The 50779-nt window shown below is 39.6% G+C and carries 46 protein-coding genes and 2 pseudogenes; 11 read left to right on the top strand and 37 right to left on the bottom strand.

Annotated elements, in window-relative coordinates:
* A pseudogene (locus BMX21_RS15795) lies at positions 1–210 on the bottom strand (hypothetical protein); the annotation flags it as partial.
* A gap of 329 nt (positions 211–539) precedes the next feature.
* Here BMX21_RS15795 and BMX21_RS15790 point away from each other — a divergent pair.
* Complete coding sequence (locus tag BMX21_RS15790; RefSeq protein ID WP_022754585.1) at positions 540–1235, top strand: flagellin; 696 nt, start codon at positions 540–542, stop codon at positions 1233–1235.
* 222 nt (positions 1236–1457) lie between these two features.
* A complete protein-coding gene (locus BMX21_RS15785; protein ID WP_092045790.1) occupies positions 1458–3041 on the top strand; it encodes a sodium:solute symporter family protein in 1584 nt (527 codons plus the stop codon).
* Here BMX21_RS15785 and BMX21_RS15780 read toward each other — a convergent pair.
* Positions 3020–5257 (bottom strand): glycosyl hydrolase 115 family protein, encoded by a 2238-nt coding sequence (locus BMX21_RS15780; RefSeq protein ID WP_092045788.1) that lies wholly within the window; start codon positions 5255–5257, stop codon positions 3020–3022. The genes BMX21_RS15785 and BMX21_RS15780 overlap by 22 nt on opposite strands.
* 356 nt (positions 5258–5613) lie before the next feature.
* Here BMX21_RS15780 and BMX21_RS15775 point away from each other — a divergent pair, with 356 nt between their 5' ends.
* From BMX21_RS15775 to BMX21_RS15765, 3 genes are all read left to right on the top strand, one after another.
* Positions 5614–6993, top strand: coding sequence for a condensation domain-containing protein (locus BMX21_RS15775; protein WP_092045786.1), 1380 nt, complete (start codon positions 5614–5616; stop codon positions 6991–6993).
* Positions 6994–7104: 111 nt separating this feature from the next.
* Positions 7105–7344: an acyl carrier protein gene (locus BMX21_RS15770; protein ID WP_074758241.1), complete on the top strand. Its 240-nt coding sequence runs from the start codon at positions 7105–7107 to the stop codon at positions 7342–7344.
* Positions 7341–8933: an AMP-dependent synthetase/ligase gene (locus BMX21_RS15765; RefSeq protein ID WP_092045784.1), complete on the top strand. Its 1593-nt coding sequence runs from the start codon at positions 7341–7343 to the stop codon at positions 8931–8933. The genes BMX21_RS15770 and BMX21_RS15765 overlap by 4 nt, the downstream gene beginning before the upstream one ends.
* A 19-nt stretch (positions 8934–8952) precedes the next feature.
* On the opposite strand, the gene BMX21_RS15760 is transcribed toward BMX21_RS15765, so the two are convergent.
* From BMX21_RS15760 to glyA, 6 genes are all read right to left on the bottom strand, one after another.
* The gene (locus tag BMX21_RS15760; RefSeq protein ID WP_027205317.1) at positions 8953–9528 is read right to left on the bottom strand and encodes a TetR/AcrR family transcriptional regulator; all 576 of its coding nucleotides are present in this window, start codon (positions 9526–9528) and stop codon (positions 8953–8955) included.
* Positions 9529–9694: 166 nt separating this feature from the next.
* Positions 9695–9913, bottom strand: a complete 219-nt coding sequence (locus BMX21_RS15755; protein WP_092045782.1) for a hypothetical protein — start codon at positions 9911–9913, stop codon at positions 9695–9697.
* Positions 9914–10191: 278 nt separating this feature from the next.
* The gene (gene rlmD, locus BMX21_RS15750) at positions 10192–11529 is read right to left on the bottom strand and encodes a 23S rRNA (uracil(1939)-C(5))-methyltransferase RlmD (protein WP_092045780.1); all 1338 of its coding nucleotides are present in this window, start codon (positions 11527–11529) and stop codon (positions 10192–10194) included.
* A complete protein-coding gene (locus BMX21_RS15745) occupies positions 11519–11866 on the bottom strand; it encodes a hypothetical protein (protein ID WP_022754576.1) in 348 nt (115 codons plus the stop codon). Before BMX21_RS15745 ends, rlmD begins: the two co-directional genes overlap by 11 nt.
* A gap of 128 nt (positions 11867–11994) precedes the next feature.
* Positions 11995–13329: a glycoside hydrolase family 3 N-terminal domain-containing protein gene (locus BMX21_RS15740; RefSeq protein ID WP_092045778.1), complete on the bottom strand. Its 1335-nt coding sequence runs from the start codon at positions 13327–13329 to the stop codon at positions 11995–11997.
* Positions 13330–14286: 957 nt separating this feature from the next.
* Positions 14287–15525: a serine hydroxymethyltransferase gene (glyA, locus tag BMX21_RS15735; protein WP_022756676.1), complete on the bottom strand. Its 1239-nt coding sequence runs from the start codon at positions 15523–15525 to the stop codon at positions 14287–14289.
* Positions 15526–15880: 355 nt separating this feature from the next.
* Between glyA and BMX21_RS15730 the strand changes: the two genes are divergently transcribed.
* Entirely contained in the window at positions 15881–16846 is a 966-nt protein-coding gene (locus BMX21_RS15730; protein WP_092045776.1) for a diacylglycerol/lipid kinase family protein, read from the top strand.
* 182 nt (positions 16847–17028) lie between these two features.
* The gene (locus BMX21_RS15725) at positions 17029–17772 is read left to right on the top strand and encodes a phosphatase PAP2 family protein (RefSeq protein WP_022756678.1); all 744 of its coding nucleotides are present in this window, start codon (positions 17029–17031) and stop codon (positions 17770–17772) included.
* Positions 17773–17876: 104 nt separating this feature from the next.
* Here BMX21_RS15725 and BMX21_RS19980 read toward each other — a convergent pair whose 3' ends face one another.
* The 13 genes from BMX21_RS19980 to argC form a co-directional block, all read right to left on the bottom strand.
* Positions 17877–18641: a DUF1653 domain-containing protein gene (locus BMX21_RS19980; protein ID WP_092045774.1), complete on the bottom strand. Its 765-nt coding sequence runs from the start codon at positions 18639–18641 to the stop codon at positions 17877–17879.
* A 198-nt stretch (positions 18642–18839) separates the two neighbouring features.
* Positions 18840–19853, bottom strand: coding sequence for a DNA polymerase III subunit delta (holA, locus tag BMX21_RS15715; RefSeq protein ID WP_092045772.1), 1014 nt, complete (start codon positions 19851–19853; stop codon positions 18840–18842).
* Between the two features lie 68 nt (positions 19854–19921).
* Positions 19922–22321, bottom strand: coding sequence for a ComEC/Rec2 family competence protein (locus BMX21_RS15710; RefSeq protein WP_092045770.1), 2400 nt, complete (start codon positions 22319–22321; stop codon positions 19922–19924).
* 61 nt (positions 22322–22382) lie between these two features.
* Positions 22383–23366 (bottom strand): GerMN domain-containing protein, encoded by a 984-nt coding sequence (locus BMX21_RS15705; protein WP_092045767.1) that lies wholly within the window; start codon positions 23364–23366, stop codon positions 22383–22385.
* Between the two features lie 156 nt (positions 23367–23522).
* The gene (locus BMX21_RS15700) at positions 23523–25022 is read right to left on the bottom strand and encodes a sensor histidine kinase (protein WP_022754567.1); all 1500 of its coding nucleotides are present in this window, start codon (positions 25020–25022) and stop codon (positions 23523–23525) included.
* A 6-nt stretch (positions 25023–25028) separates the two neighbouring features.
* Entirely contained in the window at positions 25029–25706 is a 678-nt protein-coding gene (locus BMX21_RS15695) for a response regulator transcription factor (protein ID WP_022754566.1), read from the bottom strand.
* A gap of 14 nt (positions 25707–25720) precedes the next feature.
* Positions 25721–26560, bottom strand: a complete 840-nt coding sequence (locus BMX21_RS15690) for a helix-hairpin-helix domain-containing protein (protein WP_051199686.1) — start codon at positions 26558–26560, stop codon at positions 25721–25723.
* 122 nt (positions 26561–26682) lie between these two features.
* Entirely contained in the window at positions 26683–28179 is a 1497-nt protein-coding gene (locus tag BMX21_RS15685) for a sugar ABC transporter substrate-binding protein (protein WP_177174069.1), read from the bottom strand.
* An 86-nt stretch (positions 28180–28265) separates the two neighbouring features.
* Positions 28266–29465: an aspartate aminotransferase family protein gene (locus BMX21_RS15680; protein ID WP_242952941.1), complete on the bottom strand. Its 1200-nt coding sequence runs from the start codon at positions 29463–29465 to the stop codon at positions 28266–28268.
* A gap of 92 nt (positions 29466–29557) precedes the next feature.
* Positions 29558–30445 (bottom strand): acetylglutamate kinase, encoded by an 888-nt coding sequence (gene argB / locus BMX21_RS15675; RefSeq protein WP_034453649.1) that lies wholly within the window; start codon positions 30443–30445, stop codon positions 29558–29560.
* Between the two features lie 113 nt (positions 30446–30558).
* Positions 30559–31782, bottom strand: a complete 1224-nt coding sequence (argJ, locus tag BMX21_RS15670; RefSeq protein WP_092045763.1) for a bifunctional ornithine acetyltransferase/N-acetylglutamate synthase — start codon at positions 31780–31782, stop codon at positions 30559–30561.
* A 145-nt stretch (positions 31783–31927) separates the two neighbouring features.
* The gene (locus BMX21_RS15665) at positions 31928–32371 is read right to left on the bottom strand and encodes a GNAT family N-acetyltransferase (protein WP_022754560.1); all 444 of its coding nucleotides are present in this window, start codon (positions 32369–32371) and stop codon (positions 31928–31930) included.
* A 149-nt stretch (positions 32372–32520) separates the two neighbouring features.
* Positions 32521–33573 (bottom strand): N-acetyl-gamma-glutamyl-phosphate reductase, encoded by a 1053-nt coding sequence (gene argC / locus BMX21_RS15660; protein WP_092045761.1) that lies wholly within the window; start codon positions 33571–33573, stop codon positions 32521–32523.
* 564 nt (positions 33574–34137) lie between these two features.
* Between argC and BMX21_RS15655 the strand changes: the two genes are divergently transcribed.
* The 3 genes from BMX21_RS15655 (at position 34138) to BMX21_RS15645 (ending at position 36803) form a co-directional block, all read left to right on the top strand.
* Positions 34138–35403: an argininosuccinate synthase gene (locus BMX21_RS15655; protein ID WP_022754558.1), complete on the top strand. Its 1266-nt coding sequence runs from the start codon at positions 34138–34140 to the stop codon at positions 35401–35403.
* A gap of 345 nt (positions 35404–35748) precedes the next feature.
* Entirely contained in the window at positions 35749–36039 is a 291-nt protein-coding gene (locus BMX21_RS15650) for a DUF1294 domain-containing protein (RefSeq protein WP_022754557.1), read from the top strand.
* A gap of 29 nt (positions 36040–36068) precedes the next feature.
* Complete coding sequence (locus BMX21_RS15645; RefSeq protein ID WP_022754556.1) at positions 36069–36803, top strand: LytR/AlgR family response regulator transcription factor; 735 nt, start codon at positions 36069–36071, stop codon at positions 36801–36803.
* A gap of 2 nt (positions 36804–36805) precedes the next feature.
* Here BMX21_RS15645 and BMX21_RS15640 read toward each other — a convergent pair whose 3' ends face one another.
* The gene (locus BMX21_RS15640; protein WP_022754555.1) at positions 36806–37642 is read right to left on the bottom strand and encodes a DegV family protein; all 837 of its coding nucleotides are present in this window, start codon (positions 37640–37642) and stop codon (positions 36806–36808) included.
* Positions 37643–37831: 189 nt separating this feature from the next.
* Here BMX21_RS15640 and BMX21_RS15635 point away from each other — a divergent pair, with 189 nt between their 5' ends.
* A complete protein-coding gene (locus BMX21_RS15635) occupies positions 37832–38323 on the top strand; it encodes a DUF5721 family protein (RefSeq protein WP_092045757.1) in 492 nt (163 codons plus the stop codon).
* 350 nt (positions 38324–38673) lie between these two features.
* On the opposite strand, the gene BMX21_RS15630 is transcribed toward BMX21_RS15635, so the two are convergent.
* The 15 genes and pseudogenes from BMX21_RS15630 to BMX21_RS15560 form a co-directional block, all read right to left on the bottom strand.
* Positions 38674–39036: an Hpt domain-containing protein gene (locus tag BMX21_RS15630; RefSeq protein WP_051199689.1), complete on the bottom strand. Its 363-nt coding sequence runs from the start codon at positions 39034–39036 to the stop codon at positions 38674–38676.
* A 114-nt stretch (positions 39037–39150) separates the two neighbouring features.
* Positions 39151–40224, bottom strand: coding sequence for a peptide chain release factor 1 (prfA, locus tag BMX21_RS15625; RefSeq protein ID WP_022754552.1), 1074 nt, complete (start codon positions 40222–40224; stop codon positions 39151–39153).
* 39 nt (positions 40225–40263) lie between these two features.
* Positions 40264–41103, bottom strand: coding sequence for a peptide chain release factor N(5)-glutamine methyltransferase (gene prmC, locus BMX21_RS15620; protein ID WP_092045755.1), 840 nt, complete (start codon positions 41101–41103; stop codon positions 40264–40266).
* Positions 41100–42080: a DUF1385 domain-containing protein gene (locus BMX21_RS15615; RefSeq protein ID WP_092045753.1), complete on the bottom strand. Its 981-nt coding sequence runs from the start codon at positions 42078–42080 to the stop codon at positions 41100–41102. The genes prmC and BMX21_RS15615 overlap by 4 nt, the downstream gene beginning before the upstream one ends.
* A gap of 131 nt (positions 42081–42211) precedes the next feature.
* On the bottom strand, positions 42212–42421 hold the full coding sequence (gene rpmE, locus BMX21_RS15610) for a 50S ribosomal protein L31 (RefSeq protein WP_022754550.1): 210 nt from the start codon (positions 42419–42421) through the stop codon (positions 42212–42214).
* A 260-nt stretch (positions 42422–42681) separates the two neighbouring features.
* Positions 42682–43461: a 23S rRNA (guanosine(2251)-2'-O)-methyltransferase RlmB gene (gene rlmB, locus BMX21_RS15605; protein ID WP_034463782.1), complete on the bottom strand. Its 780-nt coding sequence runs from the start codon at positions 43459–43461 to the stop codon at positions 42682–42684.
* A gap of 186 nt (positions 43462–43647) precedes the next feature.
* The gene (locus BMX21_RS15600; RefSeq protein ID WP_242952940.1) at positions 43648–44175 is read right to left on the bottom strand and encodes a Mini-ribonuclease 3; all 528 of its coding nucleotides are present in this window, start codon (positions 44173–44175) and stop codon (positions 43648–43650) included.
* On the bottom strand, positions 44160–45587 hold the full coding sequence (gene cysS / locus BMX21_RS15595) for a cysteine--tRNA ligase (RefSeq protein ID WP_092045751.1): 1428 nt from the start codon (positions 45585–45587) through the stop codon (positions 44160–44162). Before cysS ends, BMX21_RS15600 begins: the two co-directional genes overlap by 16 nt.
* A 153-nt stretch (positions 45588–45740) precedes the next feature.
* On the bottom strand, positions 45741–46307 hold the full coding sequence (ispF, locus tag BMX21_RS15590) for a 2-C-methyl-D-erythritol 2,4-cyclodiphosphate synthase (protein WP_092045749.1): 567 nt from the start codon (positions 46305–46307) through the stop codon (positions 45741–45743).
* 51 nt (positions 46308–46358) lie between these two features.
* Complete coding sequence (locus tag BMX21_RS15585; protein ID WP_022754545.1) at positions 46359–46673, bottom strand: AzlD domain-containing protein; 315 nt, start codon at positions 46671–46673, stop codon at positions 46359–46361.
* Between the two features lie 23 nt (positions 46674–46696).
* Positions 46697–47404 carry an AzlC family ABC transporter permease gene (locus tag BMX21_RS15580; RefSeq protein WP_092045747.1) on the bottom strand — a complete coding sequence of 236 codons (708 nt, stop codon included), beginning with the start codon at positions 47402–47404 and terminating at the stop codon, positions 46697–46699.
* Position 47405: 1 nt separating this feature from the next.
* The gene (locus BMX21_RS15575) at positions 47406–48599 is read right to left on the bottom strand and encodes an alanyl-tRNA editing protein (RefSeq protein ID WP_092045745.1); all 1194 of its coding nucleotides are present in this window, start codon (positions 48597–48599) and stop codon (positions 47406–47408) included.
* A 210-nt stretch (positions 48600–48809) separates the two neighbouring features.
* Positions 48810–49331, bottom strand: coding sequence for a CarD family transcriptional regulator (locus tag BMX21_RS15570; protein WP_022756702.1), 522 nt, complete (start codon positions 49329–49331; stop codon positions 48810–48812).
* A 216-nt stretch (positions 49332–49547) separates the two neighbouring features.
* Entirely contained in the window at positions 49548–50180 is a 633-nt protein-coding gene (locus BMX21_RS15565; RefSeq protein WP_051199691.1) for a GNAT family N-acetyltransferase, read from the bottom strand.
* Positions 50181–50230: 50 nt separating this feature from the next.
* Positions 50231–50779, bottom strand: a pseudogene (locus tag BMX21_RS15560) (hypothetical protein); the annotation flags it as partial.

Below are 50779 nucleotides of genomic sequence, written 5' to 3'. Positions count from 1 at the left end.
AACCCAGTTGTCTAAGCGTTTGAGACTGCCTCTTATCTGGTTGTCTTTTTCTTCAAGCGTTTGCTTTATGAAATCTCTTTCGAGTCTGTTGAACTGAGCATGTACTCCTCTTTCAAACTCAGCCATCTCGAAAGGATTCTTTGCAAAAGATTCCTTAATTTTTACAAGTTTTTCTTCCACTTCTTCCCAAATTTGTTTTATACTGTCCATAAGGACACCTCCTGCATTTTTTGTTTTTGCCAACAAATATGTTAACACAGAAGGTTGTCCTTTTTATTGCGTACAATTATTTTACCATTATCTATTAATCCTACAAAAACTTTACCCTAGCAAAGTCAAGTAATTGGTATGGCAAGCATATTTTTACAATCGGCATGACATTTTTATCATATTTTTAATCATATTTTAATATTATTTTGTATTGCACATTGTTATTAAGAGCTTTATAATCAAAATAGAGTAAATAGAATGATTGTTTTTAGTAAGATAAGTTCTATGAATATGTCTTAAAGCCTACGGACAGGCTTAAGGAGTAAGTTATGAGCATGAATGTAGCAGGTGTTTCAAGCTACCATTCCAACACAGGGAAGTGGATGAAACAACTAATAAGTGGAAAAAAGATAAACTCCGCAGCTGACGATGCTGCTGGCAGCGCCATAGCCCAGAAGCTTAAAAGCGCTGCAACAAGTGCCAATGTCAGCGCTTCCAATTATAATTCGCAGATTCTAAAGAGTAATGTAGCTGATGGAGCCATGAGCGGTATGAATTCATACCTGTCTGATATGACTTCAAAAAGCGTACAGGCTTCCAATGACACTTTGACAGGAAGTGATAAGTCTACCATCTATGATCACATGAATGTTCTAAGTAAGGGCGTATCTTCACTTTCAAATACTACCTACAATGAACAGAATGTTATCTCACAGGGCGTGGCATCATCTGCTACTCCATCAGGCTTTGATCTTAGCTCTATAGAAAGTGCAACAGACTCGTTATATTCTGCAATGGCCGCAAACGGAGCTGCAAGTAATGCAGCATCACATGCAGCCAATATAGCATCTATTTCTGAGATCAATCAAGCAGCAGCTCTTAGTCGTATAGAAGATGCGGATATGGCAGCTGCGTCTGTAGGACTTAATACTTCAAAGACTCTTGATCAGGTCAATAATGCAATGCTTAAAAAGCAAATGGAAGATCAGGAAGAAGATAATAAGAGATTACTTGGCGTAAGCTAAGTTAACGACTTTAGAAAATGCTCCCCAAAAGAATATATCGCAACCCACCAAAAGGATCGGAATTTAATGTTCCGGTCCTTTTTGGTGTTCACCTATTTCAGTTTACTAATACACTTCTTTGTGTTAACATTTATGATAACAGTCATTTTAACGATTTAAAGCGTTGCGTTTTAAAGCAGTAAACAGTAGAAGAAAAACTATTCTATCATGGGGAGGCCTAAAATGGCAGTAAAAATCTTATTTCTAATCATCTTTTTTAGCGTAATGATCTTTATCGGAATTGCAACAAGAAAACATGCAAAAAGCGTAGAAGGATTCGTTCTTGGAGGACGATCTGCCGGTCCCTGGCTTACAGCATTTGGCTACGGTACATCCTATTTTTCTGCAGTAGTATTTGTAGGTTATGCAGGACAGTTCGGCTACAAGTACGGAATATCTGCCACGTGGGCAGGCATCGGCAACGCTGTCATAGGCTCTCTTCTTGCATGGCGTATCCTTGGAAGACGCACAAGAGTCATGACCAAGCATCTTGATTCTAAGACCATGCCTGACTTTTTTGGCAAAAGATTTGAGAGCAGGAGCCTTCGACTTGCTGCTGCCCTTATCTCTTTTGCCTTTCTGATACCATATACATCATCTGTATATAACGGTCTTTCAAGGCTGTTTAGAATGGCTTTCAATATTCCCTATGGCGTATGTGTTATCGTAATGGCCGGCCTTACCTGTGTATACGTAATACTGGGCGGCTACATGGCAACTGTTGTCAACGATTTCGTGCAGGGTGTTATCATGCTCTTTGGTATATCTGCAGTTATCCTCGCAGTCCTTCATAATAACGGAGGATTTATACATGCGCTTACAACACTCTCTACGTATGAATCAGATCTGTCTGTTACACAAGGGATGCAGGGTGCCTTTACTTCTTTCTTCGGGCCCGATCCTCTTAACCTTATGGGCGTTGTCATCCTAACATCCCTTGGTACATGGGGACTTCCTCAGATGGTTGGCAAGTTCTATGCTATCCGCGATGAGAAGGCTATCAAGGCAGGAACTATCATATCCACACTTTTTGCAATGGTAGTAGCAGGAGGTTCATACTTTTTGGGCGGTTTTGCAAGGCTTTATAGCGACAATGCTGCAATCCTTAATGCTGACGGCTCTGTTGCCTATGATGCCATAGTTCCGGCTATGCTCTCAGGGCTTCCTGATATCCTTATCGGAATAGTAATAGTGCTGGTACTCTCAGCTTCCATGTCAACTCTGTCATCGCTTGTACTTACTTCAAGTTCATCTGTTACACTTGATCTTGTAGCTCAGATCAACAAGAAGATGTCGGACAAGGCGCAGCTTCTAACTATGAGAATCCTTCTGGTTATGTTCATAGCATTATCTGTTATCGTAGCACTTAATCCTCCGACATTCATAGCTCAGCTTATGGGCTATTCATGGGGAGCGCTTGCAGGTTCATTCCTTGCACCCTTCCTCTATAGTCTGTACTGGAAAAAGACAACCAAGGCTTCTGTATGGGCCTGCTTCATATCAGGAGTTGGCATCACTATCACCAACATGATATTCCACTACATTGCATCTCCTATTAACGCCGGTGCATTCACCATGGCTATAGGTCTTGTGATCGTCCCTGTAGTGAGTCTTCTAAGTCCTAAGATGAATGAAGATCATATCGATAAAGTATTCGACTGCTACAATCAGAAAGTCACAGTTGAAAAGCGCTACAGCCTTGAAGAAGATGAAAATGAAACTGAAGATGAAGAGGAAGAAGATATTCAAAACAGACTTGATGCCTGATCATCTATAAGTTCCCACATCTTGTCATCTGTAATATGAGATTTAAGTCTTAATATCAGCAGGACCTTGTCACCACCAGCGTCCTGCTGATATTTTCTTTGCCATTTATAAAAGTGAGGGCCATCTCCAAGAACCCTTAAATAAGACATGAGGCTTTGAGCTACGTAGTAGGACTGCCTTATATCTGATTCGCAGTCATTGGCATAAAAGCCCTTCCATATGCCATGTTCATGACTTCTCATAGTATCGTAACCTTTCTTAAAGACTTTGGAAGAAAGACCTGCTTCATAGAAAGCTTTTATGAACCTCTCATCTCCAGTTCCTTCAAGTACCGCTTCTATAGAACTGCATATATGCAAGGCTCCAAGATAGCTATAATACAGGTACTGAACCTGGCAGATCAGATTGTCATCAAAAACTTTAGCTGCCTTCTTATCTCCTGCAGCTTTTAGTTTATCTTCTACTGACATACAAAATCCAAGATACTCTTTGTATCCTTCTACAGCATCTTCATATTTTTCCTTGAAATAATAAACCTGGTCTTTTAGACTATGCCTGTCACAAGCCCACTTTAGCTCCAGTGAAGGATTTATCTTATGATGATCCTTCGTGTCACATTTTTTTGCATCACATTCATTGTCATCACAGTCCTTGACATCACGGTCCCTATCATCACATTCTTTAACATCACATTCCTTAACATCTTGCAGATTGGCATCATCTTCTGATACGTAATACTGTCTTATAAAGCTGTCTGCAAGAATCCTGGCGCAGTGATTGGCATACTGCTCTCCTGCATGGTCATCTTCATTTGGTCCGTACTTGACGCTGTAATAGGGCCACAAGCTGTACGCCTTTTCAACCATTTTGTTTAGAGCAGAGTCATAATACCTATCTACATAGGCAGATAGATGATTACTTATAGTATATTTTTTATTATTTTGATCTTGACCTATCCCATCTCTCCAAAAACCTGCTATAAGATCAAGGTAATACGTATGCGGCTTAATATTAGAACAGTTGATGATCCAGAAATCGTCTCCTCCACGTTTAAGCACTTCGCAAAGCTCATCTTCTACAAACTCCGGCGAATTAGGAAGCATAGTCATCATAGCTGCTGCCTGCAGATCATAAAAAGATGCATGATAATAGATCCCATGAGCGCCTGTGTCACCACTACCGGGAAGTGCCATAACTCTTGGATTATGATTGTTTTGTCTCCTTGATACCATCTTGCCATAGCCGTTATCAGCCCAGATCCTTATAACATCATCCGGAAGGTCGATGTATCCTCCTTGGTATAATTCCATGATCTCTCCGTAGAGATTAGTACAGCATACAGCGCCGGCATCGTGAGATCTGACCATCTCATACTGTTTTCTTATAAGTTTTGATATAAGCTGTCCTCTTTTAGCTTTGGTATCATAAGAAGGATCATCTGCCCAGAAAGGTCTGTCTCCTTGCCCTCTGAATCCAAGATTCCATATTACGTGGTATTTTTTCTGCTTAGCGATAGCCTTCTCCCAAAGCCCTATAAACAAGTCAGGATACTTGTCAAAAGAAGCTTCAAGCTTAGGATATACTCTCGAAAACATCTCTGCACCCAAAGGTTCAGCATGATGATGAGTTATATATAGGCCATATTCATCTGCAAGATCTCTGAACCTAGCTGCATTAAAATCAGTCCCCGGGATCGTCATGTTCCCCCCGCAGCGAAGAAGTGCTTCAAAAGCCATCTCCCAGGGATAATCCTCTTTTACACTGCCATCTACTACAGGCTTCCACTCACTAAGTAAAACCTCATCATTAATAAACCATCCCCTGAATCTAACCTTGTAAGGCTTTGATTCATATGTATAGTCATCCGGAACCTGGTATCCTCTTTTTTTCTTAAATACCTGTTCATTCCAAAACCAGAACTCCCCAACTGATAAAAATGTTTTACTTATGTGATATATCCCATATATAAGTCCAAGATCATCTGATGCATAAATTCCAAGCTTATTATGCTCCAGCGCCTTTATAACAAAACATTCTTTTTGTATATATTCTTCTTTTGGTATACATTCCTCTTTTTTTAATACAATATCCAAAAATCCCCCGCCACTTCTAAGGCAAGTATTTCTGATATCTCTTTCAAGCGCACTGACAGCGCGTCTTACCGCCCTTGATAATATACTATCTGCCACAATCTTAGTACTATATCCAATCTTCATATAAGAGACCACCTCCTGATTGTAATGATATAGTAGCGCCAACGCCAAAACCACTTAATTTAATTAAAATAAAATGCATTTTCAATCAATGTTAAAATCAATGTTTACATCAATTTTTTATAAATCACAAAACGCCCCTCACTTTATATCCAAGTAGCCCCCTCTAGTCTTTTTATCGAACACAATATATCGTTTTGTTCGATAAGTCTCGGTCAATTTTTAATCGTTTGTTCATTAACTCTCCTTGCCTATGGATTCGTTATTTCGTCTATGATATTTTGTTTTTTAAGTTCTAAAGGTTGAAATTGTTCTATTGCCAACCACAAATCACATGATCAAAAGGGAGGAGTTAGTAAATGTCTGATAAGTACCCGTTAACCGCAGCGCAGATGCTCCACTACAGATGGATACGCCAATATCATACCCAGCAGGTATCCGGCCTTAGCGTAGTAGCATCTTTGAAAGCGGATCTTGATTTCGATATACTAAAAAAATGTATCGAAAAAGAACTCGAAAGATATAAATGCCTTAGAGTTCAGTTCACAAAGCCTGATAAAGATGGCCTTATCTACCAGTATATCCCTGAAGAAAACAATATAAGCATATCATTTAAAGATCTGTCTGATATGTCCCTTGCGCAGGCAGATGACATCCTTCAAAAACTTGCTTATACGACCTTTGACGGCGATGATATCCCCATGTGCGAATTCATGCTTGTAAAGCTCCCTAACGGATACAACGGTTTTTGGATCCATATAGATCACCGCCTTATGGATTCCTGCGCAGTAGTTGTTATGGTCAATGACATCATGTCGCTGTACACCCATTACCGCTTTGGAAGCGACTATCCGGAACCTCTGGCTGATTATGAAAGCGTTCTTACAAGTGACCTAAAGAAAGCTTCAAATGAGAAAAGGCATGCCAAGGATCAAAAATTCTGGAATGATCTTTTGGATGAATGGGGAGAGCCTCTTTATTCTGACATTCAAGGACCATCCGTACTAGAAGCTTCAAGAAAAAGACATAAGAACAAAAACTTAAGAGCTGTAGATATAGAACTTAAGGATCTGTTCGTCGCAGTTAAGGATTATCAGCTTGATCCTGGATCAAGTGGCACTCTTATGGACTTTTGTATGAACCATCAGCTGTCCATGACCAATCTCCTGCTGCTGGGACTGCGAACATATCTATCTAAAGTAAACAATGGTCAGGAAGATATATCTATTGAAAACTTTATATCCAGAAGATCAACCAAAGATGAATGGACTTCTGGAGGAAGCCGCACCATCATGTTCCCTTGCAGGACTGTGATATCTTCTGATACAGAATTCCTCACTGCCGCATATGAGATCCAAAATATGCAAAACCGCATCTATATGCACAATAGCTATGACCCGGCCCTTATATGGGATGAGATCAAAAAGCGATACAACACCCCGGATAACACTTCATATGTAAGCTGCTATCTGACTTACCAGCCACTTACTGTAAAGCCTGACAATCCATACCTTAAAGATATACCCCTTCACACTAAATGGTTTGCCAACGGAGCAGCTACCAAGAAGATGTATCTCACCGTATCCCATACTGCAGACGGCGGTATGAACTTCTCCTATCACTATCAGACTGCTGCGCTTAGTGAAAAGGATATAGAGCTTTTAAATTATTATCTTATGAGAATCATATTTAGAGGCGTAGAACAGCCAAACTTATCAATTGAAGAGATCACAAGTTAGAAAGTGTTCCACTTTCAAACCCAAATTGGTAACGCGAGCTTCACCAATTTGAGCCATTAGCTGCTCGCTTTGCTCGCGACATGAGGTTAAAAATGGTCTAAGGAGGTTATTATGAAGAAAGAACTGTTATTCAAATCTATTGTTGCTCAGTACTGCAGGATAAAGCCTGAAGATATCAAGGATGATCTTAGATTTCGTGAGGATCTTGGGCTTAGCTCTCTTGATTTTATGTCAATGCTTGGAGAGCTTGAAGATGAATTCGATCTAAGTCTTGATGAAGACAAGGTCATCAATATCCGCACTATCCATGAAGCTCTTAATCTTATTGATACTACGGAGGTGGCAGGATGACACATACAATCAAAGATCTCTGGCAAAAAAGCGCCCTGTCTTATCAAGACCTTACTGCCATCAAATATCTGGATCATAAGAACATCTGTAGGGTATCATATAGAGAACTTGACGAAATGATAAGCATGATAGGAAGAGGGCTTTTAGTCAAAGATTATAGCTCTTCCCACATAGCTATAATAGGCGAATCATCATATATGTGGGTTGCTTCATATTTTGGAATCGTAACAGGAGGCAATATCGCAGTTCCTCTTGATGCATCCCTTCCTGAAGATGAGATCACAGATCTTATTAACAGAGCAGACTGCGAAGCCCTGTTTGTAAGTCCCAAGCTTGTTAATATCATAAAAGCATCTTCCGCTAACTGTCCAAAGCTACGGGATATATGGTATATGTCAGAATATACTCCGGAAGGAATTGCCGATGAATCCTTTAAGGTGGATAGTATTTATAATCTTATGTCCCTTGGAACTCTCACATCATCTCTACCATCTCCCAGTGAAGACGACCTTGCAACTATAATCTTCACCTCAGGAACTACCGGTAAGAGTAAGGGAGTAATGTTAACACATAAGAACCTGTATGATAATGTTGTAAACGTAGACTATACTGCTGATCCCGGAGCAGTAGTTTTAAGTGTACTTCCCATCCATCATGCATATTGCCTTGTAATGGACTGGATGAAAGGCTTTTCTTTAGGTGCATGCATATGCATCAATGATTCACTAATGCATATGGTCAGGAATATGAGTATCTTTAATCCTGATATCATGCTGATGGTGCCCCTTATGATAGAATCTGTGTACAAGAAGATCGCAGCTGCGATAAACTTATCTGCTTCTACCAGCACGCATTCTTCTATAAATGCAGCTCTAACTACTACGATATTTGGATCAAATCTTAAGATAATCTTCACCGGAGGTGCTCATCTTGATCCATACTATATTGATAGGTTCAATGAATTTGGTATTGATATCTTCGAAGGCTATGGTATGTCAGAATGCTCTCCTGTTATCACAACCAATACATTGACAGATCATAAAAAAGGTTCTATCGGAAAGCCGCTTGCAAATGTGGAGCTGTCCTTTGAAGATGGTGAGATCCTTGTTAGAGGTACCAGTGTTATGAAAGGGTACTACAAGATGGAAGAAGAGACAGATAAGGCTCTTAAAGATGGCTGGATGCATACAAGCGACAAGGGATACCTTGACGATGACGGATACCTTTATATAAACGGAAGAGTCAAGAACCTTATCATATTATCAAACGGTGAAAATGTATCCCCGGAAGAGATTGAGAATAAGCTCTCACTAAATCCTTTAGTTCGTGAAGTGGTAGTAAGCGGAGAAAATAACGGCCTTACAGCATCCATATATCCTGACGAAGATGTAACCAAACAAAAAGGCCTGTCCAAAGATTCAGTTCAGGAATCCATACAGGCCATAATAGATAATTTTAACGCTGCGCAGCCATCCTACAGGCATATCACAAAGCTTATAATACGAGATGATCCTTTTGAAAAAAATGCTACAGGCAAGATCAAGCGCTTTGGTAATAGCCAGACAGGGTCATCCCAAAAGGCTGTATAGTTATGATATTAAGAAAGCATCAATCCCACAGATACGGAAGGACTCCCTTAAGGAATGTCTGAGCCAGAATATCTGCAACATCTTCAGCGGGGGACTCAAAGTTCTCCGCTGTCCATTTATGAAGTATACCTATTGTAAAACCAATAGTTCCTGCAATAAGGAAGGTAAAATGCTCTCTGGACTTAGGGACAGCACTCCCTTCTTTGCCAGTACCTGATACATATCTATGGAACATAGTCATAGCTTTTTCCAAAAAAGAATTGCCCCTAGGGCTCTTAAAAAGTCCAGCAAGAAACAGATTGTCCCTTGTATAATTGCAGATAGCAAGGAAATATGACCTGCAAAGCTCATGATCATTTTGCGGATGAAAGGATTCCATAAGTCTGAAGATATCATCAATAGTCTTATCTTCTGCCGCGCTTATAAGCTTGGTGACATTCTCATAATGATTATAAAAAGTACTACGCACGATTCCTGACTTTTTGACAACATCAGAGACCGAGATCTTATCGTAGTCTTTTTCCTTTAATAGAAGAAAAAAAGAATCTATTATAGCTTCTTCTGCAGTGCTGTATCTAACGTCTTGTTCGTTCAAGTCTTTTCTCCCTTGAGGCCTTTTATTATAGAACTATCTACTACTTTAATATCCTTCCTATAGTTATACCATTATTTTCACGTCTTGTTTATCTTCTTGATCCATTTTCCGCTATGTAGTCTTACAATACAAACTATACATTTGATAAACTGATCTATCCTTAGCATTATATATACATAGAATCCCGGCCACTTAAGTATAAGTCCGGTGATAGCTCCAAGTGGTATGCTGCAAACCCTAAAAAGATAATATCTGCGACCATGAGGAATTTGGTATCTCCGCCTCCTCGCAGGGTACCCTTGGTAAGGATACTATTAGCAGCCTGAACATGATATTGACAGACTTCTTCATGTTCTGCTTCTCTTTCATTCCAAAAAATCTGCATTCTTAACCTCATGTCACGAGCTATGCGAGTGGCTAATGGTTCAAATTGATGGAGCTCGCGCCATCAATTTGGGTTTGAAAGTGGAACACTTTCAAACTTATTCTCTCCCCCATTAGCATTCGTTTATCTATTGTACAGGAAAATAATGCAAAAAATAAGAGCATCTTTTTGACATTTCCATAGAAATCAAAAATTGATGCTCTTTTATATATCAAAATAATAAATTCAATAAAAACAATAAATACTACAGATAATTAAAGTAGGCTGTTCTGACTCATTCATAGCTTCTTTTTTAGAAGCACGATCGTCTCTATCGATCTTGTATGGCAGAACATATCAACAGGTACACAATCCGTAACTATGTATCCGTTCTTTACAAAGATACCAAGATCTCTTGCAAGAGAATCAGGTCCGCAGGATATATATACTACCTTGGAAGGCCCAAGTACGAACAGAGAATTAAGGAACTCTTCTGTAGCACCGCTTCTTGGAGGATCCATAAATACTACATCTGCCTTGTCACCTGAATCAGCCATCTGCTGCATGAATCTTGTAGCATCGTTCTTATAAAAGGTGACATTATCTATGTCATTGTTCTTGGCATTCCAAATAGCATCTCTTACAGCATCTCCATTGATCTCAACACTTGTAACATGCTTAACATGAGGACTTGCTATGATTCCGATAGTTCCAACGCCGCTATAGCAGTCGAGAGCTTCTTCACTGCCATCAAGATCAGCCAGTTCTATAGCTTTTGAATACATCTTCTCAGTCTGAACAGGATTGACCTGATAGAAAGACTTGGGAGATATCTTGAATTCCATACCGCAAACTGTATCTGTGATATAGCCCTTGCCGTAGAGAACTTTCTCCTTATCACCAAGTATCATACTTGTATGCTTGTCATTAACATTGAGTACGATAGTTGTGATCTCAGGATGAGCCTTTAAAAGTGCCTTAACAAAATTATTCTTGGATGGAAGGATAGGACTAGTAAGAACCAGGATCACCATGATCTGGCCACTATTTTTTCCAACTCTTATAAGAACGTGTCTTAAAAGTCCCTGCCCATAATCTTCATCATATGTCTTGATCTTAAAGGAACGGAGCATCCCTCTTATAGTAGCTATGATCTCATCAGCTTTCTTATCTTCTAAGAGGCAGGACTCTACAGGTACTACTTTATGAGATCCTTCCTGATAGATTCCTGAAAGAGGATTGCCCTTTCTGTCATGAGTAAAGACAGCATGAACCTTGCATCTGTAATGGTCAGGATCATCCATACCGATAAATTCACCTACAGTGCAGTACTTGGAAAGAAGCTCTTCGAGCCTTTCACGCTTAACCTTAAGCTGATTACGGTATGGCATATCAATAAACTGACATCCGCCGCACTTCTTCGATACAGGGCATCTGCTCTTAGAACTTGTTACAGATGTATTATCTGACTTTGTTTTCTTTTCGCCTTTTTCAGTCTTTGTTATGGATTTCTTTGATCCCTGTACACCTTTGCCAGCCTTTGAGGCGGGCATTTTGGATCCTCTGCCATTTTTTGGGGCTTTGGCACTATTTTGGGCCAAATTCGCACTACCCTTAACAGAATCTTTACTCTTCATCTAAATCCTCTGCTTCATCCATGAGAGCACGTTTTGTAACTGCTCGTCTTTCTGTATCACCTGTTATATCCTTGAACTTAAGTCCCTGAATATTCTTAACAAGGCCATATGCCTTTTCAACTTCGCTTCTGTTGATCTTAACGAAACAGTTGATGCGGTCACTTCCTTTTCTTGAAAAAAGTCTCTGCCACAGTGATTGCTTCTGCCAGTCGATATAATAAGAAATCCTGTTTTTCAAAAAGATTCTCTCAAGTTCTTTCTTATCTCTCTGAGAGAAAATATTGCAAAATAAAACTTCATTGTCAAAGTTCTGAGATTCAGTGATTATACTTGACATGCTGTCTTCTCCTTAAAATAAATTAGTATACAAGTTTGAAAAATACATTTTTCAAGCACGACTTAAATACCACAAGGGTGTATTGTACAAGGAAAACGTATTATTTCCAATATGCATTTTCCCGAAAATTACATAGCATCATACGTATATCTTACACGAAGTATACGTCTTACTGACTCATTAAGTCTCTCCTCTGTAATGATACCTGTATTTACAGCTTCTATGATTCCGTTATAAGCTGCCTGAAAATCTTCTGGCATGAAGATCATATCAGCGCCTGCAATTATAGCAGCAACAGCAGCCTGATCAGAAGTATATGCGTCGGTGATAGCAGGGACGTTCATGGCATCTGTGATGACTATGCCATCATATCCAAGATTTCCTCTTAAAGTATCGGTAATTGCACTTCCTGAAAGGCTGCAGGGTATTCCCTCACCTGAAATAGAAGGACATGCTATATTGCTGACCATGATCGCATCAACACCTGCATCTATAGCACATTCGAACGGTACAAAAGTTCCGGCCTGAAGCTCTTCTATTGACAGATCACATGTTTCAAGTCCTGATGCCGGATCTGATACTGCTACAGGGAAAGAAGATGCGCATGCGCTTACACCTGTTGTTTCTAATGAAGATATATATGCAGAAGCCATCTGAGCTGTCAGATTAGCGTCCGTTCCAAATAAATTCTCTGCATCCGAAAGTTTAAGATTCGGAGCAAGATTCATGTTAAAGCCGTAGTTGATAAGGTAGGATCCAAGAGCGCCGGCGTTTTGGGCTGCATCATCACTGCCTTCAAGAAGTGATGGAGCTTTGGTTCCGGTAATTCCAAGACTTGTAGCAGCTACACTTTTTGAGCCTCCTTCTTCCGATACAGCAAGAAGTAAAGGATATCTGCTCATCTGCGAAGTTGTAGCAAGCATTTCTTTGATCTGATCATCGCTCTTTATATTATTAGACGAATATACAATTCCGCCTACAGTATACTGTTCAAGTGCAGCCTGAGTGCTTGAGCCTGCTTTGACAGCGCTATCAACACCCGTAAGCTGCTCAGGTGTTATAAAAAAGATATATGCAGCCTTCTCTTCAAGGGTCATATTAAGAAGAGTGGCATCTATTCTGTTATTAACTATCTCATCCGCTTCAGAAGCCAGCGGAACTTCCTCATCATCAGGTGTGATAATAGCTATCTCTGTATTCTCAGAGCTTTCTGAAGCTGCGATCCTGGCATCTTTTTGTGTTTGATGATCTATCACAGCTGCTGATACCTTCTTGATCCCCCATACAAGCCCTGTTATAGATACTGTAATCAGTACAAGTACTATTAAATATGCAAACATTTGGGATCTTAGGCGACGCCTGCGGCGATTTTCTCTTTTTTGCTGCTTAGATTTTTCCTGAACATTACCCTGTTCTAAATCCTGAGCCGTTTCAACTACTGCATTATTATTTTCTTCCCTCATATCTTTTTTCCCTCCCTAACCGAAATAAGAACAAGATGAAACGAATAAAAATAGTAATGACAATACTTAAAATCATTTTAACACAAAAAGCACAAAAAAAGAACGGCGACCTTTTCTCTTCAAGCCACCGTTCTTCATTCTGTTGAATTTTTTTTACTAATTATTACTCTGTTAATAACTATCTGCGTTGGATCTTCACATCCCAATGGACTGTACCTCCGATTTCTCAACCTGCTCTTTCCATTCACTTTTGCTTTTAAAAGCTGTGGTGGTCAAGATGTAGATATTGATCGTCGCCACTAATCATGTACTAAAGCCGTTGTAATAATATAACACTGTTTCTTAATCATAAATCTAAATTAAGTAGTCTGGTGGTCCGTACCTTCCTTTCCAGCAGTTATAGTAAATTACTTATGTCTTTGGAGTATACCTGCCTTTCTTTCGGTCCCCCGAAGTATTTTCTTCACTTAATTCGTTTGGATTGATTATAGTATACTAAAGCTATTTTGATTTGTCAAGTCAATTTGAATATTTTTTATTTATATTCTGTTATTGAATTGATTAATTGTACTAATATCTGCTATTTGTTTATATATTTTATTATTTTCTGACAATTATAAACATAACTCAAATCTTCCGTTCCTATTATATTTATGCCATTTAGAGCTTTTTGATAACCTAATATCTATGGAAAATATAGGACACTACAACTCATATGATCTCAAAAGTTACATAAAAAGAGCCATAGCATAAGGTTAAGATAACCAAATGCCATGGCTTTAATTGTCTTATTTATATGACAATTTATTATTTTGTACTTAGATCATATTCCTGAATCTGTTAAAGTAATAAGATTTAGGGCATGCTTACCAGAACTAAAAAACTCTGATTCAGGATAAGCTCCCCGGATCTGAAATACATATTTAAGAATAAGCTTACAGGATCTTATAAAAAGGATCAGATAAGTGGATATTTGTCTGTAAGAGACTTAACTATTGCTTTTGCTTCTTCGATTCCGGCTTCCTTCTTCTTGATAACTGTAGCAATAGCTTCGGCGATTTTGTCCATATCCTCTGTATTCATGCCTCTTGTAGTAACAGCAGGTGTACCAAGACGGATACCACTTGTTACAAAAGGAGACTGTTTTTCATTAGGTATTGTGTTCTTATTGGCAGTAATATGAGCTTCGTCAAGCCATGCCTCAACTTCCTTACCTGTAAGGTCATAGTTAGTAAGATCCACGAGCATAAGGTGATTGTCAGTGCCGCCTGAAACGATCTGTATGTCTCTTTTCATAAGTCCTTCTGAAAGAGCCTTGGCGTTGTCGATAACTCCCTGCTGATATACCTTGAATGAAGGATCAAGTGCTTCCTTGAAGCAGATAGCTTTGGCAGCGATAACATGTTCAAGAGGGCCGCCCTGAATTCCCGGGAATACAGCCTTATTGAACTTAAACTTGTCCTGGGCAGCCTGATTCCACATGATCATTCCGCCTCTTGGTCCTCTAAGTGTCTTGTGAGTTGTAGTAGTTACAACATCCGCATATGGGAATGGACTTGGATGAAGTCCCGCGGCAACAAGGCCTGCGATATGAGCTATATCTACCATAAGGATAGCTCCGCATGCATCTGCTGCCTCTCTGAACTTTTTAAAATCAATTGTTCTGCAATATGCAGAAGCTCCTGCTATTATAAGTTTTGGTTTATTCTCAATGGCGAGTCTTTTCATCTCGTCATAATCAAGAAATCCGTTTTCATCTACACCATAAGGAATTACCTTAAAGTATGTACCGGAGATATTGGCCGGGCTTCCGTGAGAAAGATGACCGCCCTGATTAAGGTTCATACCCATAATAGTATCGCCTGGCTCAAGAAGTGCGAACTGCACTGCAAGATTGGCCTGAGCTCCTGAATGGGGCTGTACATTTACATAATCACAATGAAAGAGCTCTTTGGCACGCTCTCTGGCAAGATTCTCAACACGGTCTACAACATAGCATCCGCCATAGTATCTTTTACCCGGAAGGCCTTCTGCATATTTGTTGGTAAGAGGGCTTCCCATTGCTGCCATTACAGCCTTACTGGTCCAGTTCTCAGAAGCGATCAGCTCTATGTGATCATTCTGACGCTGCATCTCATCCTCAATTGCCTGAGCGATTTCGGGATCAACTTTTTTGACTTCATCCAATGAATACATTTTCTCTCTCCTGACATATCTACCGACTTATACGGTTTTCTACTGTTTTAAGCATCACTTGGCATATCATAGCATATAGATACATCAATTTCTATATGACAAAAGTAATTTTTTGACCAAATATTCAAACAAATTACATTAATTTTGTAATGGGTTATAGGTGTCAAAATTATATGACGTATGTAACAACATTTTTTATATATTCATTTTTGCAGGATTAGAGAATATACTATCATTGTCTGTGTTTTTACTATAAAAAGCCAAATCATAGATAACCACTTAGGATGATCTTAAAAGATCTCCGGACTATAATATAATTATTATGTGTGTCTGATGCACTTCTAGGAGGAGTTGTATGTATTATGTAATCGTCAATCCCGGATCAGGTTCCGGACGGGGATATTATACCTGGAAAAAACTTGAAGAAAGTTTTATTGTAGCAGGGCTTAAATATAAGGCTGCATCTACCAAAAAGGCCGGAGATGCCAAAAGGCTCACTACTTCACTAATGGAAATGCATTCAGAAGAATCCCCTCTAAAACTGATAGTCATAGGCGGCGATGGGACTATGAATGAAGTTATTAATGGCATCACAGATTTTGACAAAGTCGTTTTAGGATATATCCCGGGAGGATCTGCAGGGGATCTCGCCTTTGGTCTTGGTATTAATATTGATACTTCAGAACTTATCCAGAGGATTACCGAAGGTAAAGTTCTTAGGACTTCAGATATCGGTCAAATCACATACAACAATATTTCATCCACCTATTCAAGGCTTCATGATGATGAAGTTAAGACCACAAGATACTTTGATGTCAGTGCAGGAATAGGCTTCGATGCTGCAGTATGCGAAGAAGCTCTTTCTTCAAGGCTCAAGAAAGTCCTTAATGCAATCAATCTCGGGAAGCTCACATATCTTCTTATAGCTCTTCATCAGATATTCTCTATAGAAAAAAACGCTATGGATATCACTACCAAAGAAGGTGAAAAGCTCCACTTTGATAAAGCTATTTTTGCTGCAATGATGATCCATCCTTTTGAAGGTGGCGGATTTATGTTCGGCCCTTATGCTGACTGTAACGATGGCTGTTTTGACGTATGTGCCGCAGGAGATATGTCCTTTTTTACCATAATGAGAGCACTTCCTTCTGCCAAAAAAGGTAAGCAGTTCAAGTACAAGGGAATTCATGCACTAAAGAGTTCTGAGATACATATACAAACACAAAAGCCTTTATGGGTTCATACTGACGGCGAAGTTTCCGTAAAATCTGATGATATTTTGATCAAGAACACAGGTTTTAAACTAAAACTCATGGTCTGATAATCCGATATCTACTTTGAATTTGCTTTTTTTACATTTTTTGTAATATTTGACCATTCTTTACCGAAATATCGATATTTTTTCAGTCAGTTTCATATTGATAATGCCGGTATGAACGAGTATAGTAGTATTTGTAATTTCAGACATCATGCCATTTTACATTATCATAGAAGGAAAATACTATGCAAAATTTTATCAAAGCAGATGAGTTCAGTAAGCCTATAACGGCTACAAGAATCAAAGAATCCATCCTTATGACGATTCCCACTGCTATATATGCCGTTATATACCTAGTATGGTTCAACTACATAGAAACTCGTAAAGTCATACACTTTACAGAAATGCACACAAGACTTGACGATATGATACCATTTATGGAAGTGTTCGTTATTCCGTATATTCTATGGTTCTTCTTTATCGCTTTTTGTACTGCATATCCTCTTCTCAAATACGAGAAGGAAGATTATTGGAGATTCATGATCTTTCTCGGAACAGGTATGACATTGTTCCTTATCATCTCAACGATCTTCCCTACTATTCAGTACCTAAGACCGGCTCAGTTTGAGAGGAACAATATATTTACAGCTCTTGTATCTGTATTTTATAAATACGACACGCCTACCAATGTATTCCCTAGCATGCATGTTTACAATGCTATAGGTGGCGCATTTAGTATTCAGTATAGCAAGAGATTCAGCAAAGGCTGGAAACTATGCTCACACTTTATCTCACTTTCGATCGTATTGTCTACAATGTTCATCAAACAGCACTGCGTGATCGATGTTGTAAGTGCTATAGCACTGGCTCTTATAATGTATTATGTTGTATATCGCTCTGATATAACGCTTAATTTCCTAAGGAAGATCCACTTCATCGATCCTGTTATGGAAGACGGCGAAGTTGCAACTCAGGAGATCAGGCTATAATGCAAGTGCTTACTAAAAATAATTGATCTTAACATAACAAAAGCTCTTTACCTTACACCATGTAAAGTAAAGAGCTTTTTTATATTCATAACTCAAAGTCTTTCTTATCTAAGTCTTTCTGTTTCAAATCTAGCTATAGTATCAAGACAGTTTCGAAGATCTGCAAGCCTGTCATACACATCTCCCGGCTCAACTTCCACATCTATGGCCATAGCCATTATATCTATCATGTCATCTGTTACTATAGGTCTTATCTTCTCAAGGATCTGAAGCCTTGCCTTGGCAGAGTCGCTATCAAGGAAAGCTACTACATTAGGATCAAGGTTAAGTTCATCAGCCTCGTCTTCTATAGTCTTATTCATAAAATAGCTGTCAGTATCAGTTGCCGAAGCCTTTTTTTCAGGTTCTCTTTCAGGTTCTCTTTGAATATTTATATTAAGCTCCTGCTTTTTCTCAGGACGAACTATAAATGAGCTTTTTACAGTATCCATAGATTCTGTATCATCACTTCTTGATATATCCGGTGATCCTGTAGCCTTTGATACGCTTAATGCATCATGTGAGCCTAAGATTACTGTATCATGTTTTTCCGGACGTGTTAATGCTTCTGTGTCTTCTTTTACATGATCAGATAATCTTTCAGGATTCACAAGTTCAAATCTCATCTTCTGCCGTGCATCAGGATATTTCAGTCTGTCGACAGGGCTTGTGAACATAGACAGAGGTCTTGCATAAACCTTATAATCACCATAAAGCGCCTGATATATTACAAGCTCTTCTCTGGTCTCTGAATGAATCGCAATAGTAAGAACCTGATACAGATTCCCCTTAAAATGTCTGTATATCTGCTGTGGTAATGGTCTTTCCATATATTAGTCCTCCATGATTTTATAATAATCCCTAAACCTTCCCACACTTTTGGGGAAAGTTAAGTTAACTTCAAAATATTTTTCTATATACTATTTCTATATATTATTTCTATATATTTTTCTTTATATTTTTCTTTATATATTTTCTATATATTTTTTTAAATAAAGATACCTATCTGTTTAGTATATAGCTAACTATCATCTAGCTGAGCACTTTACTATTATCATTTCTACGCTTATCACATCATTTAGCTTACCGCTCTTGTATGCTTCATCACTTGCAACACACATTTCAAGGCATGCTTTGAGCTGCGCTATGGTATATGATCTGGCCCAGTTTATATATTTAGAGACTATGAACGGTGCCAGATGAACTGCTGATGCGATACTTGCCTTATCTTTATGATTATCAGACATTTCTTTGACCTGCAGCATGATATTGAACTGCCTGAATATCAGCGCCAGTATCTTCTGCGGTGGTTCGCGAAGTGCCAGAAGATCATAATACAGATCCATAGCCTTCTTCTGATTATGTTCTACTATAGCATCTGTCATAGCGAATATCTGATTGGATAGCCAGTTAGCACATACCGCGTCAACGTCTGAAACACTTACGCTATCTCTTCCCATGCAGTAAGAGCTGATCTTCTCAAGTTCATTGGCAGCATTAGACATATCTGTTCCAACTCTTTCGAAGAAAAAATTCAATGTAGCTTCTGTTACCATAAGTCCATTATTCTTGAGTCTTCGTCCTGCCCATACCCTAAGATCGGTTATATCCGGTGTATCACACTCAATGGTAAGTCCTTTCGAATTGGCAGCTTTGAACATGTCTTTTCTTTTATCAACACTGCTTTCAACAAATAGAAAATACGCAGTCTCTGATGGCGACTTTATATAATCGGCAAGTTCCGGACATCCGTTTTTAAAAAGTCCTGACTCTTCTACCACTATAACTCGTCTTGGAGCAAAAAAAGGCATAGTCTCTGCCATATCTATCACTTCCATGACATTTATATCCTTGCCTTCATAGCGGCTCATATTCATGGAATCACCAGTCCCTAAAAGAGCTTTTTTGAGTTCATCTTTGACCTGATTTCTTAAATATGCTTCTTCGCCATATACAAGGTAGCAATGTTTAAAATCTTCTGCTTTTATATCTTTAACTATCTCGCTATGCTTAGCTTTAAATTCTGATGTCTTTGCCGGCATCATTGCCTCCCGATACCATGCCACCTTTAATATGCAGCATATATATTCCTAAAGTCATTTACTATATCTTACCACAATCCATTATTGGCAAGAAAGCTTTTTAACTTGAGCGTATCTCCCCTGCCATCGCTATCTACAGTTATAGCGCCTTGTTCATACGTTATAAAATACTTGCATCCGCTTGCTTCAAGCCTTTCAAGTACCTGCTCATGTGGATGTCCGTACATATTGTTCCTTCCTGCGGATATTACGCTACAAAGGGGATCCAGTATATCCAAAAACTCTTCATCTGTCGTATATCTTGACCCATGATGCGGAACCTTTAATAAAGTAAGATCTGAAAACTCACTACTGTTTTGACTCATGAATTCGTTAAGACTTCTAAGTCCTTCTTCTTCTACATCTCCTGTAAGAAGACTTGTAAAGTTTTTGTGCTCTATATAAAGGATAGTGGAGTGTGCATTGGCTCCATCTGTGTACATTCCCTCAGGAGGTCCTATACAGGTTATGGTAATATCGCTGCTTCCTGTACGAAGCTTATCGCCTCTTTTTATATAAGAAACCGGAACGCCTGCTTTTATTGCAGCTTCTTCCAGCTGCTCATAGCCGGATTCTCTGCAGCTGGTATCACAATCCGGAAGTATAAGACTTCCAATCCTGATCCCTCCTGCCGGCATAGCTTCCAATAATTCTAATACACCTGATATATGATCCTTATCTTCATGAGTTATGATACATGCATCAATATATCCTATCCCTTCATACTTAAGATACGGTGTCAATATATACTTGCCTACATTGGATCTTGAGGTGCTGCCTCCATCTACAAGATAGGTCATGTTCTCCATTTCTATTACAATACCGTCCCCTTGTCCTACATGAAGAAATGATAGCCGCAGATCCGGTCTTATTCTTATAGCCAGGATCCATACTGCTACCACCGGTATAAGATATACAAGATACGGGTATATGATTCTTTTTTGTTTTTCAGAGCGTTTTTCTGCAACACCGTTTTTGCCGGAATCTTCCGGATCAAGTTTTCTTTTTATATATTCTCTTATATACTTATGAGATATTAAGAATACTATAAGTAGAATATAATAAATCACCACCTGCCATGCATCGGCATGTCCTGCATACCAGGTATTTGCAGGAAGGTACCTGCTTCCTATACATATCCCTTTATACATGGTAAGGATGATATGGCACATAAATCCGGGAAACATAGCTATTCCTGTGCAAACACTTCCCAAGGTAAGTACTGCTATTCCAAGTCCCAGTAATATAGTCATGAAAGGAAGTACCAGAATATTAAGAAAGACAGAATATACAGGGAATGTATAATACGTATTCATCTGCACAGGTAAGATCACAGCAGATACTGATAGCGATGCTCTTACTATAGACAATACGCCTTCCACGATTTTTTCTCTGGCGATCATAAGATAATCTCTGACTGTATTGTTTTCAGAATTCCTTATGAGTTTATCCATACGCTTTGTATAATCCGCATCCCTTGGAGTGATGCCCTGTGACAGAGTAGGCAGTACAAGTCCTATTGCAATAACTGCTCCAAAACTCATCAAAAAGCCACTATGATAGATATACAAAGGCTCCTCGAATATAAGGAGCATGGCAGCTACAGACAGGCCTGTCAACATATCATAGGTACGTCCCAGAACTATAGCTAACATATGAATACAGAACATGATGATAGCTCTTATCGCTGATGTACCCATTCCGCACATTATACCGTATGACATCATCATTGCAATAGATATTAATGCAGCAGGTATTATCCTGAGTCTTAATCTTCTGAGAAGATTATAAAGACCCATTCCAAGAATCGATATGTGAAGCCCTGATATACTTAAAATATGTATTATCCCTGCACCCTGATACAATCCCTTTATATCTTCATCCATGGATGTTCTGTCTCCAAGAAGCATTGCTTTCATTACAGATGCATCCTCATCTTCAAAGGTATCATCAATGATCTTTTTTAGATGCTCTCTCATCCTATACAATGATTCTTTAAATCTATCCGGATCATTATTGTTATATTTGACTATACCTTCCCTTATCTGATATTCAATTTTCAATATTTTATAATATGTGCGGCTGTCAAACTCACCGGGATTACTTGCTCTTGAAAAGGCATAGTATTCCCCTTGCACTGTTATCTGTTCACCTATTTGGGGGATATTATCATAGATATCCTGATACGAAGACGCAAGGTATACTTTTACTATAGTATCCTCTTTTTCAGAATCTTCGATATATAGAACTTGAACCTGATTGTCATCGAAATCGGTTCCGGTCTCTTTGGAAGTGACTTTTCCCGATATTGTGATATATTCTCCGTTTTCATACCCCAGATCAGAATAATCCGGCGGATATACCAAGAGAAATATAAAGACAGCCGCCACAAATGCCATTGTAACAAGACATAGTGGCCTTCTAAACATTTTCTTATTTTCCTATTTTTTGATTTTTCTATTTTCTGGTTTTTCTAACTTTTACTGATTTTTACTCTTCTATGATCTCAAGATTTCTTTCATATGTACTTGAAAGGCTAAGGCTGTCCATAAACTTGACATCTTTATTGCCGTCAACTGTTATCTGAACTTTATTAACTTCAGTAAATTCACAAAGTGTATTAACTATAGAGTATATTGCAGTCTGAGCTGTAACAGTATAAGGCTCTGTCGTAAATGCAGAATCAAGATCGACATAGCAGATACCATCTCTTACTGTTATTGAATTTATACTGGTAGCAGGGTTGATCGTAGGATATACTTCATCTGTGTTAGGGCCGGCGATAAGCTGTTCCAGCGCGATTCTCTCCATAGATATATTACTATTGAATACAACAGTACGATATACCTTGATAAGTCCGTCTCCAGACTCGTTTGTAAAATAAAGAGTAAGTATCACCTTCTCATATGTATTGATCTCGTTACCTGCATTATAGATAAAGGTATCTTCAGTCATAGTTCCTATAACGTTGCCTGAAACATCAGTAAGCGGGCTTCCGCCAACCTGAAAAGTAACAGTCTTCACCGCATCAATCTGAGTAAGTGTACGAACCATAGCAGCTCTGTCAAGGATCTCAGTAACATGATCAACAGAATTATAAGACTCATTAAAATTAAGAATGAGGCTGTCATCTGTCAATTTGTAATCAATAAGGGCTATCCTTCCTGCAAGGGGTGCTTCGTAAGAAAAAGTATCAGGGTTTTGAGAAAGCTGCTCTATAAGCTCTGCTATTACAGCATCCGTATCTTTGATATCAGATGTTAGAGTATAGTCATCAGCTACAATCCCTGTTTCAGAAGAGTTGACATAATAAATCTTAACTTCATTATCAGCTTTTTCCGCGTCACCTGACATTCCAATTTTACCTGCACACGCGGTCATAGTCATGCAGACAGCAAGAATAAGAGCAAGCACTATTCTTCCTCTAACGACCTTTGATATTCTTTTTTTCAGAGAAAAAATATTGCTGTTCATTCTGGCTCTGATTCTCCCTGTTATCTCTCTTAATCCCTGTATTTTTTCACTTACTCTTTGGTAGTCATACCTGATATTTCTTCATCATTCTTAGTCTAACTTCACAATACTTAAGTCAACTTCACTATCCATAACAACACTTAGCCTTACTTCATCTTACTTAGCATAGCTAAGAGGTATCGTAACAGTAAAGGTAGTTCCTTCTCCCAGAACACTGTCTACATCAATAGAACCTCTATGCATCAGTATCGCACTCTTGGTTATGGATAGACCAAGTCCTGTTCCACCTATCTCTCTGGATCTTGACTTATCTACTCTGTAGAATCTGTTAAAGATAAGATCTGTTGAATCCTCAGGTATACCAACGCCTGAATCTGATATTGTAATAGTAAAGGACTGATGATCAGCATCAAGTATTACCTTGACCCAGCCCGATTCCTTATTATATTTGATAGCGTTCTCAACGATATTCATAATCGCAAGTGACAGCTTGACTTCATCTATCTCTGCTGTAACAGGACGCCTTGAGTCAAATGTAAGCTCAATATTATTCTTTCGTGCTATAGGACGAAGTCTCTTTAGTATGATCTCAGTCATCTCATTGACATCAACAGTAGAGATATTGAGCTGCGCCGCTGTTTTGTCCATCTTAACAAGAGACAGAAGATCATCGATTATCGTAGCTTCTCTGTCAACTTCCTTACTAATATCCTGCATGAAGTCCTGATACATCTCAATAGGAGCATCCGGCTGAGCCACCAGAGTATCAGCAAGTACCTTCATAGATGTTATCGGTGTCTTAAGCTCATGTGATACGTTGGATACAAACTCCTGACGGGATTCATCCAAAGTCTTCATTCTGGACAGAAGCTGGTTGAAGGCAGTAACTATATGCTCTGTCTCAAGATAATCCGGAACAGAGATCTCTTCATTGGTAAATCCTGCCTTGATATCATTGATCGCACTTGTGATCCTGTCAAAAGGCTTGAGCAGAATATTAGCTGCAAACAAAGAAAACATAAAGATAATAATTATTATTATGAGTTCTATAGAGCTTGCGTTCTTATTCAGAATGTCAAGAGTAGTACTGATATTATCAGTAGATACACTGGTAAGTATGACACCTACTACCGTCTCAATTTCTTTTTCCTTGCCGTTTTCATCTTCTACAATCTGGCTCTTAGTGATAGGTGTAGTGATCTCAATATAACCATTATTAGCATCATAAACAGATGTTGTACCGTTATCGCCCTGCTTAAGGCACTTTACAACCTCTTCTGAGATAATGGTCTTCTTTTCACTTATACCATAGGTATCTTTGATAATTTTGAGATTGTCATCAATGATCATGACACGTCCATCATAAAGATTGGCAAGCATGTCAAGCTCAGCACCGACAACTTCAGATGAGGTATCCTGCAGGTATCCATAGGTGATCAGATGATCAGCAAGGATACGAGCCTGTGTCTGAACCTCAGTTGTACGAACTGCAACCGCACGACCTTCATATGTCTCTAATATTGCAAAGTGAACAACCTGACAGGATATAAGGCCTGTCACAAAGACAAGTACGAAGATACGTGCACGCAGACTTTTGAATATATTGACTATTTTTAATTTATGTAATAATTCACCAAAAAATGTTTTCAGATTCATACTGATTTATGCCTGAAAATAATATCCTGAGCCCCACTTTGTTCTTACATATCTAGGCTCGCTTGGATTAGATTCAAGTTTCTCACGAAGTCTTCTGACATGAACATCAACTGTTCTAACATCTCCCGGATACTCATCACCCCAGATATCTGTAAGAAGCTCATCACGTGAAAAGACTTTGCCTGAATGTGCAGCAAGAAGCTCTAATACTTCAAACTCACGGCTTGTAAGGCTTATCTCCTTATCTCTTACAAATACTCTTCTGTATTCTTTATTGATCTTTAGATCACCAAATACCATCTCAGACATGGATTCTACAGATGCTGCTCGTCTGATGATAGCCTTGATCCTTGCCTTTACTTCCAGTATATTAAATGGTTTTGTGATATAGTCATCAGCACCGTATTCAAGGCCCAGGATCTTGTCCATATCATCACCCTTAGCAGTAAGCATGATAACAGGAACATTGCTGAATTCTCTGATTGCCTGACATACTTCAAAACCTGAAAGTTCAGGAAGCATTACATCCAGAAGAATGATATCGTATTTATTGGCCTTGGCAAGCTCTAAAGCTTCAGCGCCGTCATATGCGCAGTCAACTTCCATTCCATCCTGTTCCAAACTAAATTTAAGTCCCTTTACAATTGACTTTTCATCATCAACAACAAGTGCTTTACGTGACATATCGTCCCCACTTTCTATACTGTTATACTATCTTTGATCTGTTCAAATACTTTGTCTTTGATCCCGCTGACCTTCTTGATATCTTCAATACTCTTAAAAGGTCCATTCTCATCACGATAAGCGATTATGGCATCTGCTCTGGATTTACCGATCCCGCTCAAGGTACAGAGTTCATCTACTCCTGCAGTATTGATATTAACAAGTACATTGCTGCTATCAGAAGCATTATCACAAGAAGACAAGGCAGAAGTATTATCAGCTTCACTATTCTGTTTATTGGTATCTACAGGCTTTCCATCACCTGTCACAACAAATGATGTATCTGCACTTCCATCCGCCTGGTTGTCACTACTACTTTGAGCCTCCGCCTTTTCAAGTTCTTCGATCTCATCAGTTGTAGGTACCTGAATCTTCATACCATCAGAAACAACCATGGCAAGATTCAGATATTCTGTGGCAGCTTCAGTGCTAAAGCCTCCTGCAGCATCAATCGCATCAGCAATCCTGTCTCCGGATGACAATTCATAGACGCCGCTGTTATTAACAGCTCCGCATACATATACCTTGATAATAACATCAGATATACTTCCATCAAAGTTGCTATTATCAGTACTATTACCATCTGCAAAAGCTCCCGCTACAGAATCGTCTGTCGCAGAAGCATCCGCTATAGAGTTCTTCGATATTGAAGCCTCATTCAAAGAGCCGCTTTCTACAGAATCTTTAGTACTTGATTCTATAGATGAATCTTTACTTTGTATAACCTGATAATCATTTGATTTGCAGCCACACATAAGTAGTGTTGCAACAACAAGTACCGGTATCAATCCGGCTTTTGATCTTTTAAACTGCATGTTCCTCCTAATTGGAGGATCCCGCCATGCATACTACTTTATTTTATTTCAAAAACAAAGACCTTGCAAGTCCTTTTAAACTTACAAAGTCTTTATATAAAACAATAACGTATTAACTATTATTATTCAGTCATTCCCTCATCATAATATTCCTGAGCCTGCGTCCAGGTAACATCATTAGTAAAATCTATAGGAGACTCTTCTATAGTCTGTTCACTTCCTGATACCTGGGTCTTAACCTGACTAGATACCTTTCGAAGTGTCTCATTAGGATCTGCGCCTTCCCAGATTTCTTCAAAGGATATCTCAAGCTGCATCCAGAAATTAGATGTTGCGATCATCTTGGGCATTGGAACAGAGCCTTCATAAGCTTCCATAAAGCCCTTGATCCCGGATTCTGAATGCTGAACATTTTTATTGGCCGAAACCTTACCGGTCATTTCATATAAAGTGTCATCATATCGTCCGCAGATATATTCCGCTACCTCTGACGCTTCTTTAGAGTGTTCTGAATAACCGTTTACAACGATGCATCTGGTAACTGACATAGTCCTTGTTCCTATATCATCTGTAAGAGACGGCATCGTGACAACTCCGTATTCATAAGGACATTCACCCGCTTCCTGTGCCTTAGCTATTGTATCAAGAGCATCAGTTGTAGCCAGTGTGAATACGATCTTACCACCTATGAAATCCTGTATTATCTCCTCATATGATGAGCCTTTTGAATCAATGGCAAAGAACTGATTGAGCTGCTGATACAAGTCCATGCATCTTATTGCATCTTCATTATATACATCTATAAACTGTGAATTGTCTCCGGCATCTCCACCTATATTGATATAATTGCCTACAAAGAAGTAATTATAAAAAATATCTGACACATCCCACTTAAATACCGCTTCAACTTCTGCAGGTGCATTATAAGTCTCTGCAAATCTAATAATATCAGTTATAGTATCAGGGATCATCTCATCGACACGCTGCTCGACCTGATCATCAGATATTTCTACAGAGCCTTCAAAAGAAGCACTGTCTGATTCCTGAGTGTCAGCATCCTGCTGCGGATCTTCAACATTCTCCATATAATATTCATTCTCAAGACTGTCTCTTGCTGCATTCTCAAGATAGGTCTTGTTATAGATAAGTGTACTGGTTTCAAAATAATAAGGATATGCGATATACTTGCCATCATAGGTCACACTCTTTAGAGCTGCAGATGGATACTGGGTATCTGAAAGTGTGCTGCTTGTAACCGGAAGCGCAAGTCCTGCAAGATATGCTTTTTCTAAAGAATCATTAGTAAGAATATACAGATCAGGATACATCTCACCGGCAGCTGATGCCGCTGAAATATTCTCAAGATATTCAAGAGCTGATACAAGTGTAGGTTCAAGTCTTGTGTATTTATGTGTATCATTATAGGTCACTGACAGCTGCAGCAGATAATCTGTAAGCGCATCATCATCATACCAGAGTCTTATAGTTGTTTTCTTGGTTGCAAAAAAAGAACTATTCTCATCCGCCAGTACACTTCCACCATAAACTGCCGCAAACATAGTAACAAAAAGTACGCATACTGCCATAATAACTGACAGAAGTCTTTTTTTCTTATTCATCAAAAAATCTCCCAACATTATTAAGGCGCAGCATACGTACAAATAAGTATCATCGATATCTGGATAAAGGATGTCATCAAATGTCTTTAGATCTCTCTAAGACAAGAATCCAGGATCTCTATCATCTTGTCTACATCATCTTTGGATATCACTAGCGGCGGAACAAAGCGGATTATAGAAGGTCCTGCATTAATGAGGATAAGTCCCTTGTCCATAGCACTGACAATTATATCTGCTACAGGCCTGTCAAAGACAAGTCCCTGCATAAGGCCCCTGCCGCGCCTTTTGGTCACAAAATCATATTTATCTACAAGCTCATCAAGCCTTTTTTCAAGGTAAGGAGCTACTGAATTCACATTGTCTATTATATTGTACTGCTCAAATAAATCAAGCACCTTACTTATAGCAGCGCATGCAAGAGGATTGCCGCCATATGTAGTACCGTGATCTCCGGCCTTGAGAGAATTCTGTCCGGTCTTTTCATTGAGAAGGAATGCACCTACAGGAACTCCGCATCCAAGAGCCTTGGCACAGGTCATGATATCAGGCTTTATACCATAGCTCTGCCACGCAAACATATGGCCTGTTCTTCCCATTCCGCACTGGATCTCATCCAGTATAAGAAGGATATCTTTTTCATCACATAAAGTTCTGACTTTTCTTAGGAATCCTTCTTCGGCAGGGAAAATACCGCCCTCTCCCTGAACAGTCTCCATGATTATAGCACAGGTTTTGTCATTAACGTTTTCAAGAATGCTCTCAAAATCATTCATCTTAGCAAAACGTATATTGCCGATCATAGGCTCAAATGCTTCGCGATACTTGGGATTGCCGGTAACAGACAAAGCGCCGAAAGTCCTTCCGTGGAAGGAATGCTCTAAGGCGATGATCTCGTGATCTGTTTTTCCATCCTTAAGATATGCATACTTACGGGCAGCTTTTAAAGCTCCTTCTATAGCTTCAGCTCCTGAATTGGTAAAAAACACACGGTCCATGCCGCTGACTTTCTTGAGCTTTTTGGCAGCTTCTATTGCAGGCACATTATAGTAATAATTGGATGTATGAATAACCTTGTCTATTTGAGCTTTGAGCGCATCATTGTATTCTTTATTGTTATAGCCAAGAGCAAAAACGGCTATTCCTGATACAAAATCAAGATATTCCTTGCCATCAATATCATATAAATGCACACCATCGCCATGATCAAGAACCACCTGATAGCGATTATATGTATGAAGGAGGTCTTTCTCGGCCTCATCTATGTATTCTTTCATTTTGTCAGACATATTCAACTAATTCCTCTCTTAACTCATATATGTTTTAGCCAAAGGTCAGATCATGACATCTATTGATCCTTGCGGCATATACTTAATTCTGATCATTTAGCACATGAAGTCAGCTCATCTGTATCATTCATAAACATGGTACCGATACCTCTGTTAGTGAAGATCTCAAGAAGAAGGCAATGCGGTATCCTTCCGTCAAGAATATGAACTCTGTTGACACCTTCCCTAACTGCAGACACGCAATTTCCAAGTTTTGGAAGCATTCCGCCTCCTATCTGACCGGAAGCTATAAGATCATCTGCTTCCGAACATGTCAGACGGCTGATAAGAGATGTCTTATCATTTATATCCTTGTATACTCCTTCTATATCTGTAAGGAAGGCCAGCTTCTCAGCTCCCACGGCCTTAGCTATAGCGCATGCAGCATCATCTGCATTGATATTATAGGTATCAAAATTATCATCAAGACCAATAGGTGCGATGATCGGAAGATAATCTCTGTCAAGAAGATCATAGAGTATCTCAGGATCAACCTTATCTACATCGCCTACAAATCCTATATCCTGGCCATTAGAATATTTTTTCTTAACATGTAAAAGCCCTGAATCCTTACCACTTAAGCCTATAGCTTTGATACCCAGTTCCTGAACCATTGTAACAAGCTGCTTATTGACCTTGGACAGAACCATTTCTGCTATTTCCATAGTTTCTGAATCCGTTACTCTAAGCCCATTTACGAACTCAGCTTTTTTGCCAACTTTGCCAACCCAGTTACTGATGGCTTTGCCGCCCCCGTGTACTATGATAGGCTTAAATCCTACAAGTTTAAGAAGTGTAACGTCCTGGATCACATTTCTTTGAAGATCTTCGTTGCTCATAGCGCTTCCGCCGTACTTTACAACTATTATCTTACGATTAAATTTCTGAATATATGGAAGCGCTTCAATAAGCACCTCAGCTTTTTTCATTACATCCTGCATATCCTTGTCCACTGTCTTATTCTCCTTAGCTCAAATGATCTGATTATGTAGCTTGCATTCAGCATACTGACTCATTCATATTTGATCAGCAAAAATATATTTTTGGTATATTTTCAGCTTCTATAGTCTGCGTTGATCTTGACATAATCATATGTAAGATCGCACCCAAAAGCTGTTGCTTCCTGGTCTCCTTCATTCATATTGGCAACTACCATAACTTCGTCCTCTTTCATAATAGAGACTGCATATTCTTCATCAAAGTCAATCGGATTGCCATGATCGAATACCTTAAGTGTTCCCTTCTTACTTTCAAAAAAGAGCTCAACATCATTTTGATCAAACTTCGCCCCGGAATATCCCATAGCGCACAAGAACCTTCCGAAATTGGCATCGCATCCGAATATTGCAGCCTTAGAAAGATTAGAGCCTACTATCGCTCTTGCAAGAGTTCTTGCGTCATCCTTAGTCTTTGCTCCTGTAACTTTGGCTTCAAAGAGCTTGCTTGCGCCCTCTCCGTCACCTGCCATCTTCCTTGCAAGGAATCTGCATATAGTAAAAAGAGCTTCATAAAACTTATCATAATCTTCGTTCTTGGAAGTAATAGTATCATTTCCCGCAAGACCATTGGCCATAAGCAGAAGGGTATCGTTAGTTGAGGTATCTCCGTCTACTGTTATCATATTGAAGGTATCCTTAACTACACTGGAAAGTGCCTGTTGCATGAGCGTTTTGTCAATAGAAAGGTCTGTTGTAATAAAACCAAGCATGGTACACATGTTAGGATGTATCATTCCTGACCCTTTACTCATACCTCCGACTGTTACAGTCTTGCCACCAACTTCAAAAGTAAGAGCATACTCTTTATTAATGGTATCTGTTGTCATTATTGCTTTAGAAGCTTTGGTTCCGGCTTCCTTGTCGTGACTCAGAATCCCTGCCATGCCAGTCACTCCGTTTACAAGCTTATCTACAGGAAGTTGCATGCCTATAACACCTGTAGATGCAACAGCTACTGTATCATATGTAACTCCAAGTTCTTTCTCAACAGCCTTGGCTGTAGCTTCGCAGGCATCAAAACCTTCCTGCCCCGTACATGCATTGGCTATTCCGGAATTAATAACAACAGCCTGCATCTTGGATCCGGATTCAACTATCTTCTTGTCCCACATAACACATGCAGCCTTGACCTGATTGGTAGTAAATGTTCCTGCGCATTCACATGGCACATCCGAATAGACCATCGCCATATCGGTACGTCCCTGGTATTTGATGCCTGCTGCAAAGTCTGCTGCTTTAAAGCCGATTGGTGCTGTAACACCGCCTTCTATAATCTTCATATCAAACCTCATCCTGAATATAAATAAACAATCGTTTTAAAAAAATCTATTAATCGCAAATTCTATTGCAGGTATTTCTTATTTACGAATTCCTGACTTCATCATAGAATCATGATTCTTGATCATATTTCTTATTAAATAAAAATCATATATTAAATATAGTAACATTATCCGGATCAATAACATGATCGTAATAGTTCATGTCACTTCTAAGGATCCATCCCATCTTGCTCCAGAATGCATTGCCAGCTTCATTGGTAACGAAAGCATTAAGGGCAACCTTGCATATTTTTTCTTCCTTAAGGGCCTTAAGACAAAAGTCAACCATGTGCTGTCCTATATGTCTTCGCCTATAATCCGGCGAAACACACACATGATACATGCAGGCGCGTCTTCCATCATGTCCGCACAGTATGGCACCAACTATCTTGCCATCTTCTACATCAACACAGCATGTAGTAGGATTTCTTTTTAGAAAAATCTCGATCCCCTCTTTAGAATCATCTATACTCCTTATCCCAAATCCCTTGATCGACATCCAAAGTGCATATACCTCGTCATAATCTTCTATTGTCATTACACGGACCATTACTTTACCTCATGTCATAAGTGAAAAACACTTTTAATTTCTATTAAATATTGGCGACTTAAGAAAAATCACATTGCCAGTCATCAAATGCCATATGTGCCGGCTTAAGATAACTGACATAATGCATTTTCTAAAGTCGTGTTCTATTGTTAAGGAAAACAAGGAACCATATCAAGTCCCATGCTCTCTTCAAGTCCGAACAGAATGTTCATATTCTGTACAGCCTGTCCGGCTGCGCCTTTCACAAGATTGTCAAGTGCGCCCATCATAATGATACGACCGGTCCTTTCATCAATCTTAAAGCCTATATCTACATAATTGGAAGTTTCCACCCATCTTGTCTCAGGATATACACCATCGTCAAGTATTCTTATAAACTTCTCTTTTCCATAATACTTATTGTATACATCACGGATCTGCTGCGGTGTAGGGAGCTTACCATCTATCTTATTAAGGCTTGCATATTCTGTTGCAAGGATTCCCCTGTTCATAGGTGCAAGATGCGGTGTGAAATTTAAAAGTATCTTTTTGCCTGCCGCATATCCAAGCTGCTCCTCTATTTCAGGAGTGTGTCTGTGATTGGCAACTCCGTAAGGTTTTGCACTTTCATTGACCTCGCAGTAAAGGTTAGCTACCTTAGCTCCTCTTCCGGCGCCTGATACGCCGCTAAGTGCATCTATTATAAGAGTATCCGGATCGATAAGTCCTTCTTTGACCAAAGGATAAGCTGTAAGAATGGAGCATGTCGTATAACATCCAGGATTAGCAACGATCCTTGCGCCCTTTATCTTATCTCTGTTGATCTCGCATAGTCCGTAGACAGCTTCATCAATATACTTTGGAGCTTTGTGCTCGATCTTATACCACTTTTCATAAACGGAAACATCTTTTAGTCTGAAATCTGCTGAAAGGTCAATGATCTTGACCTTATTAAGAATATCTTCATTGACAAGTGATGCACACAGGCCTTGAGGAGTTGCCGTGAATATCACGTCAACTTCATCAGATAGCTTGTCCATATCTTCGCCAAGACAATCTGCATCTACTATTTTAAAAAGATTCTGATAAATAGATGCATATTTCTGATCTATATAACTTTTGGAGCCATACCATACAACTTCTGCCTGAGGATGCATCTGAAGTAGCCTTACAATTTCTGCTCCGGCATATCCTGTTGCGCCAATAATTCCAACTTTGATCATTTCACACCTCCGATTGCAGTGTCTTACTTTCTTTAATTGAACTTACGATCAATGATCTAAAAGCCACTACATCAATCCGATATTGAATAACTTAATACAGATTAATTTTACTCTGTTTTTTGTGATGGAAATTTACTAAAACGCACCATTTCATTATAATGTATTTAATAGTAAAAATTCCATTTTCTTTTTGATCATTCTTAAATGTATAAACAAAATGCCCGGTATACCGACTTATTCATATAAGAAAGTGCACCGAATGCGCTTTTTATCTGTCACATTCATAAGAATATATGTCATAGTATACGACCGGGTGTATAATAATGCAAGTGATATTTTAATATTTATACATTATTTTTGAATTAATGTAATATTTATACATTTTCTTCTTGCATTATGCATCAAATGGTAGTATATTTACTTTTGTCACACATACAAGCGCTCTTCTATTTGCATAGATTTTATTCATGATTGGGCAGCTTTATGGACAATATGAGATTTATCATTACTAAATATACATTATCACACAGAATTTTTATTCATAAGTAAATGGAGGAATTATCAATGGCTACTAAGAAAAAAGAAAAAGTTATCCTTGCATATTCAGGTGGTCTTGACACTACCGCGATCATCCCATGGCTCAAAGAAACCTACGGCTACGACGTTGTATGTGTATGTGCTGACTGCGGACAGGGCAATGAACTTGATGGCCTTGAAGAAAGAGCCAAAGCAAGCGGAGCATCCAAGCTTTATATAGAAGATATAACAGATGATTTCTGTGACAATTACGTAGTACCTTGTGTTCAGGCTCATGCAGTATACGAGAACAAATATCTCCTTGGAACATCCATGGCTCGTCCGGCTATCGCCAAGCGTCTTGTTGAGATTGCAAGAAAAGAAGGTGCAACTGCCATCTGCCACGGCGCAACCGGCAAAGGAAACGACCAGATCCGTTTCGAGCTTGCATTTAAGGCTCTTGCACCCGATATCCGCGTGATCGCACCCTGGCGTGATCCTAACTGGAAGCTTCAGTCTCGTGAAGATGAAGAAGAATACTGCAAAAAGCACGGAATCAATCTTCCATTCTCTCACAGCAACAGCTACAGCCGTGACCGTAACCTCTGGCATCTGTCCCATGAAGGTCTCGAACTCGAAGATCCTTCTAAGGAACCCAACTATAAGCATATGCTCGTTCTTGGTGTAACACCTCAGGATGCTCCGGATAAGGAGACTGATGTTACTATGACATTTGAAAAAGGTGTTCCTAAGACAGTTAATGGTAAGAAGATGAAAGTCTCCGACATCATCCGCACTCTCAACGAACTTGGTGCCAAAAACGGTGTCGGAATCATCGATATAGTAGAAAACCGTGTTGTAGGAATGAAGAGCCGAGGCGTATATGAAACTCCAGGAGGAACTATCCTATATGAAGCTCACCAGCAGCTTGAAGAGCTCATCCTCGATCGTGATACCTATGCACTCAAACAGGAAATGGGAGCTAAGCTCGCTCAGATTGTATACGAAGGAAAATGGTTCACACCTCTTCGCGAAGCTGTTCAGGCCTTCATTGAAAGCACCCAGCAGTACGTGACAGGTGAAGTTCACTTCAAGCTTTATAAAGGCAATATCATAAAAGCCGGAACAACATCACCATACTCACTCTACAATCAGGATATCGCTTCCTTCACAACAGGCGATATGTATGATCACACAGATGCAAGCGGATTCATCAATCTCTTCGGTCTCTCACTCAAAGTCCGCGCTCTTAAAATGCAGGAAGTTGATGAAAAAGCCAAGAAGTCAGCAAAGACCTCTGTAAAGAAGAAATAATACCACTTATCAATATCAAGACGTAATGGTCAAAAGTAACATTTGAAATCTGCATCATATCAAAAAGCATAGGCCACAGCAACTTATCCGCTCATATCCACGAATGAAATGAGCGGATATGTACAAGCCTTTCTTTAAATGAATACCATACATTATCATTATAAAAGACATTCGGCAAAAGCTCATATGACACTTCCGAATGTCTTTTTATTTGCCCATGAACTATTTTTTGTGTATTCTATACATTGGATAAGCACATTTTAAGTGTTACAATTTGCTTTAGTATCTTCGGGGGAGGATTAAACCATTAGCTACTCACTTGGTTCGTGACATGAGGTTATTTCTATGAATTCAATCATTCTCATTACATCTTATATTTTAATAGTCAATCTTCTTGGTTTTGCAGCCATGGGAATTGATAAACATAAAGCCAAGGCAGGTTCTTACAGAATCCCCGAGGCGACTTTATTTATCTTAGCTTTAATAGGAGGCAGCATCGGAAGTACCATAGGCATGTTCTTTTTTAGGCACAAGACAAGACACTGGTACTTTGTAGTATTTATGCCTACAATTCTTATACTACAGGTAATATCTGTAATAGCAGTGTGCTACTTCGTAAACTTCAGATTTATGTAATGTTTTTAGAGGGGACAAAGGGGAAAATCATGCATATAGCAGTTTGTGATGACAATATAGCTGACAGAAAGCAGATGCAAAGGCTTTTGGAGCGCGCATCTGATGCAAACAAGAAAAACGGTCTGGAGGGATTTTTCATAGATCTTTATGGAAACGTACCTTCTCTTATGCAGACTCCGCAGATGTATGACGGCATCTTCATAGATATGACCAACATCTCTGAGAGCGGAATGAACGGAATTGAAGTTGCAAGGTCGCTTAGAAAGATCAACGTAAGCGGCAAGATCATCTTATGTTCCTCTGCTATCGATTATGAAAGTCTGGCTACGGATGAAGAAAAAGAAGTTTTCATCTTCATGACCAAACCCATTCTCAAGAATAGACTCAGAGAAGTTCTTGATATCTGCGAAGAATCCAGATCAAACAAGGAACCGCTTATAGAACTTAGAGATGATAACGGGACCATCTATGTCAATGGCAATGATATCCTTTATGCTCATTGTAAAAACGGCGGAGGACGCATCGAAATAAAGCTTGTAGACGGGCAGATCATAACTATCCTATCCACTATCTATATGTTCTATGAAGATCTGGAGCCTTTCTATTACCTTCTCCCGGCTTCTGATCTGACGATCATAAATATAAGACACATACAAAAAACGAAAGCCTTCAGTGTGATCATGGATGATGGTCACAAATTCTGGCTTTCGCTTGAATTCAATAAACATATTAAAGAGCAGCTCAAAAAAGAAAAAGGTTTGTAATATCAGTAAGTAACGATAATACCACCATCATTTGCATACATAGAGCTTACGCCTCTGGTATCAACTACTATGGCGTCCTTGAATTTCTTTCTGGCAAGGATCATATCACGCACAAGCATGGCTCTTTCGAAGTTGTTACAATGTGCTACTGCAAGAATTCTATCTTCAACATCACGACTTTCCTTCTCTATAAGGTCAACCATCTTCACAAGAGCTTTGCGAATGCCAACTCCCTGTCCTCTTTGAACAATATTTCCTTCTACACCTTCACATACAGGCTTGATGCTAAGTGTAGCAGCAACAAGAGCCTTCATTCCGGATAGGCGTCCATTCTTTCTAAGTGTCTCGAGATTATCAAGCACAAAAAATGTAGTCATATCATTTCTGAAAGCAGAAATCTTATCTACAACTTCTTCAAAAGAAAGGCCCTGCTCTTCATATTCCATGATCTTAAGCGCAATAAGTCCAAGACCGCAGCTGGCAGAAAGAGAATCTACTATAAAGATATCCTTCTCACCATACTCTTCTTCATAAAGGTCTTTGCCAATAAGTGCACTATTATAACTTCCTGAAAGCTTAGATGAAAGAGTAATACAATATACATGATCAGCATCTGTCTTAAATGCCTGCATGTAGCTATCAGGTGAAGGGCATGCTGACTTGGGACATTCCTCACTTTCAGCAACATGTTTAAGGAACTGTGCCTGATCAAAAGTTTCGTCATCCATGATATGATAATCGCCTACTTCCAAAGAGAGCGGGACACTCTGAAATCTTGGATCACTATAATACTCTTCAGGCAAATCGCAGCAGCTGTCATATACAATTTTAAAGCTCATATATCCTCCGATAAAGCAATGTAGTTCTCATTACTACATAATACCACCTAACATACGATGCGTAAACCAAAACTTGATGTAATGGCGCTGTTATTAATGCTTTTGTTGCATGCGTCATAGTATTCTTAAGACAAAAATGATATTATAATACAGATATTATTTTGGATAATCTTTATTGCGAGGAAAGAAATGATTGTTTTACAGATTACTCACACTAAAAATTTCATGAACACTTTGCTTAGGGGAAGTGATTTTGATGAATTTCTTTTGGAAGAAGCGGTTATTAAGGCCGGCAACTCTTATACAATAGATGGGCATATCAATAAAGAGTTTTATGGAGATCTTGTATCAGAAGAGGCTCCTTATGAGCTATCCAGATGGAGTGATATTAAGGGTGTATGCTTTGAGCTTATCAAAGGGCGTCATACACCTTTGGGATTTAAGTTTATCATGCAGGTTAAGCCCGAGCATACTGATGCGCTTCTTGAAAAAAAGGGATCAGCTCTTACAAGTAGGGATGTAGCATTTGTAATTAATATTAAATTTGCAGAAGGTGTCACCACTATAACAAGTGCTGCTGCGATTAGAACATTCTCTTTAGATAAGTCTTACGAGCAGATCTGGGATGAGAGCATAAAGAGATTCCTTGCTTCTCATAATATCGAATTTGAAGAGATATAATATACACTGCTATACATGCGTTTTAATTAGTTACTTAAACTTCGCACTTGCCAAACATACGCCACCCTTTGAGACAGCGCCGATGCGGATAGTTTATAATGCATTTTCATATCTTTTGAAGGTGTTATAAAATTCAGGAGTATGAGAGATGGATTTTTATATTCTTCTTAGGGTCTGCATGTCTGAGCGAAGCGAGTTTCAGACCCTAGAATATAAAAATTCAGATATCATGCCCTGAATTATAACACCTTCAAGATATGAAAATGCATTATAAACCATCCGCATCGGCACTGCCTCAAAGGGTGGCGTATGTTTGGCAAGTGCGAAGTTTCAATTAGTTATTAAAATAATTATTTGTATTTACGTAGAATACTTATTAGTTCATCATACTTCGGTCTTAACTTCTCATAGACTTGAGGAGCATTATCTACTCTCTCGGGTCTTAAGATCTCAGTTATTTCTTTGATCTGATCAAGAAAACCATCACCTTCCAGAGCAAGGTTTGAGGCTACGCCTTTAAGGGCATGAGCTCCCTGGAAAGCTTCTTTGGGATCGTTGTTATCAAGGCCCTTTTTAAGTCTTTCCATACTAGGATCATCTATAAATTTGAGCATGAACTTCTCAACCAGATCTTCATTACCTACAAGACGTGCTTTGACTTCTTCCCAGTTAACGCCCCAGTCTATCAGTTCCTGTTTAAGCTCAGCATTCATGATCAGCCTCCTATACAAGAATATCAGATCACATATCTATCTGAACACCACATTACTAATGTTATGAGCGTATGCTCACAATCAGATCAAAGTATGGTAAGCATACTGACCAGATCATTCCTGCATCTTCAGAAGCTTTGCAGCCTGATCTGCAGTTGTAAGAGCATCTACAAGCTCATCAAGATCACCGTTAAGTACATCTTCTATTCTGTGAAGTGTAACCTTGATCCTATGGTCTGTAACTCTTCCCTGAGGGAAATTATATGTACGTATCTTCTCAGATCGGTCTCCTGTTCCTATCTGACTGCGTCTAAGCTCAGCTTCACTGTCGTGCTGCTCCTGGATCTTAAGATCATAAAGCTTGGCACGAAGAAGAGCCCATGCCTTAGCCTTATTCTGAAGCTGTGATCGCTCTGTCTGTGAATAGATGACTATTCCTGTAGGAAGGTGGGTAAGTCTTACAGCAGAGTCTGTAGTATTAACTCCCTGACCACCATTACCTGATGCTCTTGTAATATCCATACGAACATCTTCCGGAGGTATATCGATATCAACATCATCCTCAACCTCAGGCATAACAGCTACAGTAGCTGTAGATGTATGAATTCTTCCGCCGGATTCTGTAACAGGTACTCTTTGTACTCTGTGAACTCCGCTTTCATATTTAAGCTTAGCATAGGCGCCGCTTCCTTCAACCATGAAGCTTACAGTCTTCATTCCGCCTATACCTATTTCTTCAACGTTGATAAGTGATGTTCTAAAGCCTTTACTTTCAGCATATTTAACATACATACGATATAGGTCAGACGCAAAGAGCGCAGCTTCATCTCCGCCTACGCCTGCTCTTATCTCGACGATTACGTTCTTATCATCATCCGGATTCTTAGGTATCAGAAGTATCTTAAGATCCTGTTCAAGCAAAGGAAGTCTTTCTGAGTTTTCATTGCACTCATCTTTGAGCATCTGTCTCATCTCAGGATCTGTCTCTTCTTCCAGCATCTGCATGCTGTCTTCTATAGCTTCTTTACACTTTTTGTACTCTAAATACTTCTCAACAAGTGGTGTAAGATCGCTTTGTTCTTTCATAAGTCTTCTGAATCTGTCAGCATCTGATGCCACATCAGGTTCAGTAAGTACCATTCCGATTTCTTCATATCTGTGCAATATAGCTTCAAGTTTATCTAACATAATAAATCCAATCTATTCAATCACATTAATTTACCAAAACTAATACAGGCATCCTCTTACAACTCTGTCATTGCCGCCCAGATCTTTTATGACTTCCACTTCATGGAATCCGCCATCTTTCATAAGGCCAGCAACAGCATCGCCCTGATCATATCCTATCTCCATCATAAGCCAGCCACTTGTATACAGCCATTTAGGTGCATTTTCAATTATGCGTCTATAGAATATAAGGCCGTCTTGTCCGCCGTCAAGCGCTATATACGGCTCGCCCTTGCCCACTTCAGGAGGGAGCGTGGCTATAACATCAGTTCTGATATAAGGTGGATTTGATACGATCATATCAAACTTCTTATCGTCATCTTGTGGAAAAAGATCCGTCTTAACAATTTCAGCTCTATCGCTAAAGCCAAGTCTGTCCCTGTTACCTGTCGCAACTTCTATAGCCTTATCGGATATATCTGTCATGACACAGCTTGTATCATTGGTATAATTAAGAATACTAAGCGCAACGCATCCGGATCCTGTGCAAAGATCCATAAAGCGCATTCCGTCAGATACTTCTCTCAATGCTTCTTCTGCAAGAGTCTCCGTATCCTGATTGGGCACAAGTACATTCTCATTAACATCAAATGTAAGTCCCATAAATTCCTGATATCCTACTATATAGGCAAGAGGGACCCTGGACGCTCTTTTTTCTATAAGTTCATTATACTTCTTTTCCTCTTCAGGCGACACATCCCTGTCTCCATGAACCAGAAGCGTATTATAATCAGTGCCGCATACATATTCAAGAAGAAGCCGGGCGTCGAGCTGATACTCCGGCACACCGGCTTCCTTTAGTCTAATGGATGCGTTTTTATAAATATCTGAATAAATCATTCCAGAACATCTTCCTCATCTTCATCAGCAAAATCAAATCCGAAAACATCCTTCTGATAGGTTCTCCAATCGAAAATAGCCTCTACAGAAGCAATACCGACTTCGATCATCGAATCATCCGGCTCCTTGGTAGTCAGACGCTGAAGAAGAAGTCCCGGCTTAGAGATAATAGATATAACCGAATTATCACTTTTACCTGCAAAACGGATAAGTTCGTATGATATGCCCGAAACAACAGGCAGAAGCAATATACGATACAGAAGCTTCATTGCTACGCTTTCGGTATTGATAAACATAAACAATATGATACTTACAACAAGAACAAATAGTATAAAACTGCTTCCGCATCTTTTGTGGAATCTAGAGGAGCGCTTTACATTGGATACAGTAAGCGGAAGCCCTGATTCGATGCAGTTAATACACTTATGTTCAGCTCCATGATATCTGAAAAGCCTCTTAATATCAGGCATAAGTGTGATAGCAAGAATATACAAAATGAAGATAGCAATTCTTATAATACCCTCAGCTACAGCCTGAAGCGCCTGACTCTGAAGGTAAGTATTCATCCATGCAGACAGTCTTTCGGGAAGTATCAGAAAAAGACCTATAGCAAGCGCAAATGCAAATATCGTAGTTAAAACAGAGAAAAACTTATCTCCATTACCGCCCGTAACAGCATCAGCCGCCTTGTCAGCGCCTGTAGCATCCTCTTCTTCATCCTCGTAAAAGTCCGCAGATCTGTTAAGAGCCTTAGTACCAAGAACAAGTGAATCTATAAAAACAAAAATTCCTCGTATAAATGGAATCCTAAGAAGAGGCGATCCTGATAAAATACCATGATACTCATCTATTTCGACATGTACCTGTCCATCGGGTTTGCGAACAGCGACTGCATAAAGGTCCTTATTGCGCATCATAACCCCTTCAAGTACTGCCTGTCCTCCAATTCCCGAATAATGGGTAATCTTCTTTTTCATAAATAGTCATCCCCCATCTAGTAATTTGCAGAAGGTACGCGCTTAGGCGCACCTATAAAAAATGAGGCTGAGGCTCTTGCCTCAACCTCATCATTGGATCCTTACTGAATCTCAAGCAAAGTCTTGCTCTATTAAGCTTCTGTCTTGATGCCGTACTTCTTGTTGAATCTGTCAATACGACCACGAGCTGAAGCTGCCTTCTGCTGACCAGTGTAGAATGGATGGCACTTAGAACAAATTTCTACGTGAATCTCCTTCTTTGTGGAACCTACTGTGAAAGTATTGCCGCAGTTGCATGTAACTGTTGCCTGATAGAATTCTGGCTGTAAATCCTGCTTCATTTTTTACTCACCTTTCTATATCTGAATAAACTTTCGAAAAATTCCGCATCTTTTTTGAATGCACAATTTCCGACTGTGCTGCTGTCCACATAGACAGCTTTGTAATAATAACATAAATCGTTCAAATACGCAAGTACATTTTATCATTATACTAATCATGGATTGAATGTAAAAGTAAATTCCACATTATGCAGAATTAAGTCTTACGCCTTAGTTTATAAATACTAATGATCGCGACCTGTAAGATCTGTATCCGTCTCTTATTTCTTCATTCTGCGCTGACGTACGATCTCGTATGCAAGGACTCCGGCAGCAACAGATGCATTCAAGGATTCGATCTCGCCATTAACAGGGATAGATGCGATCATATCACACTTTTCTCTTACCAGTCTGCTAACGCCTGATCCTTCATTGCCTATAACAAGTCCTATAGGGCCTGTAAGATCAAGGTCATACATAGGCTTGCCATCCATGTCTGCGCATACAAACCACATTCCGCGCTTTTTGAGGTCCTCTATGGTCTTAGAGATATTGGTAACCTTTACAACAGGTGTATAGTTAAGAGCACCTGCAGAAGTCTTGGCCACTGTAGCTGTAAGGCCAACTGCGCGGTTTTTGGGTATGATAACACCATGAGCTCCTGCAACATTGGCACTTCTTATGATAGCTCCAAGGTTGTGAGGATCTTCGATATTATCTAGAATAAGAACAAAAGGAGCCTTTCCTTCAGCTTCTGCCTTGCTGAATATATCTTCTATCTCAGAATAATCATATGCTGCGGCAAAAGCGATAACACCCTGGTGCTTACCTGTTATAGATATCTGATCAAGACGTTCTCTTGAAACGAACTTAACGATAGTTCCGGCCTTTTTGGCTTCACGACGGATAGTAGATACAGCGCCATCTGTGCATCCATCAAGAACGTAGAGCTTGTCTATAGTCTTACCACTTCTAAAAGCTTCTACTACTGCATTTCTTCCTTCTATAGCAAGAGAATTCTCCGGAACCTCAATCTCTTCGTCCACAGCATCATCTGCCATGTCTCTTACAGGGCGACGTTTTCTATCGTCTTCCCTGCTGTTATATCTATCTGAGACTCTGCCAAGACTTCTGCCATGTCTTTCGTCTTTTTTATTACCATTCCTGCTATCATTTTTATGATCATTTTTTCTAAAATTACTATTATCTCTCATATATATCTCCAAGAGTAAACTGTTTATAAACTATTATTTCCCATCTTTGGAATCAAGAAGCTTCACACCATATTGTACAAGCTCCAGCACTCTGTCAAGCCTCCCGGCCAGATACAGATAACCACACAAAGCTTCAAGCCCTGTAGCTTTGCGATAATCGATCACCGACTGATTCTTGGCACTTGTGTAGGACTTGGCATTCCTCCCTCTATGATACACTGCAGCTTCTTCTTCAGACAATCTGTCCATGATAGAGTCTATTATAAATGCCTGAGCTGCAGCATTAACATAGTGCACCTTGGCCTTGTTCAGGGTATTGGCAGGCCTGTTGGACTGTTCAGTAACAAGAGAACGTATTATTATCTCATATACGCTATCACCTATAAATGCAAGCGCAAGTGGTGAATACGTTCTCATATCTATCTTCTTAAGTCCGAATGAATCACGGATAACGCCTGCAAGGTCAGCTATATCACCGCTATTTTTGCAGGCACTTTCGCAAGATTCATCCATAATTTCATTATCAAGGCCTATATTGTTATCATTCAGACCTTTTTCCATACTACGCCTTCTCTTGTATCTTTGATCTCAATACCTTTTTCAAGAAGCTCGTTTCTGATAGCATCTGCTGTTGCAAAATCCTTAGCCTTCTTGGCCTGGGCTCTTCTCTCAATAGCATCAAGGACATATTTCTCAAGCTCAGGATCTACACTTGTACCTTCTTCAGAAAGAGCCTTAGCATGAGCTATCAGATCAAGTGACAGAACCCTGTCAAAGCTTTCTATAATAGCAAGCTTGGTCTTATCATTAGTATCGGCTTTAAGAGCATCATACAATATAGTGATAGCCATTGCAGTATTAAGATCACCGCATACGCTGTCTGCAAACTTTGCTTCAAAGTCCTTAAGTACAGCTTCATCTACAGCTCCGTCATCCTTAAGTTCAGCTACTCTCTTTACAAGCTTATTAAATGTAGCTGCTGCCTGATCAAGTGCATCAAATGAAAATACGAGAGGCTTCCTGTAATGAGACTGCAGGCAGAAGAATCTGTAAACAAGCGGATCATATCCTTTTTCTTTGAGTACGGATACTGTAAGTACAGCGCCCTTACTCTTACTCATCTTGCCTGACTGATCGTTAAGGTGATTGGAATGGAACCAGTATTTGCACCATTCATGTCCCAAATAGCTTTCAGACTGAGCGATCTCATTGGTATGATGAGGGAAAATATTGTCAACGCCGCCGCAGTGGATATCGATATACTCACCAAGATGCTTCATAGCGATGCATGAGCACTCTATATGCCATCCGGGATATCCAACGCCCCATGGGCTTTCCCACTTAAGTGCCTGATCTTCAAATTTGGACTTTGTAAACCAAAGGACGAAGTCAGTCTTGTTTTTCTTATTGGCATCCTCTTCTACATCATCACGAACGCCAACCTGAAGAGCCTCTTTCTCAACTTCTGAAGAGAAAACATAATAATCTTTGAGCTTACTGGTATCAAAATAAACATTGCCTCCGGCAACATATGCATATCCCTTTTCAAGGAGAACTTCAATCATATGGATAAACTCAGGGATGCAATTAGTAGCTGGCTCTATCACGTCAGGTCTCTTATTGCCAACAGCATCAAAATCTGCAAAGAAAGCATCTGTATAGTACTTGGCAATCTCCATAACACTCTTGTGCTCTCTCTTAGCACCGGCAAGCATCTTGTCTTCGCCTGTATCAGCATCTGATGAAAGGTGTCCTACGTCAGTGATATTCATAACTCTCTTAACATCATAACCTGCATACATCAAGGATTTGATAAGAACATCCTGCATGATATAAGTTCTGATATTACCGATATGCGCATAATGATAAACAGTAGGTCCGCAGGTATACATAGATACCTTGCCTTCTTCTCTGGGGGTAAACTCTTCTATATTTCTGGAAAGTGTATTATAAAAAGTAAACTTATGAGCCATTTTATTATTCTCCGTATGTAGTATTTTCTGTATTTCTATTACAATAACCTCATGCCACAAGCAAAGCGAGTGACTAATGGTTCAAATTAGTGAAGCTTGCAACACTAATTTGGTTTTGAAAATGGAACATTTTCAAACTTAACCTCTTGATGATCAAGAGTTCATACCACATCCCGGACAGGCTGCACAGCCTCCGTCACTTGACGCTTCACCGGTCTGGAATGTCGTATTCCTTGACGGTGCATCCATAGGAGTTGTCAGAAGACATATAGCCTGAGAAGATATACCTTCTCCTGATCCTGTAAATCCAAGTCCCTCTTCTGTAGTAGCCTTAACATTGACCTGAGTGATATCAAGCCCCAGAACATCAGCAATATTCTGTCTCATAGTATCAATATAAGGTCTCATCTTAGGTCTTTGCGCGATAATAGTAGCATCAATATTCTCTACTATAAAACGTGCCTCATCCAGCCTTCTGCCAACTTCAGCCAGAAGCTTCATAGAATCAGCTCCTTCAAATTCAGGATCTGTATCAGGAAAAAGCTTACCTATATCTCCAAGAGCTGCTGCGCCAAGAAGCGCATCCATTATTGCATGAACAAGAACATCCGCATCTGAATGTCCATCAAGTCCTTTTTCATAAGGGATGTCAACGCCGCCGATTATAAGCTTTCTGTTTTCTGCAAGGCGGTGAACATCGTATCCCATTCCTATACGCATATATTAAAATCCTTTCTAAAACAACCATTCATGGATAAATGTCTATTCCCTTCATAATACATTAATAAGTACTTCAATTACAAGAGCTGCTCCGCAGGCACATGCAGCAACAGTCAGAAGATTCTTCCTTAGATAGGAAAGAACAAGTGCTGTTACAAGTCCGGCTATCCCTGCTGCAAGGCTAAGTCCCTGCGTCATAAGTATAGAAGGAAAAGTCATCGCTGCTAGTGTAGCATACGGAACATAAAAAAGAAATGACTTTATGAATGGGCTTTTGATCTCTTTTCTTATAAGAGCAAGTGGAACTACCCTGATAAGATAAGTAACTATAGCCATAACCAAAATATAAACATATACATTGTACATAGTTGTCCTCTTTTTTAAGCAGTCTAGTCTTCCGCACTTCTGACAGGAAAAAATACTGCCGCCAGCGTACTTATGATCACTGTTACAATGATGATCCTCATGCCTGATTTGAGAGTTTTAAAAACCGGTGCAAAGGTCATAATGCAGGAAAAGAGCATAGCGCATATTACTACGCACATCACAGCCTTGTTATCTCTGGAAGGCGGAATGATGATCGCTATGAACATCCCATATATCGCAAGGCCAAGGCATGCGATAAGTATCGGCGGAAGAATCTGTCCTGCAAAGGCTCCCAAAAACGTCCCAAGTATCCATCCAAAAACAGAAATGCTGATGAGTCCGTATGAATATGCAGGCTTTAGCTCTCCTTTATTAAGTACGCTCAGCGCAAATATCTCATCTGTCACACCATAAGCAATGCACATCCTGTGAATGATGCCTGTTTTAGGAGACAGCTTCTGAGTAAGCGCTGTAGACATGAGCATGTATCTAAGATTTATGATAAATTGCAGTATCGCCATTTCCACAAGAGACACCCCATCTCTTATAGAATCAAGCGATGCATACTGTCCTGCGCTAGTTACATTGGTAATAGACATGATCACTGCCTGAAGAGTTGTAAGACCCTTACTTCCGGCAGCTATTCCAAAAGCAAAAGAAACCGCTATATATCCTGTGCAGATCGGTATGCCGTTTTTAAGTCCCCTGCGGTATTCTGAAGCATTATCCATATCAGTCCTCTATTTCATCAATAATTTTTCTGATCTCATCCTCCGGTGCATAGGGCATACTTCCCTGAACCATTTTGTCAGAGCCACCGCCTTTAGCACCAAATCTCTGTTTTAAAGCTGCCGCAACCTTCCTGGCATCGCCGTCTGCAATGCCGCTTACAAACCTATATCCATTCTCTGTCAAGACAAAAAAGCTGCAAAAACCCGCATGAGACACTGTAAGATCATTGATAGCATTCTGAATAGACTTATTGTCCATATCCTGTACAAAGACCGTGACATTCTTTTGATCCTTAGGAATCTCCTTGAGTTTATAACTTAAAAGCTCTGCCTTAGCCTTTTGAAGACTGCCTTTTACTTCATACAATTCGTCTTTAAGTTTGCATACCTGTACGGGGACATTCTCAATAGAAGTTGTCAAAGATCCGGCAAGATCCTGAATAAGCGTATGTTCCCTTCCAAGAGTCTTTAAGGCTCTCAATCCGCATTCTATAAAGATCCTGACACCGCCTTTATAGTTCTGGCGACCCAGCACCTTCAAAAATCCAATCTCTCCAGTCTTTCTGACATGGGGAGCGCAGCAGGCGCACACGTCTACTCCGGGGATCGTGACTATCCTTACATCGCCTTCAAGTTCTTTCTTACTTCTGTACTGGAGCTTATCAAGCTCATCTTTTGAAGGCCAGGAGATCTCTATATCAAGATTTCGGACTATAACTTCATTAACTTTTCTCTCTATCTCAAGCACCTGTTCATCATCCAAAGGGCCGTTAAAATCCATTGTAACTACCTGCCTGCTCAGGTGAAAGCCAACATTGTCATAGCCATATTTATTGTGAACTGTCCCGGAGAAGATATGTTCTCCTGAATGCTGCTGCATCTGATCAAAGCGGTGTTCCCAGTCAACCACGCCATGAACGCTTTCACCGGCTTCAATATCAGCACCTACTGTATGGAATATCAGCTCGCCTTCCTCACTTTTTTCTATCTGAACATCAAGAACCTGAGCTCCGTTTATGGTTCCAAAGTCAGCCTCCTGTCCTCCCTCTTCAGGAAAAAAAGCTGTTCTGTCAAGAAGGAGCTTCCTTGCTCCCTTGTGATCGCCTTCTGTGATCACATCACTCTTAACAACTACTGCTTCAAACGAGGTAGTATAGGCATCTTCATCATATAATTTAATTGTCGGACTTATCATAAGTTTATGTTTTCCCTTCTAAAACTGCATCTATTTTATCACACTTTAACGCACTATTCATGTAAACTATCTATAACTTCCTACTCAACCTTAGTATTATTCTTGAAGGTATATGCTTAAGGTCAAAATCTGCCAGATATCAGTATGCGCCCTAGGCAATAAAAAACCGGCAAAGCGAAATGCTCTGCCGGCCATATATTAAATATATATTTACTTGTCTGCTTCAAGAGGAAGCTGTGCAAGAATACCTGTGATCTTCTCACGAGCTTCTTCGAATTCCATATCAAGTGCATATGCAATCTCAGAATAGAAAAGCTTCTCAGCAACTCCCAGATATCTCTCATCTACAGAAGCAAACTTCTTGCCTTCTGCAGCACGAACAGCCTTGATATGGTATAAAGTCTTGATAAGACTCAGCATATCTTCAGCCTCGTTCTTCTTACAAATATCTGAAATAACAGCCTCAGCCTTCTTTCCAACAGGAAGATCTGTAAGGCTCATATCATCGAGTCCGTCAATAAGATCACCAGCCATCTCTGCTGAAATAACCTCACGCATCTTGTCCTCAGCGCCGTCCATAGGAACATACAAAACACCACCGCTGTCAATAGCAGAAATCATCTGGTAATACATCTTCTCGCTTCCCTTAGGAAGGAATGATGGAACAAGTGTGTCTGCTACCTTGCACAACCCATGATTTCCATAAACTGCAACATCTCCTATACTAAGCATTTCCACCTCTCTTTGTGACCATCCGAACGAAATATGTAAGCGTTTACTATAAACTTTAAAAATATTGACCTGCAAGGATGATTTGCAGGTCAAATCATAAAAAGATTATAGCACATTTTTAATGAAAATGTAATAGTTTTTGATACGAAAATACGCAAAATTTTTTCGTTTTGAATATATGGACAAATTGTACAAAAACCTTCCGGCTTTTGTTTTTTATTCGTAAATTATGCCTTTTTCTCCATATAATTGTTCGAAGTCATCACGCGTAAAGCAGTTATAATACTCGGTTTGAGACCTTTTAAGCATAGGGTTGTAAGAGCTCTTTATCGTGTGGTGCCAGTAAAACCCAAGGCGCTTCATAACCCTCCTAGATCTAGTGTTTCCTTTGTAATATGCACACCATATTTGGTCAAGATTTAAATTACGAAAACCGTAACAAATTAGCTTGAAAGCCGCTTCTGATGCAAGTCCCATATGCCAGTACCTACGTCCAAGCCAGTAGCCAAGCTCAGCTTGATTCTCTTTGGTTCCTCTGGCTTTGTTAGGACCCATTGCCAGAGTTACATTGCCTATAGGAATTCCGGCAGTAATCGGCATCCCCATATTATCATATAGTCCAGCCTTAGGAACTATCGCAAATACAGTTCTTCTTAAATAGATAGTTCTTATTATTGTGCGGCTATACTCTACACTTTCATGGGGGAGCCATCCGGCATTGGGCCCAACATCCGGGTCACTTGCTATCGCAAAAAGAGCCGGAGCATCCGACTCTTTCCATGGTCTTAATATCAGTCTGTCTGTTTCGAGAACATCTTGTGTTATTGGTTTATAGTCTCTAACTACCATATAATCCTTTCAGGGCCGCGTAGTAACACGGCCCGTTTAAAGATCATCTTTTAATTAATATTGGTTCCTTTATGACGGATCAGGTTCTCACAGCCAGTTCCCTGTATAGCTTCTTTGATAAAAGAGAACAATATGCCGCCATAAGTGCTGTAGTCCTCATGCTCATAGTTGCGGTTAAAAGCTACGAATTCGCCGTCCTCATACTGAACGCACATAGCTCCGCCTACTTTCTTGACTATATACTTAGTTACATTGCCTGTTGTAACAGCAACATATTCATAATCATTTTCGTTAAGGAATCCTGAGATATCTGTATTTTCAGTATCCTCTGATGCACCAGAATCATCCGTAAGTGAAAGGTCTTCTACAGGAGGTGCTTCCTCCTCTGCTGGCGGTGCTGCATCTACTGCCGGTGCTTCTTCCATTACCGGCATCTCCGGCATTGCTGCCTCTTCTACTGGTGGTGCAACTGCTTCTTCTACTGAAGGCGCTACCATCTCTTCAACTGGTGGCACTGCATCAACTGCAGGTGCTTCTTCCATTACCGGCATTTCTGGCATTGCTGCCTCTTCTACCGGTGGTGCAACTGCTTCTTCTAC

This window comes from Butyrivibrio sp. TB, from assembly GCF_900110805.1.
GTDB lineage: Bacteria > Bacillota > Clostridia > Lachnospirales > Lachnospiraceae > Butyrivibrio > Butyrivibrio fibrisolvens_C.
This window is presented reverse-complemented; position numbering and strand designations above follow the sequence as displayed.

What these genes read in the sequence shown, in the direction of transcription:
- BMX21_RS15790 (WP_022754585.1), top strand. Translation starts at nt 540, where the DNA reads ATGAGCATGAATGTAGCAGGTGTTTCAAGCTACCATTCCAACACAGGG.
- BMX21_RS15785 (WP_092045790.1), top strand. Translation starts at nt 1,458, where the DNA reads ATGGCAGTAAAAATCTTATTTCTAATCATCTTTTTTAGCGTAATGATC.
- BMX21_RS15780 (WP_092045788.1), bottom strand. Translation starts at nt 5,257, where the DNA reads ATGAAGATTGGATATAGTACTAAGATTGTGGCAGATAGTATATTATCA.
- BMX21_RS15775 (WP_092045786.1), top strand. Translation starts at nt 5,614, where the DNA reads ATGTCTGATAAGTACCCGTTAACCGCAGCGCAGATGCTCCACTACAGA.
- BMX21_RS15770 (WP_074758241.1), top strand. Translation starts at nt 7,105, where the DNA reads ATGAAGAAAGAACTGTTATTCAAATCTATTGTTGCTCAGTACTGCAGG.
- BMX21_RS15765 (WP_092045784.1), top strand. Translation starts at nt 7,341, where the DNA reads ATGACACATACAATCAAAGATCTCTGGCAAAAAAGCGCCCTGTCTTAT.
- BMX21_RS15755 (WP_092045782.1), bottom strand. Translation starts at nt 9,913, where the DNA reads ATGCAGATTTTTTGGAATGAAAGAGAAGCAGAACATGAAGAAGTCTGT.
- rlmD (WP_092045780.1), bottom strand. Translation starts at nt 11,529, where the DNA reads ATGAAGAGTAAAGATTCTGTTAAGGGTAGTGCGAATTTGGCCCAAAAT.
- BMX21_RS15745 (WP_022754576.1), bottom strand. Translation starts at nt 11,866, where the DNA reads ATGTCAAGTATAATCACTGAATCTCAGAACTTTGACAATGAAGTTTTA.
- BMX21_RS15740 (WP_092045778.1), bottom strand. Translation starts at nt 13,329, where the DNA reads ATGAGGGAAGAAAATAATAATGCAGTAGTTGAAACGGCTCAGGATTTA.
- glyA (WP_022756676.1), bottom strand. Translation starts at nt 15,525, where the DNA reads ATGTATTCATTGGATGAAGTCAAAAAAGTTGATCCCGAAATCGCTCAG.
- BMX21_RS15730 (WP_092045776.1), top strand. Translation starts at nt 15,881, where the DNA reads ATGTATTATGTAATCGTCAATCCCGGATCAGGTTCCGGACGGGGATAT.
- BMX21_RS15725 (WP_022756678.1), top strand. Translation starts at nt 17,029, where the DNA reads ATGCAAAATTTTATCAAAGCAGATGAGTTCAGTAAGCCTATAACGGCT.
- BMX21_RS19980 (WP_092045774.1), bottom strand. Translation starts at nt 18,641, where the DNA reads ATGGAAAGACCATTACCACAGCAGATATACAGACATTTTAAGGGGAAT.
- holA (WP_092045772.1), bottom strand. Translation starts at nt 19,853, where the DNA reads ATGCCGGCAAAGACATCAGAATTTAAAGCTAAGCATAGCGAGATAGTT.
- BMX21_RS15710 (WP_092045770.1), bottom strand. Translation starts at nt 22,321, where the DNA reads ATGTTTAGAAGGCCACTATGTCTTGTTACAATGGCATTTGTGGCGGCT.
- BMX21_RS15705 (WP_092045767.1), bottom strand. Translation starts at nt 23,366, where the DNA reads ATGAACAGCAATATTTTTTCTCTGAAAAAAAGAATATCAAAGGTCGTT.
- BMX21_RS15700 (WP_022754567.1), bottom strand. Translation starts at nt 25,022, where the DNA reads ATGAATCTGAAAACATTTTTTGGTGAATTATTACATAAATTAAAAATA.
- BMX21_RS15695 (WP_022754566.1), bottom strand. Translation starts at nt 25,706, where the DNA reads ATGTCACGTAAAGCACTTGTTGTTGATGATGAAAAGTCAATTGTAAAG.
- BMX21_RS15690 (WP_051199686.1), bottom strand. Translation starts at nt 26,560, where the DNA reads ATGCAGTTTAAAAGATCAAAAGCCGGATTGATACCGGTACTTGTTGTT.
- BMX21_RS15685 (WP_177174069.1), bottom strand. Translation starts at nt 28,179, where the DNA reads ATGAATAAGAAAAAAAGACTTCTGTCAGTTATTATGGCAGTATGCGTA.
- BMX21_RS15680 (WP_242952941.1), bottom strand. Translation starts at nt 29,465, where the DNA reads ATGTCTGACAAAATGAAAGAATACATAGATGAGGCCGAGAAAGACCTC.
- argB (WP_034453649.1), bottom strand. Translation starts at nt 30,445, where the DNA reads ATGCAGGATGTAATGAAAAAAGCTGAGGTGCTTATTGAAGCGCTTCCA.
- argJ (WP_092045763.1), bottom strand. Translation starts at nt 31,782, where the DNA reads ATGAAGATTATAGAAGGCGGTGTTACAGCACCAATCGGCTTTAAAGCA.
- BMX21_RS15665 (WP_022754560.1), bottom strand. Translation starts at nt 32,371, where the DNA reads ATGGTCCGTGTAATGACAATAGAAGATTATGACGAGGTATATGCACTT.
- argC (WP_092045761.1), bottom strand. Translation starts at nt 33,573, where the DNA reads ATGATCAAAGTTGGAATTATTGGCGCAACAGGATATGCCGGAGCAGAA.
- BMX21_RS15655 (WP_022754558.1), top strand. Translation starts at nt 34,138, where the DNA reads ATGGCTACTAAGAAAAAAGAAAAAGTTATCCTTGCATATTCAGGTGGT.
- BMX21_RS15650 (WP_022754557.1), top strand. Translation starts at nt 35,749, where the DNA reads ATGAATTCAATCATTCTCATTACATCTTATATTTTAATAGTCAATCTT.
- BMX21_RS15645 (WP_022754556.1), top strand. Translation starts at nt 36,069, where the DNA reads ATGCATATAGCAGTTTGTGATGACAATATAGCTGACAGAAAGCAGATG.
- BMX21_RS15640 (WP_022754555.1), bottom strand. Translation starts at nt 37,642, where the DNA reads ATGAGCTTTAAAATTGTATATGACAGCTGCTGCGATTTGCCTGAAGAG.
- BMX21_RS15635 (WP_092045757.1), top strand. Translation starts at nt 37,832, where the DNA reads ATGATTGTTTTACAGATTACTCACACTAAAAATTTCATGAACACTTTG.
- BMX21_RS15630 (WP_051199689.1), bottom strand. Translation starts at nt 39,036, where the DNA reads ATGAATGCTGAGCTTAAACAGGAACTGATAGACTGGGGCGTTAACTGG.
- prfA (WP_022754552.1), bottom strand. Translation starts at nt 40,224, where the DNA reads ATGTTAGATAAACTTGAAGCTATATTGCACAGATATGAAGAAATCGGA.
- prmC (WP_092045755.1), bottom strand. Translation starts at nt 41,103, where the DNA reads ATGATTTATTCAGATATTTATAAAAACGCATCCATTAGACTAAAGGAA.
- BMX21_RS15615 (WP_092045753.1), bottom strand. Translation starts at nt 42,080, where the DNA reads ATGAAAAAGAAGATTACCCATTATTCGGGAATTGGAGGACAGGCAGTA.
- rpmE (WP_022754550.1), bottom strand. Translation starts at nt 42,421, where the DNA reads ATGAAGCAGGATTTACAGCCAGAATTCTATCAGGCAACAGTTACATGC.
- rlmB (WP_034463782.1), bottom strand. Translation starts at nt 43,461, where the DNA reads ATGGCAGATGATGCTGTGGACGAAGAGATTGAGGTTCCGGAGAATTCT.
- BMX21_RS15600 (WP_242952940.1), bottom strand. Translation starts at nt 44,175, where the DNA reads ATGGAAAAAGGTCTGAATGATAACAATATAGGCCTTGATAATGAAATT.
- cysS (WP_092045751.1), bottom strand. Translation starts at nt 45,587, where the DNA reads ATGGCTCATAAGTTTACTTTTTATAATACACTTTCCAGAAATATAGAA.
- ispF (WP_092045749.1), bottom strand. Translation starts at nt 46,307, where the DNA reads ATGCGTATAGGAATGGGATACGATGTTCACCGCCTTGCAGAAAACAGA.
- BMX21_RS15585 (WP_022754545.1), bottom strand. Translation starts at nt 46,673, where the DNA reads ATGTACAATGTATATGTTTATATTTTGGTTATGGCTATAGTTACTTAT.
- BMX21_RS15580 (WP_092045747.1), bottom strand. Translation starts at nt 47,404, where the DNA reads ATGGATAATGCTTCAGAATACCGCAGGGGACTTAAAAACGGCATACCG.
- BMX21_RS15575 (WP_092045745.1), bottom strand. Translation starts at nt 48,599, where the DNA reads ATGATAAGTCCGACAATTAAATTATATGATGAAGATGCCTATACTACC.
- BMX21_RS15570 (WP_022756702.1), bottom strand. Translation starts at nt 49,331, where the DNA reads ATGCTTAGTATAGGAGATGTTGCAGTTTATGGAAATCATGGGTTGTGC.
- BMX21_RS15565 (WP_051199691.1), bottom strand. Translation starts at nt 50,180, where the DNA reads ATGGTAGTTAGAGACTATAAACCAATAACACAAGATGTTCTCGAAACA.